The 56585-nt window shown below is 71.7% G+C and carries 51 protein-coding genes and 2 pseudogenes; 34 read left to right on the forward strand and 19 right to left on the reverse strand.

Going from position 1 to position 56585, the window contains the following annotated elements; genetic code table 11:
• The first annotated feature begins 266 nt into the window (after nucleotides 1-266).
• The 3 genes from sigK (at nucleotide 267) to ACLJQF_RS02435 (ending at nucleotide 2463) form a co-directional block, all read left to right on the forward strand.
• Nucleotides 267-863 carry an ECF RNA polymerase sigma factor SigK gene (sigK, locus tag ACLJQF_RS02425; protein ID WP_410606536.1) on the forward strand — a complete coding sequence of 199 codons (597 nt, stop codon included), beginning with the start codon at nucleotides 267-269 and terminating at the stop codon, nucleotides 861-863.
• On the forward strand, nucleotides 860-1555 hold the full coding sequence (locus ACLJQF_RS02430) for an anti-sigma factor domain-containing protein (protein ID WP_410606537.1): 696 nt from the start codon (nucleotides 860-862) through the stop codon (nucleotides 1553-1555). Before sigK ends, ACLJQF_RS02430 begins: the two co-directional genes overlap by 4 nt.
• 236 nt (nucleotides 1556-1791) lie before the next feature.
• Nucleotides 1792-2463, forward strand: a complete 672-nt coding sequence (locus ACLJQF_RS02435; protein WP_410606538.1) for a fasciclin domain-containing protein — start codon at nucleotides 1792-1794, stop codon at nucleotides 2461-2463.
• Between the two features lie 133 nt (nucleotides 2464-2596).
• Here the strand turns inward: ACLJQF_RS02435 and ACLJQF_RS02440 are convergent.
• Both ACLJQF_RS02440 and ACLJQF_RS02445 read right to left on the reverse strand, forming a co-directional pair.
• A pseudogene (locus ACLJQF_RS02440) lies at nucleotides 2597-3588 on the reverse strand (LLM class flavin-dependent oxidoreductase).
• 272 nt (nucleotides 3589-3860) lie between these two features.
• Nucleotides 3861-4520: a TetR/AcrR family transcriptional regulator C-terminal domain-containing protein gene (locus ACLJQF_RS02445; protein WP_410606539.1), complete on the reverse strand. Its 660-nt coding sequence runs from the start codon at nucleotides 4518-4520 to the stop codon at nucleotides 3861-3863.
• Between the two features lie 90 nt (nucleotides 4521-4610).
• Between ACLJQF_RS02445 and ACLJQF_RS02450 the strand changes: the two are divergent.
• Together ACLJQF_RS02450 and ACLJQF_RS02455 are read left to right on the forward strand one after the other, a co-directional pair.
• Nucleotides 4611-5171, forward strand: a pseudogene (locus ACLJQF_RS02450) (NAD(P)-dependent alcohol dehydrogenase); the annotation flags it as partial.
• A gap of 62 nt (nucleotides 5172-5233) precedes the next feature.
• Nucleotides 5234-5593, forward strand: coding sequence for a zinc-binding dehydrogenase (locus tag ACLJQF_RS02455; RefSeq protein WP_410606540.1), 360 nt, complete (start codon nucleotides 5234-5236; stop codon nucleotides 5591-5593).
• Here ACLJQF_RS02455 and ACLJQF_RS02460 read toward each other — a convergent pair.
• Both ACLJQF_RS02460 and ACLJQF_RS02465 read right to left on the reverse strand, forming a co-directional pair.
• The gene (locus ACLJQF_RS02460) at nucleotides 5590-6519 is read right to left on the reverse strand and encodes an alpha/beta hydrolase (protein WP_410606541.1); all 930 of its coding nucleotides are present in this window, start codon (nucleotides 6517-6519) and stop codon (nucleotides 5590-5592) included. The two genes, ACLJQF_RS02455 and ACLJQF_RS02460, sit on opposite strands and share 4 nt — an antisense overlap.
• 148 nt (nucleotides 6520-6667) lie before the next feature.
• A complete protein-coding gene (locus tag ACLJQF_RS02465) occupies nucleotides 6668-7300 on the reverse strand; it encodes a QsdR family transcriptional regulator (protein ID WP_410606542.1) in 633 nt (210 codons plus the stop codon).
• A gap of 85 nt (nucleotides 7301-7385) precedes the next feature.
• On the opposite strand from ACLJQF_RS02465, the gene ACLJQF_RS02470 reads away from it, so the two are divergent.
• Nucleotides 7386-8009, forward strand: coding sequence for a DsbA family oxidoreductase (locus ACLJQF_RS02470; protein WP_410606814.1), 624 nt, complete (start codon nucleotides 7386-7388; stop codon nucleotides 8007-8009).
• Here the strand turns inward: ACLJQF_RS02470 and ACLJQF_RS02475 are convergent.
• Entirely contained in the window at nucleotides 7987-8169 is a 183-nt protein-coding gene (locus tag ACLJQF_RS02475) for a hypothetical protein (protein WP_308676161.1), read from the reverse strand. The genes ACLJQF_RS02470 and ACLJQF_RS02475 overlap by 23 nt on opposite strands.
• Nucleotides 8170-8402: 233 nt before the next feature.
• A complete protein-coding gene (locus ACLJQF_RS02480; protein ID WP_410606543.1) occupies nucleotides 8403-9455 on the reverse strand; it encodes a LacI family DNA-binding transcriptional regulator in 1053 nt (350 codons plus the stop codon).
• A gap of 111 nt (nucleotides 9456-9566) precedes the next feature.
• On the opposite strand from ACLJQF_RS02480, the gene ACLJQF_RS02485 reads away from it, so the two are divergent.
• The 8 genes from ACLJQF_RS02485 (at nucleotide 9567) to ACLJQF_RS02520 (ending at nucleotide 20155) form a co-directional block, all read left to right on the forward strand.
• Entirely contained in the window at nucleotides 9567-10496 is a 930-nt protein-coding gene (locus ACLJQF_RS02485; RefSeq protein WP_410606544.1) for a carbohydrate ABC transporter permease, read from the forward strand.
• A gap of 1 nt (nucleotide 10497) precedes the next feature.
• Nucleotides 10498-11361, forward strand: coding sequence for a carbohydrate ABC transporter permease (locus ACLJQF_RS02490; protein ID WP_410606545.1), 864 nt, complete (start codon nucleotides 10498-10500; stop codon nucleotides 11359-11361).
• A gap of 34 nt (nucleotides 11362-11395) precedes the next feature.
• The gene (locus tag ACLJQF_RS02495) at nucleotides 11396-12742 is read left to right on the forward strand and encodes an ABC transporter substrate-binding protein (protein ID WP_410606546.1); all 1347 of its coding nucleotides are present in this window, start codon (nucleotides 11396-11398) and stop codon (nucleotides 12740-12742) included.
• Nucleotides 12739-14292, forward strand: coding sequence for an alpha-N-arabinofuranosidase (locus ACLJQF_RS02500; protein WP_410606547.1), 1554 nt, complete (start codon nucleotides 12739-12741; stop codon nucleotides 14290-14292). The genes ACLJQF_RS02495 and ACLJQF_RS02500 overlap by 4 nt, the downstream gene beginning before the upstream one ends.
• Complete coding sequence (locus ACLJQF_RS02505) at nucleotides 14285-16039, forward strand: glycoside hydrolase family 35 protein (protein WP_410606548.1); 1755 nt, start codon at nucleotides 14285-14287, stop codon at nucleotides 16037-16039. Before ACLJQF_RS02500 ends, ACLJQF_RS02505 begins: the two co-directional genes overlap by 8 nt.
• A 127-nt stretch (nucleotides 16040-16166) precedes the next feature.
• A complete protein-coding gene (locus ACLJQF_RS02510; RefSeq protein WP_410606549.1) occupies nucleotides 16167-18059 on the forward strand; it encodes an RICIN domain-containing protein in 1893 nt (630 codons plus the stop codon).
• A 240-nt stretch (nucleotides 18060-18299) separates the two neighbouring features.
• Nucleotides 18300-19025 (forward strand): ANTAR domain-containing response regulator, encoded by a 726-nt coding sequence (locus tag ACLJQF_RS02515; protein ID WP_410606815.1) that lies wholly within the window; start codon nucleotides 18300-18302, stop codon nucleotides 19023-19025.
• A 107-nt stretch (nucleotides 19026-19132) separates the two neighbouring features.
• Entirely contained in the window at nucleotides 19133-20155 is a 1023-nt protein-coding gene (locus ACLJQF_RS02520; protein ID WP_410606550.1) for an NAD-dependent epimerase/dehydratase family protein, read from the forward strand.
• Nucleotides 20156-20218: 63 nt separating this feature from the next.
• On the opposite strand, the gene ACLJQF_RS02525 is transcribed toward ACLJQF_RS02520, so the two are convergent.
• The 3 genes from ACLJQF_RS02525 to ACLJQF_RS02535 form a co-directional block, all read right to left on the reverse strand.
• Nucleotides 20219-20692 (reverse strand): DUF4383 domain-containing protein, encoded by a 474-nt coding sequence (locus ACLJQF_RS02525; RefSeq protein WP_410606551.1) that lies wholly within the window; start codon nucleotides 20690-20692, stop codon nucleotides 20219-20221.
• Between the two features lie 37 nt (nucleotides 20693-20729).
• Nucleotides 20730-20999: a hypothetical protein gene (locus ACLJQF_RS02530; protein ID WP_410606552.1), complete on the reverse strand. Its 270-nt coding sequence runs from the start codon at nucleotides 20997-20999 to the stop codon at nucleotides 20730-20732.
• Between the two features lie 266 nt (nucleotides 21000-21265).
• The gene (locus ACLJQF_RS02535) at nucleotides 21266-22225 is read right to left on the reverse strand and encodes an ArsR/SmtB family transcription factor (RefSeq protein ID WP_410606553.1); all 960 of its coding nucleotides are present in this window, start codon (nucleotides 22223-22225) and stop codon (nucleotides 21266-21268) included.
• Nucleotides 22226-22618: 393 nt separating this feature from the next.
• On the opposite strand from ACLJQF_RS02535, the gene ACLJQF_RS02540 reads away from it, so the two are divergent.
• The 5 genes from ACLJQF_RS02540 to ACLJQF_RS02560 all read left to right on the forward strand — a co-directional run bounded on the left by ACLJQF_RS02540 (nucleotide 22619) and on the right by ACLJQF_RS02560 (nucleotide 27072).
• Complete coding sequence (locus ACLJQF_RS02540) at nucleotides 22619-24823, forward strand: ATP-binding protein (RefSeq protein WP_410606554.1); 2205 nt, start codon at nucleotides 22619-22621, stop codon at nucleotides 24821-24823.
• Complete coding sequence (locus ACLJQF_RS02545; RefSeq protein ID WP_043776520.1) at nucleotides 24820-25254, forward strand: roadblock/LC7 domain-containing protein; 435 nt, start codon at nucleotides 24820-24822, stop codon at nucleotides 25252-25254. Before ACLJQF_RS02540 ends, ACLJQF_RS02545 begins: the two co-directional genes overlap by 4 nt.
• The gene (locus ACLJQF_RS02550; protein WP_410606555.1) at nucleotides 25251-25628 is read left to right on the forward strand and encodes a DUF742 domain-containing protein; all 378 of its coding nucleotides are present in this window, start codon (nucleotides 25251-25253) and stop codon (nucleotides 25626-25628) included. The genes ACLJQF_RS02545 and ACLJQF_RS02550 overlap by 4 nt, the downstream gene beginning before the upstream one ends.
• A 127-nt stretch (nucleotides 25629-25755) precedes the next feature.
• Complete coding sequence (locus ACLJQF_RS02555; RefSeq protein ID WP_410606556.1) at nucleotides 25756-26295, forward strand: GTP-binding protein; 540 nt, start codon at nucleotides 25756-25758, stop codon at nucleotides 26293-26295.
• An 18-nt stretch (nucleotides 26296-26313) separates the two neighbouring features.
• The gene (locus ACLJQF_RS02560) at nucleotides 26314-27072 is read left to right on the forward strand and encodes an MHYT domain-containing protein (RefSeq protein ID WP_410606557.1); all 759 of its coding nucleotides are present in this window, start codon (nucleotides 26314-26316) and stop codon (nucleotides 27070-27072) included.
• 61 nt (nucleotides 27073-27133) lie between these two features.
• On the opposite strand, the gene ACLJQF_RS02565 is transcribed toward ACLJQF_RS02560, so the two are convergent.
• Complete coding sequence (locus tag ACLJQF_RS02565) at nucleotides 27134-27775, reverse strand: PaaI family thioesterase (RefSeq protein ID WP_410606558.1); 642 nt, start codon at nucleotides 27773-27775, stop codon at nucleotides 27134-27136.
• 72 nt (nucleotides 27776-27847) lie between these two features.
• Nucleotides 27848-28384, reverse strand: a complete 537-nt coding sequence (locus tag ACLJQF_RS02570; RefSeq protein ID WP_410606559.1) for a ferritin — start codon at nucleotides 28382-28384, stop codon at nucleotides 27848-27850.
• Nucleotides 28385-28441: 57 nt separating this feature from the next.
• Between ACLJQF_RS02570 and ACLJQF_RS02575 the strand changes: the two genes are divergently transcribed.
• The 10 genes from ACLJQF_RS02575 to ACLJQF_RS02620 all read left to right on the forward strand — a co-directional run bounded on the left by ACLJQF_RS02575 (nucleotide 28442) and on the right by ACLJQF_RS02620 (nucleotide 40634).
• Nucleotides 28442-29191: an SDR family NAD(P)-dependent oxidoreductase gene (locus ACLJQF_RS02575; protein ID WP_410606816.1), complete on the forward strand. Its 750-nt coding sequence runs from the start codon at nucleotides 28442-28444 to the stop codon at nucleotides 29189-29191.
• Between the two features lie 275 nt (nucleotides 29192-29466).
• On the forward strand, nucleotides 29467-30282 hold the full coding sequence (locus ACLJQF_RS02580) for an ESX secretion-associated protein EspG (protein ID WP_410606560.1): 816 nt from the start codon (nucleotides 29467-29469) through the stop codon (nucleotides 30280-30282).
• A complete protein-coding gene (locus ACLJQF_RS02585; RefSeq protein WP_410606561.1) occupies nucleotides 30272-30598 on the forward strand; it encodes a hypothetical protein in 327 nt (108 codons plus the stop codon). Before ACLJQF_RS02580 ends, ACLJQF_RS02585 begins: the two co-directional genes overlap by 11 nt.
• Nucleotides 30595-32523, forward strand: a complete 1929-nt coding sequence (locus ACLJQF_RS02590) for a hypothetical protein (protein ID WP_410606562.1) — start codon at nucleotides 30595-30597, stop codon at nucleotides 32521-32523. The genes ACLJQF_RS02585 and ACLJQF_RS02590 overlap by 4 nt, the downstream gene beginning before the upstream one ends.
• Nucleotides 32520-32825: a type VII secretion target gene (locus ACLJQF_RS02595; RefSeq protein ID WP_410606563.1), complete on the forward strand. Its 306-nt coding sequence runs from the start codon at nucleotides 32520-32522 to the stop codon at nucleotides 32823-32825. The genes ACLJQF_RS02590 and ACLJQF_RS02595 overlap by 4 nt, the downstream gene beginning before the upstream one ends.
• A gap of 14 nt (nucleotides 32826-32839) precedes the next feature.
• Nucleotides 32840-33310: a YbaB/EbfC family nucleoid-associated protein gene (locus tag ACLJQF_RS02600; protein ID WP_410606564.1), complete on the forward strand. Its 471-nt coding sequence runs from the start codon at nucleotides 32840-32842 to the stop codon at nucleotides 33308-33310.
• Nucleotides 33307-38349, forward strand: a complete 5043-nt coding sequence (locus ACLJQF_RS02605; protein ID WP_410606565.1) for an RHS repeat-associated core domain-containing protein — start codon at nucleotides 33307-33309, stop codon at nucleotides 38347-38349. The genes ACLJQF_RS02600 and ACLJQF_RS02605 overlap by 4 nt, the downstream gene beginning before the upstream one ends.
• Before the next feature lie 326 nt (nucleotides 38350-38675).
• On the forward strand, nucleotides 38676-38804 hold the full coding sequence (locus ACLJQF_RS02610; RefSeq protein ID WP_410606566.1) for a hypothetical protein: 129 nt from the start codon (nucleotides 38676-38678) through the stop codon (nucleotides 38802-38804).
• A gap of 11 nt (nucleotides 38805-38815) precedes the next feature.
• The gene (locus ACLJQF_RS02615) at nucleotides 38816-39568 is read left to right on the forward strand and encodes an SGNH/GDSL hydrolase family protein (protein WP_410606567.1); all 753 of its coding nucleotides are present in this window, start codon (nucleotides 38816-38818) and stop codon (nucleotides 39566-39568) included.
• Between the two features lie 154 nt (nucleotides 39569-39722).
• On the forward strand, nucleotides 39723-40634 hold the full coding sequence (locus ACLJQF_RS02620) for an alpha/beta hydrolase family esterase (RefSeq protein WP_410606568.1): 912 nt from the start codon (nucleotides 39723-39725) through the stop codon (nucleotides 40632-40634).
• Nucleotides 40635-40711: 77 nt separating this feature from the next.
• On the opposite strand, the gene ACLJQF_RS02625 is transcribed toward ACLJQF_RS02620, so the two are convergent.
• The 5 genes from ACLJQF_RS02625 to ACLJQF_RS02645 are packed head-to-tail and all read right to left on the reverse strand — an operon-like array spanning nucleotide 40712 to nucleotide 46212.
• Nucleotides 40712-42829 (reverse strand): alpha/beta hydrolase family protein, encoded by a 2118-nt coding sequence (locus ACLJQF_RS02625; RefSeq protein WP_410606569.1) that lies wholly within the window; start codon nucleotides 42827-42829, stop codon nucleotides 40712-40714.
• Entirely contained in the window at nucleotides 42826-43932 is a 1107-nt protein-coding gene (locus ACLJQF_RS02630) for an alpha/beta hydrolase family protein (RefSeq protein ID WP_410606570.1), read from the reverse strand. The genes ACLJQF_RS02625 and ACLJQF_RS02630 overlap by 4 nt, the downstream gene beginning before the upstream one ends.
• Nucleotides 43933-43952: 20 nt before the next feature.
• A complete protein-coding gene (locus tag ACLJQF_RS02635; protein ID WP_410606571.1) occupies nucleotides 43953-44942 on the reverse strand; it encodes a transporter in 990 nt (329 codons plus the stop codon).
• Entirely contained in the window at nucleotides 44939-45820 is an 882-nt protein-coding gene (locus ACLJQF_RS02640) for an ABC transporter ATP-binding protein (RefSeq protein WP_410606572.1), read from the reverse strand. Before ACLJQF_RS02640 ends, ACLJQF_RS02635 begins: the two co-directional genes overlap by 4 nt.
• Complete coding sequence (locus tag ACLJQF_RS02645; RefSeq protein ID WP_410606573.1) at nucleotides 45817-46212, reverse strand: GntR family transcriptional regulator; 396 nt, start codon at nucleotides 46210-46212, stop codon at nucleotides 45817-45819. The genes ACLJQF_RS02640 and ACLJQF_RS02645 overlap by 4 nt, the downstream gene beginning before the upstream one ends.
• 244 nt (nucleotides 46213-46456) lie before the next feature.
• On the opposite strand from ACLJQF_RS02645, the gene ACLJQF_RS02650 reads away from it, so the two are divergent.
• The gene (locus ACLJQF_RS02650) at nucleotides 46457-47947 is read left to right on the forward strand and encodes an alpha/beta hydrolase (protein ID WP_410606817.1); all 1491 of its coding nucleotides are present in this window, start codon (nucleotides 46457-46459) and stop codon (nucleotides 47945-47947) included.
• Here ACLJQF_RS02650 and ACLJQF_RS02655 read toward each other — a convergent pair.
• A complete protein-coding gene (locus ACLJQF_RS02655; RefSeq protein ID WP_410606574.1) occupies nucleotides 47865-48611 on the reverse strand; it encodes a hypothetical protein in 747 nt (248 codons plus the stop codon). The genes ACLJQF_RS02650 and ACLJQF_RS02655 overlap by 83 nt on opposite strands.
• Before the next feature lie 94 nt (nucleotides 48612-48705).
• Between ACLJQF_RS02655 and ACLJQF_RS02660 the strand changes: the two genes are divergently transcribed.
• From ACLJQF_RS02660 to ACLJQF_RS02670, 3 genes are all read left to right on the forward strand, one after another.
• Nucleotides 48706-49620, forward strand: a complete 915-nt coding sequence (locus tag ACLJQF_RS02660) for an SAM-dependent methyltransferase (RefSeq protein ID WP_410606575.1) — start codon at nucleotides 48706-48708, stop codon at nucleotides 49618-49620.
• 116 nt (nucleotides 49621-49736) lie between these two features.
• On the forward strand, nucleotides 49737-50444 hold the full coding sequence (locus tag ACLJQF_RS02665) for a hypothetical protein (RefSeq protein WP_410606576.1): 708 nt from the start codon (nucleotides 49737-49739) through the stop codon (nucleotides 50442-50444).
• 103 nt (nucleotides 50445-50547) lie between these two features.
• A complete protein-coding gene (locus ACLJQF_RS02670) occupies nucleotides 50548-52128 on the forward strand; it encodes a DNA polymerase Y family protein (protein WP_410606577.1) in 1581 nt (526 codons plus the stop codon).
• Nucleotides 52129-52189: 61 nt separating this feature from the next.
• On the opposite strand, the gene ACLJQF_RS02675 is transcribed toward ACLJQF_RS02670, so the two are convergent.
• Complete coding sequence (locus ACLJQF_RS02675; protein WP_410606578.1) at nucleotides 52190-55060, reverse strand: BTAD domain-containing putative transcriptional regulator; 2871 nt, start codon at nucleotides 55058-55060, stop codon at nucleotides 52190-52192.
• Nucleotides 55061-55297: 237 nt separating this feature from the next.
• Here ACLJQF_RS02675 and ACLJQF_RS02680 point away from each other — a divergent pair, with 237 nt between their 5' ends.
• Nucleotides 55298-55558 carry a hypothetical protein gene (locus tag ACLJQF_RS02680; RefSeq protein WP_410606579.1) on the forward strand — a complete coding sequence of 87 codons (261 nt, stop codon included), beginning with the start codon at nucleotides 55298-55300 and terminating at the stop codon, nucleotides 55556-55558.
• Nucleotides 55559-55772: 214 nt separating this feature from the next.
• Here ACLJQF_RS02680 and ACLJQF_RS02685 read toward each other — a convergent pair whose 3' ends face one another.
• The gene (locus ACLJQF_RS02685; RefSeq protein ID WP_410606580.1) at nucleotides 55773-56105 is read right to left on the reverse strand and encodes a MerR family transcriptional regulator; all 333 of its coding nucleotides are present in this window, start codon (nucleotides 56103-56105) and stop codon (nucleotides 55773-55775) included.
• Between the last annotated feature and the right edge of the window lie 480 nt (nucleotides 56106-56585).

Genomic DNA, 56585 nt, shown 5'->3' on the forward strand with positions numbered 1-56585 from the left:
GCGTTCCGAAAAACTTTCACACTCCAGGGTGATCAAGAAGTGTCCGAGGTCACCGTCGGCGTGGCCGAACGGGCAACTCCCTCACTCAGGGTCACTTCTGGTGACTGAACCTCTCCGTACCTCGGATTCGGAGCCGCGCGCCCGCCGGGTGGGTCCTGGCGCCGGATTTGCGCCGTCCGGGTGGGAAAGGCCACCGGGCACCAGTCCGGTCCGCCGTCCGGCCGCGAACCCCCCACAAGTCAGGGGTGACGTGGAGGGTGCCGGGCATGGGTGAGCGTGGGCGGTTGCGGCTGCGACCGGACGAGGAGCCGGCGCCCCCGCCGAGCGCCGAAGAGCTGCTTCGGCGGGTGGCGGCGGGCGACGAGCCGGCGTTCGCGTCGCTCTACGACCTCGTCGCCGGTCCGGTGCTCGGCCTCGCGACGCGCGTGCTGCGCAGTCACGCGCAGGCCGAGGAGGTGACGCAGGAGGTGCTGGTGGAGGTGTGGCGCAAGGCCACGAGGTACGAGCCGGAGCGCGGCAGCGCGCTGTCGTGGGTGCTGACCATCGCCCACCGCCGGGCCGTCGACCGCGTGCGCTCGCACCAGGCCGGCGTCGACCGGGAGGAGCGGGCCGGGCTGATGGACGTGCGGCGGCCGTTCGACGAGGTCACCGAGTCCACGTTGGCCGGTCTGGAGCAGCAGCGGGTGCGGCAGTGCCTGGCCGCGCTGACCGACCTGCAGCGCGAGTCGATCGTGCTGGCCTACTACAACGGCTACACCTACCCCGAGGTCGCCGAGGTGCTGAAGGTCGCGCCCGGCACGGTCAAGACCCGTATCCGCGACGGCCTGATCCGGCTGCGCGACTGCCTGGGGGTGGACCGATGATCGCCGAGCTGCACACGCTGACCGGGGCGTACGCCCTGGATGCCGTGTCCGATGTGGAGCGTGCCGAGTTCGAACGGCACCTCGGCGAGTGTGCCGCCTGCCGCCAGGAGGTGGCCGAGCTGCGGTCGACCGGCGCGCGGCTGGCCGTGGCCGCCGCGGTGGACCCGCCGCCGTCGCTGAAGCTGCTGGTGCTCGCCGACGTCGCCCGCACCCGCCAGCTGCCGCCGAAGCTGCCGGTGGTCCGGCGACTGAGCCGGGCCAAGACGTGGCAAGTGCGCTTCGCGCTGTTCGGTGCCGCCGCGGCGGCCGTGGTGGCGGTCGTGGTCGGCCTGCAGACCACCACGGCGCCGCTGCCCCCGGTCGACTCGGTGCTGTCCGCCCCGGACGCTTCGGCGATCCAGGGCACCGGGCAGGGCCACGCGACGCTGGTGGTTTCGCGCAGCCGCAACCAGGCGGTCCTGCTGGCCTCCGGCTTGCCCGCCCTCGACGCGGGGCACGCCTACCAGGTCTGGCTGATCGGCAAGGACGGCGCGCACTCGGCCGGGCTGATGCAGCCGGAATCGGCGGACCGGATGCGTCCCATGCTGGCCGACCTGCCCCCGGGGGTGGACCGGATCGGGATCACCGTGGAGCCCGCCGGTGGTTCGCCGGGCCCGACGACGCCGTCGGTCACCCGGATCGACCTCGCGTGACCCCCGACCTCTGACCGGAGTGAGCGCGGCAGGCGTAATGGCTGAAAGGCGGGGCGTCGATCAAGACACAATTGCGTATCGATACGCCGAAGGGGTTTGAAACCGTTTATTCCGGAAAAGTTGCCACCCGAAAAAAGCGGTGACCTGGATCACCCGAATGGGGGCCAATCCATTCTTCCGGTGGTTCCGAATACCGATCAAGAAGAAGTTCTCAGCCGCTAATTGGAGTGATTTTCGTGACCAAGCTTCGTGTCGCCGGAATCGGCTTCACTGCCGTCGCCGCGCTTTCGCTGACCGCGTGCAGCGGCAGCGACACCGCTTCGTCGGGCAGTTCCAGCAGTTCGATGCCGTCGTCGTCGGTGCCCGCGCCGTCGTCCAGCATGGCGTCCGGTGCCGCCAACGGCGTGACCACCAACGCCGACGTCTTCGGCCCGGCCTGTTCGCAGCTGCCGCAGGGGTCCGCGCCCGGTTCGCTGGACTCGATGGGCCCGCAGCCGGTCGCCTCGGCCGCCTCGACGAACCCGCTGCTGACCAAGCTGGTGGCCGCGGTCAAGGCCACCAACCTGGTCGACACGCTCAACAGCCAGGAGGCCATCACCGTTTTCGCGCCGGCCGACCCGGCGTTCGCCGCGCTGGGTGACGCCAAGTTCGCCGAGCTCGCCGGCAAGCCCGCCGAGCTGGCGCCGATCCTGCAGTACCACGTCGTCGGCAAGCGTTACGACGCCAAGGGCCTCGCCACCGCGGGTTCGGTCGACACGCTGAACACCGCCGGCGGCCCGGTCAAGATCGAGGGTTCCGGTGAGAACATGACGATCGACGGCGCGAAGATCCTGTGCGGCAACATCCCCACGAAGAACGCCACGGTCTTCGTGATCGACAAGGTGCTGACGCCGGGCACCAACAAGTGACCTGGTGCCGCGCGTCCGAAATTTCGCTGCCCCAAGCGCCCCAATGTGGCCTTGGTTGCGTCTGACGCACCCAAGGCGGCCTTCGGTGCGTCAGACGCACCGAAGGCCGCCTTGGGGCGCTCGGGTTGGTGAGCTAGCGTCCGAGCAGGGGGCCGAGGCGTTCCGCGATGTCGGTGAGGATCTGCACGTAGTCTTCGTGCTCGAAGGTGAACGGCAGGGCGAAAGCCACCTCGTCGATCTCGCGGAACGCCTGGTGCGCGTGTAGCCGTTCGGCGATTTCCGCGGACGTGCCGACGAAGTCGGGGGAGAACAGCATTCGTGCGGGACCCTGTGGTTCCACGGTGCGGGGCAGCCGTTTTTCGGCGTAGGCCTCGTACTTCGCGCGCTGTTCCGGCGTCGCGCGGTCGGTGGGGATCACGACCAGGCCTTGCGAGATGCGGCCGGCGGGGTGGTGCTCGCGGAACGTCCGGATGTGCGAGAGCTGGATTTCGGCGAAGTCCGTGCTTTCGCCTTCGGCCTTGACCACACTGCTGGTCAGGAAGTTCATCCGGTGCTTGCCGGCCCACTCCGCCGAACGCAGGCTCGCGCCGCCGTACCAGAGCCGGTCGCCGAGGCCGGGCGCCTGCGGCTGCACCCGGTCCGAGAACACCTCGAACCCGGCGGTGCCGCTGAACTCCGTCGCGGGCTTGCCGCGCACGAAGTCCAGCAGCCGCTGGACGCGTTCGTAGGAAAAGTCCTCGGCGTCCGCGGTGTCCGGGTAGAGGGCGTGCTTGACCTCGTCCCAGCGCATCGGCGGGCCCACGCTGAGGCCCGGGTTGAGCCGTCCGCCCGAGAGCAGGTCGACGGTGGCGAGGTCCTCGGCCAGCCGCAGCGGGTTCTCCCAGCCGAGCGGGATCACCGCGGTGCCGAGCTCGATCCGGCTGGTCCGCTGCGACGCGGCGGCCAGCACGGCGACCGGCGACGAGATGCCGTACTGCAGGTGCCGGTGGCGCACCCAGGCGCTGTCGAACCCGAGCCGCTCGCCCAGCTCGATGATCTCCAGCGTCGCTCGTGGCCCCGGCGCGGGTCGGCCGCGTCGAACAGGCCGATGGTCAGGAAGCCGAGCTTCCGCAGTGGTCGTGACACGGTACCGATTCTGCCCCGCCGGCCGGGGCGTCCCAGCTGGTGGACCAGTACTGCAGGGGGAGCCTGCCGGTCTGCCACAGCAACACCCCCGGCGGCCAACTCACCAACCGGAACGGCCAATTCACCTACACCGCCGGCGAGTTGGCCGTTCCGGTGCGTGAGTTGGCCGTTCCGGGCGGTGAGTTGGCCGTTCCTGCCCCGACTGTCGTGAGTGGTAAGTCGGGTTAGAACCCGAATTGCCACTCACGACCACCAGCCACGGCAAACGGTGACTAGTGCTCCCGCAGGCGGTCGAGGCCGTCGAGGATGAGGTCCAGGCCGAACTCGAACTCCGCCTGGTCGTCGCACCAGCCCAGGGTCGAGTCCGGGTCGTCGTGGGCGATGTCGGCCAGCATGCCGACCAGGTTCGGCAGCCGGTCGGCGAGTTCCGCCGGTACCTCGGCCGACGCCCCCGCGTTCGGATCGAACAGCTCCTGGCTGAACCCCAGCGCGCGGCTGCCCAGCGCGTGCAGCGCGTGGTGGATCCGGTCGTGGGAGAACCCGCCCTCGCGCATCAGACCGACCAGGCCGTCGTAGTACTTCAGCACCGCCATGCTCGTCGCCGAGCGCGTGCCGAACAGGCCGGGGGCCCAGCGGTGGCGGAGGAACACCTGCCGTGCCGCGAGGATGCGCCGCCGGGCCGTCCGCTTCCAGTCCGGGCCGGGGGCCACCCGCGCCACCGCGTCGTTGATCTCCTCGGCGACCACCTCGACGATCCCGTCGAGCACGTCTTCCTTCTTGGCCACGTGGTAGTAGAGCGACATCGCCTCGGCGCCGAGGTCTTCGGCGAGCCGGCGCATCGTCACCGCGCGCAGGCCGTGCTCGTCGGCGAGCGCGACGGCCGCCTGCAGCACGCGTTCCCGGCTCAGCGGGATCCGGGCTTCGGTCGTCACGGTGGCGATCGTACAACGTAAGACCTCCTTGACCGGTGCTCGGCCCGGAGCTACCTTACAACGTACGACTTACAACGTAAGGGAGATGTTATGAAGGCTCTGGTGCAGCGCGTGTACGGTCCTCCGGACAGCTTGACCTGGGAAGATGTGCCCGAGCCCGTACCCGGCGAAGGCGAGGTGCTGGTCCGCGTGCACGCCACTTCGGTCAACCCGTACGACTGGCACTTCCTGAGAGGCGAGCCGTACGCGGCCCGCCTGATGACCGGCGGCTTCGGCCTGCGCCGCCCGCCGGCGGGTGTCCTCGGCTGCGACGTGGCCGGCCGGGTCGAAACGGCCGGAACCCGGTTCGCGCCCGGCGACGCCGTGTACGCGCTCCTGCCGCGGGGCGCCCACGCCGAGTACGTCTGTGTGCGCGAGGACCTGCTGGCGCCGATGCCGGGGAATCTCACGCACGAGCAGGCGGCGGCGATGCCGATGGCGGCCGTCACCGCGCTGCTCGCCTTGCGGGGTGTCGAGGCCGGGCAGCGGGTGCTGGTCAACGGCGCTTCCGGCGGTGTCGGGACGTTCGCCGTCCAACTGGCCAAGGCGCTCGGGGCGCGGGTCGATGCGGTGTGCGGCGCGGCCAACGCCTCGGCGGCACGCGTGCTCGGCGCGGAGCACGTCTTCGACTACCGAGCGGAGGACTTCACCGCAGCGGCCGCCGCTACGACGTCGTGCTGGACATCGCCGGCGGCCGGTCGGTGTTCGCCTGCCGGCGGGTACTCGTGCGCGGCGGCACGTTCGTCGCCGTCGGTGGTCCGGCCGGGCGGTGGGTGCAGCCCGCGGGGCACGTCTTCGCGGCATTGGCGTCGGGGCCGTTGGCGCGGCGGCGCGTCGTGCTCGCGGACGCGGTGGCCTGCCGCGACAAGGCGGCGGTCCTGCGTGAGCTGGCCGGTTTCGTGGAGCGCGGTGCGGTCACGCCGGTCGTCGATCGGAGCTACCCGTTCGACGACCTGCGTGCCGCGTTCGCCTACTCCGAAGCCGGGCACGCCAAGGGCAAGGTCGTCGTCACCCTTGGCGTGCCCGGCGTCTAGCCGTTGTGCGGGCAGTTGCCGCGGTAGTCCGAAATGGACGTACTGGTGGCCGGGATCGGGCAGAGGAACTGCTCGTAGCGGGTGTCGTTGTCGATGAACCGCTTGAGCCACGACAGCGTGTACTTCGCGAGCGTCGTGTTCGGCGAGGTCGGGGCGGAGTGGCTGGCACCGCGCAGTTCGAGGTACGCACGGTCCAGTGTGGACGGAAGGCTCGTGTAGAACGGGATCGAGTGCGACGCCACCGGCGCGGTGGTGTCCGACTGCGCCCCGACGATGAGCGTCGGCACGCGCAGCGTCGACCAGTTCGTGTTCAGGTCCCAGCCGGTCAGGGGTACCGCGGCCCGCAGGGACGGCCGGGAGCGGGCCGCTTCGAGGGAGCCGCCGCCACCCATGGAGTGCCCGGAGACGGCGAGCCGGCTGCTGTCGACGCGCGAACGCACCGAGCTTTGCTGCGTCAGGTAGTCGAGTGACGCCAGCAGCTGCCGGCCGCGGCTGTCGGGAAAGTCCCAGCCGCTGAGCGTGTCGATGGTGAACACCACGAAGCCCTGGGACGCCAGGCGCGGGCCCAGCCAGGCGATGGTCGACTGGGTGCCGGTGAAGCCGGGCGAGATCGAGAGGGCACCGAACGTGCCGTCGGTCGTGGTCGTCGGGTAGTAGATGGTGCCGCCGCCGAAGCCGGTGACGGCCGACCTTGCCACCGTGACGGTGCTCGTCGCGAACGAGCCCCGGGCGGCTTCGATGCTGGCGGTGGTGGGGTCGGGGCCTCGCTCGTAGGGGTTCGCTGCGGCCGGCGCCGGGGCGGCGACGCCGGTGGTCAGCGCCAAGGCGGCCAGCACGACGCCGGCGGCTCTGGCGCGCCACCCACGGTGACGGGAACTCTTCTCACTCGAGCCGGACGTCGTCGGCAGGCTGGTGAGTGCGGCCATGGATCGCTCTCTTTCCCCGGGCAGGCGAAAGCGCGCCCGGACACAGACGGGCGGATCGGCAGAACCTGGTGCACAGCAACGGAAAGGCGTGCTGCGGAGGGGTGCGCGAGGTAAGCGCTTTCCTAGTGAAACACCTCGGCCAAATGTTTCACAACGGCCGAACGGAGGGAAATGGTCCGGGCGGTCGCTCAGCGACCGGCGCCAAGGCTCCGCCCGCCAGGGTGTCCACCAGGGTCGTCACGACGGCCAGGTCGACCGAGCGCGCGACCAGGAAGTCGGAGTAGAGGAAGGACTCACCGAGCCGGACCACCGCGAACGCCAGGTCCGGCAGCCCGACCAGCGGGGCGAGGCCGGCCGCGTCGGCGTCGGCGCGGAACAGGTCGACGTGCGCGTCGACCAGCCCGGGCTGGACGGCGCCGCGAGGGTCGGTCAGCACGCGCAGGGCGACCGTCGGCTCCGCCTCGATCAGCTTGCGCAGGCCGTCGCTGCCGGCGACTTCACGGCGGTAGGCCTCCATGACCCAGAGGCAGCGCAGCCGGCCGTCCGGCGTGCGGACCGCGTCGCCGTGTTCGGCCCGCCAGCCGTCGAGCGCGCGCTGCCACGTCCGGTCGGACAGCCGTCGCAGCGCGGCGCCCATCAGGTCGTCGCGGTTGCCGACGCGCCGGAAGAACGTGGTCCGCGAGATCCCCAGTTCCGCCGCCATCCGGCCGAGGTCGAGGCGGGTGCCGGCCATCAGCAGCCGTGCCGCGCGCCGGACGATGTCGTCGGTCGAGACGGTCACCCTGGTCACCCTATCCGCAGGTGGGCTCCGGTTACCTTGAAGTGCGCGGCGCCCCTTCGGTTAGCGTGGTTTCGTGCGCGTAGACATCTGGTCCGATCTGGTCTGTCCCTGGTGCTATCTCGGCAAACGCCGCTTCGAGCAGGCGGTGGCCGACGTCGGCGCCGACGTCGAAGTGGTGCACCACTCGTTCCAGCTCGACCCGTCGTTCCCGCGCGGCACGTCGCGGCCGACGCGTGAGGTGCTGGCCGAGAAGTACGGCCGGACACTGGCGGAAGCGGACGCGATGGAAGCCGAGATGGAGGAGCGCGCGGCGGCCGACGGCCTCGAGTACCACCTCGACGGCGTCCACATGGGCAACACGGTCGACGGCCACCGCCTGGTCCACCTCGCGGCGAAACACGGCGTGGCCGACGCCGTCGTCGATCGGTTCTACCGGGCGCACTTCACCGAGCGGCGGTCCCTGTTCGACCACGACTCGCTGGTTTCGCTGGCGGCCGACGCCGGGCTGGACGCCGACGAGGCGCGAGCCGTGCTCGAGTCCGACGCCTACGAAGCGGAAGTGGCGGCGGACGGCGAGCAGGCCCGCGCACTCGGCGCGTCCGGCGTCCCGTTCTTCGTGATCGACCAGCGGTTCGGCGTGGCGGGAGCCCAGTCGCCGGAGGTGTTCGCCCAGGTCCTGCGGCGGGTCAGCGACGACGCCGCCGGGTGAACCGCGACCGGTCGGTGGCGACGCCGGCCAGGTGCAGGGCCACGCAGAGCAGCCCGGCGGTGGTGAGGGTCCCGGTGGTGATCACCGGGCCCAGCCCGAACCCGGCCAGCTCCATGAGCAGGGCGAGCCCGAAGAGAACGGCGGCGAGAATGGCGAGCATGACGGTCTCGTTTCCGTGGGTGGGGCCGAATGGTCCACGCCACTGGGACGTTCGCGGTACCGGCTTTTCCGGCTTGGTGGCCGGTAATGCCCCCGCGTCGCCCGCCTGAAACGACCTGTTTCGCCGGCCCCGTCCGGCTGCCTCGCGTCCCCGCGTGTGATTGAAGGGTCGGTACGCGTGATTGAAGGGTCGGCACGCGTGATTGAAGGGTCGACACGCGTGATCGGGGGGTGTCAGGCGGGGGGTGGGGCGGTGCTGGAGCGGATGATGAGTTCGGTCGGGAGGAGGACGGGCTCGCCGGCTTCGGTGCCCGTTTCGATTTCGGACAGGAGGGCCAGGACCGCGTGGCGGCCGACCGCCTCGAACGACTGGCGGATCGTGGTGAGCGGGGGCCAGAAGTGGGCTGACTCCTCCATGTCGTCGAAGCCGACCACGGACACCTCGCCGGGGACGGCGCGGCCCGTCTCGTGCAGCGCGCGCAGCAGGCCCAAGGCCATCTGGTCGTTCGCGGCGAACACCGCCGTCACCGCCGGGTCCGCCGCCAGGCGCAGGCCCGCCTGGTAGCCGGACTCCGGTGACCAGTCGCCGGTGGAGACCGGTGGCACCGTGCGGCCCGCCCGCTCCAACGTGGCCTGCCACGATTTCCGGCGGCGCTCGGCCGAGTACGACTGCGGCGGGCCCGCGATGTGCCAGACCGTTTCGTGGCCCAGGTCGAGCAGGTGGCTGGTCGCCCGGGCCGCGCCGTCGGCCTGGTCGTTGTCGACCACCGGGTAGTCGTAGCGGGCGCTGGAGTCGATCACGACCACCGGCAGCCCGTGCGGCAGTTCGATCTCGCTTTGGTCAAGCTGGTGCTGCTCGATGAGGATGATGACGCCGTCGACGGCCTGTTCGTTCAACGTGCTGAACGCGCCCGTCACCTCGCCCTGCGTCGGCCGCGTCACCGGCATCAGGATGATCGAAAACCCCTCCGGGACGACGGCCGCCGCGATGGCGTCGAGGGTGCGGCTGTTGCCGAACGTCGGGAGCGCCGAGATGATCACGCCGATGCTGCGGAACTGGCCGTTGCGCAGGGCACGGGCGGCGCTGTTCGGCCGGTACCCGATCGTCCGCATCGCGGCGAGGACCCGTTCGCGCGTCGCGTCGTCCACATTGGTCTTGCCGTTCGCGACGCGCGAGACCGTCTGGCCCGACACACCCGCCTCGCGGGCCACGTCCGCCATCGACGGACCCCGCCGCCGGGCGTGGCCGGATGCGGACGAGGTCGCTGTCTGGCGCGGCACGGTCACTCCTTGGTGTCCTGGACATGTTTACGTCAACACGTTACTCTGCGGCCGTCCATGTTGACGTAAACATCACGCCGGGTCCAGTGCCCGGCCGCACGATCACTCGGAGAGACGATGACGTCCACAGCGGCTCCGCCCGCCCCGGTGCCTGCGCGCCGGGCGCCCGCGGCCCGCCGGCCGCGGCGGAAATGGCGGGGCTGGCTCTTCGTCGCCCCCTTCATGGTCGTGTTCGCGCTGGCCTTCATCGCGCCGGTCGTGTACGCGTTCGTGCTCAGCCTCTACCGTGATCAGGCCTTCTTCGGCGGCACGGTGTTCGTCGGCGCCGACAACTACATTCAGGTGTTCGGCGACCCGAAGTTCTGGGACGCTTTCCAGCGGGTGCTGGTGTTCCTCGTCGTGCAGGTGCCGATCATGCTGGTGCTCGCGCTGATCGCGGCACTGGCGATCGACAGCGCCCGGCTGCACGCCGCCGGGTTCTTCCGCATCGTGATCTTCCTGCCGTACGCGGTCCCCGCCGTCGTCGCCGCGCTGATGTGGGGCTTCATCTACGGTGACCACTTCGGACTCGCGGCCGACCTGAACCACCTGCTGGGCACCGATGCGGTGAAGCCGCTGTCGCAGAACTGGCTGCTCACGTCGATCGGCAACGTCGTCACGTGGGAGTTCGTCGGCTACAACATGCTCATCTTCTACTCCGCGCTGAAGGTGATCCCCAAGGAACTGTTCGAGGCGGCCGCGATCGACGGCGCCGGCGCGTTCCGCACGATCCTGTCCGTCAAGCTCCCCGCGATCCGGGGCGCCATCGTGGTCGCCACGATCTTCTCGATCATCGGCAGCTTCCAGCTGTTCAACGAGCCGAACATCATGCGCAACCTCGTCCCGAACATGATCGTCACCAACTACACGCCGAACATGTACGCCTACAACCTTTCCTTCAACGGGCAGCAGTACAACTACTCCGCCGCCGTGGCGATCGTGATGGGCGTGATCACCGCGGTCATCGCCTACGTCGTGCAGCTGCGCGGCTCCCGGAAGGAGATGTGACGTGGCCACCTTCTCGATAACCAAGCCCCGCAAGTCGCGTGTCCTCACCGGCTTCATGGCGCTGTACCTGCTCTACACCCTGGTTCCCCTGGCGTGGCTGGTGATCAACGCCAGCAAGACCCAGTCGGCGCTGTTCTCGACCTCGGGACTGTCCTTCGGCGGCACGTTCGCGCTGTTCGACAACATCGGCCAGACGTTCACCTACAACGACGGCATCTTCTTCCGCTGGCTCGGCAACACCCTGCTGTACGTCGTGGTCGGCGCCGGTGGCGCGACGATCCTCGCCACCGCGGCGGGCTACGGGCTGGCCAAGTACCGCTTCCCCGGCCGCCGCGGCGTGTTCGCCGTCGTCCTCGGGGCCGTGGCTGTGCCGCCGACCGCGCTGGCCGTGCCGACGTTCCTGATGTTCAGCAAGCTCGGGCTGACCAACACGCCGTGGGCGGTCCTCATCCCGTCGCTGATCAGCCCGTTCGGCCTGTACTTGATCTGGGTCTACGCCGCCGACGCCATTCCCGACGAACTGTTGGAAGCGGCGCGGATCGACGGCGCGGGCGAGATCCGGATCTTCCTCACCGTGACGCTGCGCCAGCTGGTCCCCGGGATCATCACGGTCTCGCTGTTCACGATGGTGCAGACGTGGAACAACTACTTCCTGCCGCTGATCATGCTCAGCGAACCGAAGTGGTATCCGCTGACCGTCGGGCTCAACCAGTGGAGCGCCCAGGCCAACGGCGCCGGCGCCCAGCCGATCTTCAACCTGGTGCTCACCGGGTCGTTGCTCACGATCATCCCCCTAGTCGTCGCTTTCCTGCTCATGCAACGGTTCTGGCAATCGGGCCTGAGCGCCGGCAGCGTCAAGCAGTAATCTCCGCCGTCACACCGCCGTGAAGGGACACTCGATGTCAAGAATCCGCACCCGCGCCAAGGCGTTCGCCGCCGTCGCGCTGGCCGCCGCCCTCGCGGTCGGCTGTTCGTCCGGGGCCGGCTCGTCCACCGCGCCCGCCGCCGCCACCGGCACCCAGGACTCCGTCGACGCCGCGCTGAAGGCCGGCGGCGAGATCACGTACTGGAGCTGGACGCCGTCGGCCAAGGACCAGGTGGCCGCGTTCCAGAAGGAATACCCGAACGTCAAGGTCAACTACGTCAACGCGGGCACCAACAAGGACGAGTACACCAAGCTCCAGAACGCGATCAAGGCCGGCTCGGGTGCCCCCGACGTCGCCCAGATCGAGTACTACGCCCTCCCGCAGTTCGCGCTGACCGATTCACTGGCCGACCTCAACCAGTTCGGCTTCGGCTCGTTCGAAAAGGACTACAGCGCCTCGACGTGGGCGCAGGTCAAGAACGGCAACGGGATCTACGGCCTGCCGCAGGACTCCGGCCCGATGGCGCTGTTCTACAACAAGGAGGTCTTCGCCAAGTACAGCATCGCTGTGCCGAAGACCTGGGCCGAGTACGTCGACGCGGCCAAGAAGATCCACGCCGCCGACCCGGCCAAGTACATCACCGCGGACACCGGTGACGCCGGGTTCACGCTGAGCATGATCTGGCAGGCCGGCGGGCACCCGTTCTCCGTCGACGGCCGGAACGTGAAGATCAACCTGGGCGACGCCGGCACCAAGAAGTGGACGTCGGTCTGGAACCAGCTGGTCGAGGGCAAGCTGCTCTCGCCGATCGCGGGCTGGTCCGACGACTGGTTCCGCGCCCTCGGCGACGGCACCATCGCGACCCTGCCCACCGGCGCCTGGATGCCCGGCAACTTCATCTCCTCGGTGACCGCGGGCAGCGGCAAGTGGGCCGTGGCGCCGATGCCGACCTACGACGGGCAGAAGGCCGTCACCGCGGAGAACGGCGGCAGCGCCCAGTCCGTGGTCAAGCAGAGCAAGAACCCGGCACTGGCCGCGGCGTTCGTGCGCTGGCTCAACCACGGTGGCGGCGTCCAGCCGTTCATCAAGAGCGGCGGCTTCCCGTCCACCACGGCCGACCTGACCTCGCCCGCGTTCGTCGACCAGGACATGCCGTACTTCGGCGGCCAGAAGGTCAACCAGGTGCTGACCCAGGCGTCGAAGGACGTCGCCCCGGGTTGGACCTACCTGCCGTTCCAGACCTACGCCAACAGCATCTACAGCGACACCGTCGGCAAGGCCTACCTCGCCAACACCGGCCTCGACGCCGGTCTGGCGGGCTGGCAGCAGGCGCTCGTCGACTACGGCAACCAGCAGGGCTTCACGGTCAGCGCGGGATGACCGTCCACATCGGAGGTGACGTCGGTGACCCTGCCCAGGTCATTGGCCGGGTCCCGCGTCGCCTCTTCGGCTCGTTCGTCGAGCACATGGGCCGGTCCGTCTACACCGGACTGTACGAGCCCGGGCACTCCACATCGGACGATCGCGGGTTCCGCGGCGACGTGCTGGAGCTGGTCCGGGAGCTCGGCCCGACCGTGCTCCGCTACCCCGGTGGCAACTTCGTCTCCGGCTACCGCTGGGAAGACGGCGTCGGACCGGCCGAGACCCGGCCGGTCCGGCTGGACCCGGCGTGGCACAGCGTGGAATCCAACCGCTTCGGCCTGCACGAATTCGCCGCGTGGGCCGAAGCCGCGGGTGCCGAGGTGATGTACGCCGTCAACCTCGGCACCCGCGGCATCCAAGAGGCCGCCGACGTCCTCGAGTACTGCAACCACGTCGGCGGGACGGAACTGAGCGAGCGGCGGCGCACCCACGGCGCCGACCGCCCGTTCGGCTTCAAGCTGTGGTGCCTCGGCAACGAGATGGACGGCCCGTGGCAGATCGGCCACAAGACGGCCGACGAGTACGGCCGCCTGGCCGCCGAGACCGCCCGGCTGATGCGGATGATCGACCCGGACCTCGAGCTGGTCGTGGCGGGCAGTTCGCACGCGGACATGCCGACGTTCGGCTCCTGGGAGCGCACGGTGCTGCGCCACACCGCGGAGTTGGTCGACCACATCTCGCTGCACGCCTACTACCAGGAACTGCACGGCGACACCGACAGCTACCTCGCCAGCGGGGCCGCCCTGGACCGCTACATCCGGACGACGGCGGGTGTCATCGACGAAACACTGGCGGAGCTGGGCCTCGACAAGAAGATCGGGATCAGCGTCGACGAGTGGAACGTCTGGGACCTGCGCCGCTGGAACGAGGTCGACCAGGCCGAGCTCGCCGCGGGCGGCTGGCGGCAGCACCCGCGGATCATCGAGGACACCTACACCGTCACCGACGCGGTCGTCGTCGGCTCGCTGTTGAGTTCGCTGCTGCGCAACGTCGACCGCGTCACCATGGCGAACCAGGCCCAGCTGGTGAACGTCATCGCGCCGATCCGCTCCGAGCCCGGCGGCCCGGCCTGGCGGCAGACGACCTTCCACCCGTTCCGGCAGGTCGCCGCGCTGGCCGGCGGGTCGAGCCTGCGTCTCGCCGTCGAAGGACGGTCGCTGCGGACCGCGCAGCACGGCGAAGTCGACCTCGTCGACGCCGCCGCGACGATCGAGGACTCCGGGCGCGGGGCGGTGTTCCTCACCAACCGCGCGACGGCCTCGCCGACCGAGGTCCGGATCCGCCTGCGCGGCGCCCGGTTCGGCGTGTACGCCGCCGAAACGCTGACCACGCCGGACGGCGAGACCCGCCACACCGTGAACACCGCCGACGCACAACCGGTCCGGCCGGTGCCGCTGTCCGGCGCCGCCGCGACGTCCGATCCCGGGGGGACCACCATCACCGTGACACTGCCACCGTTGTCCTGGACTGTGCTCCAACTGGCCCCGCAGGCGGCCCCGAATGCCTGAGTTCGCCATCGGGGAGCACGACTTCCTGCTCGACGGCCGCCCGTTCCGGATCCTCTCCGGTGCCCTGCACTACTTCCGGGTGCACCCGGACCTGTGGGCCGACCGGATCGACAAGGCCCGGCGGATGGGGCTCAACACCATCGAGACGTACGTGGCGTGGAACGCGCACGCTCCCGAGCCCGGCACGTTCGACCTGTCGGGCGGGCTCGACCTCGACCGCTTCCTGCGGCTCGTGGCCGACGCCGGGATGTACGCGATCGTGCGGCCCGGCCCGTACATCTGCGCCGAGTGGGACAACGGGGGGCTGCCGGCGTGGCTGTTCCGCGACCCGACGGTCGGGGTGCGCCGGTACGAGCCGAAGTACCTGGACGCCGTCCGCGACTACCTGACGAAGGTGTACGAGGTCGTCGTCCCGCACCAGATCGACCGCGGTGGGCCGGTGCTGCTGGTCCAGGTGGAGAACGAATACGGCGCGTTCGGCGACGACAAGCGCTACCTGAAAGCGCTTGCCGAGCACACGGTTGCTTCGGGTATCACCGTGCCACTGACCACAGTGGACCAGCCGACGCCGGAGATGCTGGAAGCCGGCAGCCTCGACGGGCTGCACCGCACCGCGTCGTTCGGTTCGGCCGCCGAGGCGCGGCTGGCGACCCTGCGCGCGCACCAGCCGACCGGGCCGCTGATGTGCAGTGAGTTCTGGAACGGCTGGTTCGACCACTGGGGCGCCCACCACCACACGACGTCGGCCGCGGATTCGGCGGCGGAGCTCGACGCGCTCCTCGCCGCGGGCGCGTCGGTCAACCTGTACATGTTCCACGGCGGCACCAACTTCGGTCTCACCAACGGCGCCAACGACAAGGGCGTCTACCAGCCGCTGATCACCTCCTACGACTACGACGCGCCGCTGGACGAAGCCGGCGACCCGACGCCGAAGTACCACGCCTTCCGCGACGTGATCGCCCGCTACCACAAGGTGCCCGACACGGTCCCGCCGCCGGCGCGGTCCGCGCCAACGCCGGGTTCGGTGCTGTGTGACCCGGTCCGGCTGCTCGACGCACCGGAACGCTGGGGGACGTGGGAGTTCCACGAGGAGCTGCCCGCGTTCGACGACCTGACGCCGATGCCGAAGCTGGCGTTGCTGCGCACTTCGGTGGCGGGCGACCGGCCGGGGGTGCTCGTCTTCGGCGAGGTCCGTGACCGCGCCACGGTGTTCTTCGACGGCGAGGCGGTGGGCACGCTCACCCGGGACCACCACGAGCGCGCGCTCGCGCTGCCGAGGGCCCGTGGCGAACTGCTGGTGCTGGTCGAGGACCAGGGCCGCGTCGACTACGGCCCGCGCATCGGCGAGGCGAAGGGCATCATCGGCGGCGCGTCGCTGCACGGCGAGCCGCTGGCCGGCTGGGACGTGCTGCCGCTCGACCTGGCCGCACTCCCTTCGCTGCGGCCTTCGGCGCCGGAGTCCGTGTCCGGCCCGGTGGCCGGGCCGGTGCTGCTGCGCACCGAGATCGACGTCGACGAGCCCGCCGATCTCTTCCTCGACACGGGGGAGTGGGGCAAGGGCGTCGCGTGGCTCAACGGGTTCACGCTCGGCCGGTACTGGCGGCGCGGCCCGCAACGGACGTTGTACGTGCCGCGCCCGGTGGTCCGGGCCGGCGCCAACGAACTCGTCGTGCTCGAACTGGGCACGATGCTCGACCCCGCGGCCCGGTTCGTGCCGCGGCCGCTGCTCGGCCACACCGAGGCCTGATTCAGTCCCCACCGCACCGAAGGGCAGTTCGACGATGAACTTGCGGCGTTTGCTCACCGTCCTTTGTGTACCGATTGTCGCTACCGGTCTGGCGGCGGCGCCTGCGGAGGCAGCCACCGCCGTCACCGTGAAGCCGGACCCGACCTACCGGCAGCAGTCGTTCGACGGCTGGGGCGCCAGCCTGGCCTGGATGGCCGAGGCGACCGGCGGCTACCCGGACGCCGTCCGGAACAAGCTGGCGGACCTGGTCTTCGGCCCCGACGGGCTGAACCTGAACATCGCCCGGTTCAACGTCGGCGGCGGCAACGCCCCCGACGTCCCGTCGTACCTGCGCGCGGGTGCCGCGGTCCCGGGCTGGTGGAAGGCGCCGGCCGGCACCACCCGCGCCGACAAGGACTGGTGGACGCCCGGCAACGCGGCCGAGTTCGACCCGAAGGCCGACCCGAACCAGCGCTGGTGGGTCGACAAGATCAAGAACCGGGTCACGAAGTGGGAGGCGTTCAGCAACTCGCCGCCGTACTTCCAGACCGTCTCCGGGTACGTCTCCGGCGGCTTCAACGCCACCGACGAGCAGCTGCGCTCCGACAAGATCGGCGACTTCACCGCGTACCTGACGCAGGTCGTGCGGACCCTCGAAAAGGCGCACGGCATCAAGTTCGCGTCGGTGAACCCGCTGAACGAGCCCAACACGAACTACTGGAAGACCACCCTCGGCGCCGACGGCAACCCGACCGGCGGGCGGCAGGAAGGCGCGCACATCGGCCCGGCGGTCCAATCGCAGCTGATCCCGGCGATGGCCGGCGCACTGAAGGCGGCCGGCTCGCGGGCGATCGTCTCCGCGCCCGACGAGACCAACCCGGACATCTTCGCCGCGGACTGGGCCGGCTGGTCGGCCGACGCCCGGGCGGCGGCGGGCCGGCTCAACGTGCACACCTACGGCACCGGCAACCGGCCGGTCCCGCGCGACCTGGCCAAGGGCGCGGCGAAGCCGTTGTGGATGAGCGAGGTCGGCGGCAGCTGGCTGGACCGCCAGGACTTCACGGACATGGACCCCGGCCTCGGCATGGCCAAGCAGATCACCGACGACCTGCGGCTGCTCGAGCCGAGCGCGTGGGTCAGCTGGCAGCCGATCGAGGACTACAACAACATGAAGCCGGGTGGCGAGTCCGCGGCCGGGATGAACTGGGGCGAGATCCAGGTCCCGTTCGACTGCCCGAAGAACGCCACGCTGCAGACCTGCCAGATCAAGACGAACACGAAGTTCAACACGATGCGCAACTTCACCCACTACATCAAGCCGGGTGACCGGCTGGTCGGCGTGAACGACACCGCGTCGACGGCCGCGATGCGCGGCGAGGACCTGGCGACGGTCGTGCACACCAACGCCGACACCGCCGACCAGGACGTCACGCTGGACCTGTCGGGCTTCCGCAACGTCCGGCCCGGCGCTTCGGTGACGCCGGTCGTCACCGACGTCACCGGTGCGCTGAAGCGGGGCAAGCCGGTGCGGGTGTCCGCGGGCAAGGCGACGCTGCGGGTGCCGGCGCGTTCGGTGACGAGCTTCCTCGTCGACGGCGTCTCCGCGACGGCGCCGGGAACGGGCATCGGCTCGGGCAAGCCGTTCACCTTCACCGGCGTGCAGAGCGGCAAGTCGCTGTCGGCGGAGAACGGCACGCTGGTGCAGCGCACGACGGACGCTTCGGCGGCGGCGCAGCGCTGGACGCTCACCGACCGCACGGGCCGCTACGGCAGCCGTGACCGGTTCACCATCACCAACACCGGCACGGGCCAGGTGCTCGGCACGGCGGGCGGCGCGGTGACGCTGGCCGCGGCGGGCACGTGCGACCCGGCGGCGGAGTGGACGCTGTCCACGACCGGTGACGGCACCTGGACGTTCGTCAACGCGGCGAGCGGCCAGCTGCTCGACGTCACGAGCGAGTCCCGCGCGGACGGCGCCCGGATCGGCCTCTACAAGCCGACCAACGGCGCCAACCAGCGCTGGCAGGCCATCGCCCGCTGACCCCGCTTGCTCGTGAAGGCCACCTTGAGGAAGTTGTACTTCCTGAAGGTGGCCTTCACGAACTTCAGGCGGTGGCTACCCGGCGCGGCCGACGTCGGACCGGGGCCGGTGGCCGGTAGAATTCGTGCGGACCCGTTGAAACGCCAGCGGTGGTCTCTGTTGACGCTGCTGGCGAGCTCGATCCCGTGCTCGCCGCTTGACGCATGGGAGGGGTGGGCCTTGCCGACCACTGGCGACGGCATGGCGGAGCGGGTCGACGAGCTGAACGCCGTGCTGGCCGATCTCGTCGGGGTTCTCGAATCGATGTCCGACACCCCGGGCCTGCTCGACGCGGTCTGCGGCGAGGCGGTCCGGGTGGTCCCGGACGCGGACCTGGCCAGCATCCTGGTCGTCCGCGACGGCGTGACCCAGACGGCGGCCTTCACCGACGAGCGAGCCCGGCGCATCGACGACGTCCAGTACGCGGCGGCCGACGGACCGGGCCTGCTCGCGGCGCTGACGGGCGAGGTGGTCCGGGTGGCGGTCGCGGAGACCGGCGACCAATGGCCCGAATTCGTGGCGGCGGCCAAGGAACTCGGGGTGGGCAGCTATCTGGCGGTCCCGCTGCGGGTGGACGACACCCTGGTCGGCGCGATCACGCTGTTCGGCTTCGAGACCCACGGCTACCACGAATTCGACACGAAGGTGTTGCGGCTGTTCACGTTGTGCGTGGAGACGGTGCTGCGGCTGACCCGCCGGTACCGGGAAGCCCGCCGGCTGGCGGACGAACTGCGCAACGCGATGGAGACCCGGGCGGTGATCGAGCAGGCCAAGGGCATGCTGATGCTGATCCACCGGGCCACCGAGGACGCGGCGATGCACCGGCTGATCGTGGAGTCCCAGCACACGAACGTCAAGCTGCGGGACGTGGCGGCCCGGTTCACGAAGCGGATGAGCTCGGCGGACGGGGGCGCGGCCCGGCCCTGAACAGCGCCGCCCGTCAGCGATGCTGACCGGATGCTTTGGTCAGCGCTGCACCGCGCGCCTTCGAAGACAGCAGGGTTGGCGGGCCGGGGCCCGGGTAACCGGCCCGGATGCGCATCGTGGTGACCGGAGCGACCGGCAACATCGGGACCGGGGTCGTGCGCGCGCTGCGCGCCGACCCGCAGGTCGAGACCATCGTCGGGCTCGCCCGGCGCCCCGCGGACGGCATCGTCCCGGCCGACGTCGAACGCGACGACCTCGTGCCGCTCTTCCGCGGCGCCGACGCGGTCGTGCACCTGGCGTGGCTGTTCCAGCCCACCCGGCGTCCCGAACGGACGTGGCGCGCGAACGTCCTCGGCTCGATGCGGGTGTTCGAGGCGGCGGCCACGGCGGGCGTGCCGAAGCTCGTCTACACGTCGTCGATCGGGGCGTACTCGCCGCGGGAGGACGACGAGCCGGTGACCGAGGACTGGCCGACGCACGGCTGGCCCGGAGCCGCGTACACGCGGGAAAAGGCTTATCTGGAACGGTATCTCGACGCGTTCGAGGGCCGGCACCCGAAGCTCGACGTCGTCCGGATGCGGCCGGGGTTCGTCTTCCAGCGCAGTGCCGCGACGGAGCAGCGCCGCCTGTTCGCGGGGCCGTTCGTGCCGGGTTCGCTGGTGCGGCCGGGCCTGGTTCCGGTGCTGCCGGACATCCGCGGGTTGCGGTTCCAGATCGTGCACACGGACGACCTGGCCGACGCCGTCCGCCGGGCGGTGACGCGGCCGGTGCGCGGGGCGTTCAACATCGCGACCGGCCCGGTCGTGGACCCCCGGTTCGCGGCGGACCTGCTGGGCGCGCGCACGATCCCGGTCCCGGCGGCCGTGGTCCGCGCGGCGGTGGACGCGGCCTGGCGCCTGCACGCGATCCCGGCGAGCCCCGGCCTGTTCGACGCGGTCATGCGGCTGCCGGTGATGGACACGAGCCGCGCGGAGTCCGAACTGGACTGGCAGCCGGGCCGGGACGCCGCGGCCACGCTGAAGGAGTTTCTGGCGGGGCTGCGGGAGGGCGCCGGCGCGGACACCGCACCGCTGGCTCCGGACCGGCACCGGCTGCACGAGATCTCGACCGGCGTCGGCCGGAAGCCCTGATCCGGTGCGGGTAACGGCTGGAAGCCCTGATCCGGCATGGGGCTGGCGGAAGCCCTGATCCGGTCAGTGGCCCTGCTTCTCCGGCTCCGGGTACTGCCCGCGGGCCCGGTCGGCGGCCGCCGTCGCGATGCCCGCAGCGATCATCGCCACGCCCAGGCCGAGGTGCAGCCAGTCGGCGGCGTTGTCGAGCGGGATGAAGTTGGCCGGGCTGTCGTGGTCCATCGCGAGGCCGAACACCCACAGCAGCACGTAGATCCCGCCGCCGATCATCAGGAAGGCCCGCGAACTCCCGTTGGCGCGCGCGGCCAGCACGCCGAGCACCCCGAACAGCAGGTGGACCAGGTTGTGCAGCACCGACACGGTGAACACGCCGAACAGCTGCGCACCCGACTCGTGCCCGGCGAACTTCAGGGCGTCGTAGTCCGCGGTGATCCCCGGGACGAACCCGAGGACGCCGACGAGCAGGAACGCGATCCCGAACAGCAGGGCTGCGGCCCGGGCAGTGCTCCGCCGGGGCCGGGCATGGACTTCGGTCATGGCGCCGGGCTACCCGGCGCCGAACCGGGCAAACGCGCTAGGCGAGTTCGGCCGAGACGACCGACGGCAGGCCGCGCAGCCGGTCGAGCAGGGACCCGGTCTCCTCGGCCGCGAGCAGGACGGCGCAGACCATGCTGCTCTCGCGGACCCCGTCCCTGATGTCGACGGACAGCTCGTGGACGGGCCGGCCTTCGAGGGCGCCGACCAGGGCGGGGACCTCTTCGGCACCGCCGACGAAGTAGGTGGCGATCCGGCGGCGCAGCAGCATGGCCGAGCGCGGCGCGGGAACGGCGAACGAAGTGGACATGGCGGATCTCCCTTGTGGATGGGGAAACGAGATCGGGGCCAGGTCCCGGAAAAGGGCGATCGCCGACGCTGCGCGCCGACGACCTGGGTTCAGCCGGCGCGCCGGGTTACGAGTCGCGAGGACATCATCGGGCGCTGCACGGCGACAGGCTAACACGCTCCCGGAACCCCGCGCACGGCTCGGCGGGTGGCGCGTCCCGCGGCAGGGCCGGCTCGGGTGGCGCGTCCTGGACGTCCTGAACAACTCTTTCAGGACGTTCCCGCTGGTCAACTCGCTCGGATGATCCCGAGCCCGAGCGGCGTGATCTCGTGGATCTGCGACTTGCCCGACCGGTTGCTGCTGATCAGCCCGCTGGCCCGCAACACCGAGGCATGCTGGCTGGCCGTCGCCGGGGAGATGCCCGTCAAGTCCGCCAGCTCGCTCGTGTTGCACCTCGTCGTCGCGATCGTCACCAGGACTCTCGCTCTCGTCTGGCCGAGCAGCGCCGCCAGCGAAGGGCCCGGCTCCGCGTCGCTGTCGAACCTCGGATGGCTTATCGAATAGACCAGCGCCGGTGGCAGGACCGGGTCCTTGTACGTCGTCGGCATGCCGTGGGCGAAGAAGGCGGGGATCAGCCGGAGCCCGCGGCCGTCGAGGTGCAGCTCCTGGTCGATCGGGAAGCGGACCCGCAGCACCGGCGGGGACCACGTCACCTCCGGGTGCAACGTCGAGAGCAGCAGCTGCGGCCCGCCGCGGTCCAGGTTGGCCTGCAGGCGGTGGCGGTCGCGGGCCACCGCCCGGCGCACCGTGGCCCAGTCCGGGGCCACGCACTGGCGGTAGTAGTCGTGCAGGGCCGCGCCCAGCCGGCGCAGCTCCCCTGGCTCGCCGTCGCCCACCCGGCGCAGCCACGCCGGGACGTGGGTGCCCTGCGCCGCCAGCTCGGCGACGTCGGTGGCCAGCGCCGTCGAGGGCGTCTCGAGCACCGCCGAGATCCCCTCGCCGATCGTGCGGGCGCCGGCCGGGGTGAGGAAGTCCGGGCAGTACCCGTACGGCGGGACGGCGGACATCAGGAGCCGGCCGGACTGGGGGACCGCGGAGCGTGACCCCCGCCGCCAGCGGCCGAAGAACGGCTCACCCTCCGGGCGCCGGATGCGGTAGCTGCTCATCAGCAGTTCCCACATCGGGTCGGCGTCCTCGGCGATGGTCACCTTCGCCAGGTCCGCTTCCGTGAAGTGAACTTTCAACATGGCGGCCACCCCCTTTCCCGGCCGAGGGTAACGGGCACCGCGGGAACCCACGACAGCGGTCACGCGGCCGCCGGAAATTCACGCACCCGGGCCGGAATTCCCCACGGTCTGGCGAGATGCCTTCACCCTCCGCAAGGGTAAAAAGCCGCGCCGTGGCAGTTCACGCTGTGTGATTGGTGCGTACGGGGGGAAACCACCGGCATTCCTTGACAGCGCCATGGTTGCCAGAGTTACGTCGGCGGCTGAATTCCGCGGAAAAGGAACCGGAATCGTTCTCGGGTCACCGGTACGAATCGAGCCACGCCACCGATGAAAGAAGACGAACCATCGTCCCGTCGTTCCGTCACCTCCTGGAATCCCGGCAGCTGGCGGTTGCGCACCAAGATCTCCGTAGTGCTGTTGCTGCCCGTCCTGGTCGCCCTGCTGCTGGCGGGTGGCCGGGTGCAGGCCGAGCTCGACCGGGCCGGCGGGCTCAGTGCCGTCCGGGACCAAATGCCGGTCGTGCAAGGGATTTCCGAACTCGCCGGGCTGGTCGACGACGAGATGATCCACGACGGTGGCGCCCCCCAGACCGCCGCGGTCGACGAGAAAGCCGCCGTCGTCCGTCATGACGCCGCCTTTTCCCAGCTCACCCCGGAGTTGTCCCGGTCATTGGAAGATCAGCTGGGTAAATTGGCCGACCTGCGGCAGCAGACCGGTTCGCCGGCCGCGAAAACCGCCGCTTACCACGACTTCACGGTCGCGCTGAGCGAAGTGATCGCCGGGATCGTCGAGCAGTCCGGAAATGGTGATCTCGGCGCTTTGGCCGCAGTCGCCCAATCATTGGTGCAGCTGAGGACCAGTCTCGCCGATCAGCAGGCACTGGCTGGCCGGTCCGAAGGCACCTCGGTGGCGGCCGCCGAGCGCGCCGCGGCCGAGGAAACCGTACTCACCGGACAGATCCGGCGCGCGCTGCCCGCGGGGGCCGCGGCCGCCCGGTTCGCCGCGGCGACCAGTACCGGTGCCGGGGGAGCCGAGGCGAAGCGCACGATGCTCGGCACCATCCTCGCCGAGCAGGTGAAAACGCTTTCGGACGCGGTCGGCACGCAGACCAACACGGCCCGGTCCGACGCGCTGCGCGACGCCGCCCTGGTGATCGCCTCGCTTCTCGGGGCCCTCGCCATCGCCCTCGCGGTGGCCCGGTCGGTGGTCGTCCCGATCCGCCGCCTGCACGCCGCCGCGCTCGACACCGCGCAACGCCGCCTGCCCGGCACCATCGAACGCATCCGCGAAGGTGAGAACGTCGACTGGCGGGCGACCGCGCCGATCCCGGTCGACTCCGAGGAGGAGGTCGGGCAGCTCGCCCGGGCTTTCGACGACATGCACCGGCAGGCGGTGCGCCTGGCCGTCGGCGAGCAGGCCGAGATGCGGATCCAGGTCAGCGAGATGTTCATGACGCTGTCCCGGCGCAGCCAGTCGCTGGTGGAGCTGCAGCTGTCGGTGATCGAGGACCTCGAAGCCGACGAACAGGATCCGCAGCGGCTGGCCGAGCTGTTCCAGATCGACCACATCGCCACCCGGTTGCGGCGCAACGGCGAGAACCTGCAGGTTCTCGCGGGTGGCAAGCCGGTGCGCCGCGACGTCGGGCCGGTCGCGACGGTCGAGCTGCTGCGGGCCGCGACGTCGGAGGTGAAGGACTACCAGCGCGTCTCGCTCGGCAATGCGCCGCGCGGGTCGGTGCAGTCCGAAGCCGCGGCGGACGTCGTGCACATCCTCGCCGAGCTGCTGGAGAACGCCATCCGGTCGTCCCCGCCGGAGGAGCAGGTCGTGCTCACCGCCGACCGCGGATTCGACGGCGGCCTGCTCATCGAGGTCGTCGACGTCGGGCTCGGCATGACCCGCGAAGACCTCGATGCGGCGAACGCCCGGCTGGCCGCCGGGGCCGCGGTCAGCCCGGAGACCACCCGCCGGATGGGCCTGTTCGTGGTGAGCAGGCTGGCCGCGTCGCACGGGATCACCGTCCGGCTGCGGCCCACGACCACGCGGACCGCGAGCGCCGGCATCACCGCCAGCGTGCACGTCCCGGGCGTGCTGATCCTGGTCGACCTGCCGCCCCGGGCCGTCCTGCCCGGACTGCCCCCGGCGGTCAACGGCTCGGTCAACGGCACGGTCAACGGCACGGTCAACGGCACGGGTGCCGGCTCGGCCAACGGCGCCCGGCACGAGCTCGAACCCCAGTGGCCGCCCGAAGAGCCGCCGGTGGCCGTGGCGGACCCGCCGACGCCGATCTTCGACCAGATGCTGTCGCACTGGTTCGCCGAAACCCCGGTGACCCCGGCCCGGCCGGGTGCCTGGACGACGCCGGCCGACCAGGTCCGCCAGGCCGCGGAAGCCGCGGTCGGCACCCTCGACGACACCGAATTCACCGACTCGGGGCTGCCGGCCCGGACGCCGGGTGCGCAGCTCGCGCCCGGCTCGGTCGCCCCGCGTCCGCAGCAGCCGCCGGACACGTCCTTCCGCGACCCGGCCGCGGTGCGGAGCAACCTTTCCCGGCACTACAGCGGCATGCGCGCGGCCCGGCACCGGGTCACGGGCGAGCCGGAGGCGGAGCAGCGATGAGCACCCGGCAGGAAGGAGCGGAAGTGGCCGAGAGGTCCCGGAACTGGCTGGTGTCGGCGTTCACCCAGGAGGTACCCGGTGTCGCGCACGCCGCGCTGGTCTCGGCGGACGGGTTGCTCGTGGCGGCGAACGAAACCCTGCCGCGTGATCGCGCCGACCAGCTCTCGGCGATCGCGTCCGGTCTCTCCAGCCTCGCGCTCGGCACCGCCGACCTGTTCACCGCGGGGCGGGTGGTGCAGTCGGTGATCGAGATGGAGCAGGGCTTCCTGCTGCTGATGAACGTCGGCGACGGCTCGAACCTGGTGGTGCTGGCCAACCCCGGCTGCGACATCGGGCTGGTGGGCTACGAGATGACGCTGCTGGTGGACCGGGTCGGGAAGGTGGTCGAGACACCGGCTCGGCCCGCGGCCGCGCCGGGGGCGGCCCGGTGACCGAAGGCCGGCGACGCGAGGGCGGGCGGCACGCGGCGTCGCTGGCCCGCCCCTACGCGTGGACCGCCGGTCGTACCCGGCCGACGGTCGACCTGGCGGTGGAAGCTCTCGTCGAAACGACGGTGGAGGGCCGGACGGCGCCCTTCAGCCCGACCAACCCCCTGGCCGTGGTGACGCAGCTGTGCCTGCACCAGCGGTCGGTGGCCGAGGTCGCCGCCCACCTGGGTGTGCCCCTCGGTGTGGCCAGGGTGCTCATCGGCGACCTGCTCTTCGCCGGCCAGGTGTCGATCCGCGACACGCTCACCGCGGATGCCTCCTGGGACGAACGGAACGACCTGCTCGAAAGGGTCCTCAGTGGACTACGTGCGCTCTGACAGTGTCTCTGCAAACAGTGTTTCTGCAAACGGTGTTTCCAAGAACACTGTCTCCACCAACGCTGCCTCGAACAGCGTCTCCAAGAACACGGCCTCGCCAGGCCGGATCACCTCGGCGAAGATCGTCGTGGCCGGGGGCTTCGGGGCCGGCAAGACGACGTTCGTCGGTGCGGTCTCGGAGATCGACCCGTTGCGGACCGAAGCCCTCATGACGTCGGCGGCCGTCGGCGTCGACCGGACCGAAGCCGTGCCGGGGAAGGTCGCCACCACGGTCGCGATGGACTTCGGCCGGCTCACTCTGGCCGAGGACCTGGTGCTCTACGTCTTCGGCACGCCCGGCCAGCACCGGTTCTGGTTCATGTGGGACGACCTGGTCTGCGGTGCGGTCGCGGCGATCGTCCTGGTGGACACGCGCCGGCTGGCGGACTCCTTCGCCTCGATCGACTTCTTCGAGTCGCGCGGCCTGCCGTTCCTGATCGCCATCAACCAGTTCCAGGGCACCCGCCAGCACGGGCCCGAGCAGGTACGCGAGGCCCTCAAGGTGCCGGCCGCGGTGGAGGTCGTCACCTGCGACGCGCGTTCGCCGGAGTCGACGAAGCAGACCCTCATCGCCGCGGCCGAGCACGCGCTCGCCGAGCACCACACCCCCCGATCACGGAAAGCTTGAAGGAGCCCGGAAATGCCCATGGACCACGAAGATTTCGCGATGGGCAATTGGCTCGTCGTGCTCGCCTACCTCACCTCGGTGGTGGGCTGCGCCCTCGGTCTCGCCTGCACGCTGCAGGCGCGGTCCACCGACAGCCCGCGGGCCCGGCTGACCTGGCTGGTGCTCGCGGCGGTGTCCATCGGCGGGGTCGGCATCTGGGTGATGCACTTCATCGCGATGCTCGGCTTTTCGACGCCGGGCATGCCGGTGCGGTACGACATCCTGCGCACGGCGCTGTCGGCGATCCTGTCGGTGGTGGCGGTGTTCTGCGGGCTGCTGGTGTTCGGCGTCCGCAACCGGTTCGCGTGGAAGCGGCTGCTGCTCGGCGGGCTGCTGACCGGGCTCGCGGTGGCCGTCATGCACTACACGGGGATGTGGGCGGTGCAGGTCAAGGGCGCGATCGGCTACGACCCGACGCTGGTGGTGCTGTCGGTGATCATCGCCGTCGTGGCGGCCACGGCGGCGCTGTGGTTCACGGTCGGGCTGGACAAGCTGCTGCCCCGGCTGGCGGCGGGCCTGGTGATGGGCGCAGCGGTCACCGGCATGCACTACACCGGCATGGCGGCGGTGCGCCTGCACCTGGACCCGGGCGCGCCCGACCCGGCCGGCACGGAGGTGTTCTCGTTCCTGTTCCCGGTGTTCGTCCTGGCGGCGCTGGCGATGGCGGTGCCGATCTGCGCGGTCCTGATGGCGACGTCGAGTTCGGAGGCGCCCCGCCACACGACGGTCGCCTCCTAGTACCCGCGCCTCCAGGAACGTCTTGAATGACTCATTCAGGACCTCCCAGGTCCTGAATGAGTCATTCAAGACGTCGGGGGGCGGTGGGCACCGGGAACCGGTCGGCGCTGAAGTGCACCAGGATCGCCGTCGCCGTGGCGCAGACGACGTCGCCTGCCTTGAGCTCGCCGGAGGCGTAGAGCTTGCGGCCGTCGCGGCGGACGAACCGCCCTACGGCGGTGAGCGGCACGGCGTACGGCGTCCCCCGGTGGTAGTCGACGGTCAGGGACGCCGTCATCCCCGGGAAGCCGGCCGCGGCGGTGGCCCGGCCGAGCACGTGGTCCAGGACGGCGGCGACCCAGCCGCCGTGCACCCGCCCGGGCGGCCCTTCGTGCGCGGCGCCGAGGAGGACGTCGGCGCACACGGATTCGGGCTCCACCCGCACCCAGGACAGCGGCGGCGCCAGTGGGTTTCCCGGTCCTTCCAAGGGGTTGTTGATGCTCAGGTGACCTCCGCCGTCGAGGGCGGTGAGCAGCAGGGGCCGCGCGCCGCCGGCCGCGCGCAGGGCTTCGGTGACGGCCGCCACCCGGGCGGCCGCGGCGGCGAGGTCGGCTTCGTCGTCGCGCACGCAGACGGAGGCTTCGATCAGCTCGCGGATCCGGGAGCCGAGCAGCGCCCGCCCGGGCGGTACGCCGTCGATGATCGGAAACGGGTTTTCGGTCATCGCGCTCCCCGGGCCCGGAACTAGAACACGTTTCACTCTAGCAGTGGCGGCGGCGGCAGCGGATCAAGCGCGTCACAGCTTCCCGCCGGCCACCGGCGGCATGTCCGGGGCGTCCTCGACCTCGTTGCCGGCTTCGCGGAACAGGTGGTTCTCGACCTCGAACAGGTTGCCGCCGGCCCGCTCGACCACGGTGAGCAGGGTCGACATCTGCGCCACCTCCTCCACCTGTTCCTTGAGGAACCAGTGCACGAACTGCTCGCCGAGGTAGTCCTCCTCCAGCCGCGCGGCCTTCGCCATCGCCTCGATGTCGGCGGTGACCGTGCGTTCCTGGGTCAAGGCGAGCTCGATCGCTTCGTGCACGCTCGAGAAGTCGTTCCGCACTTCGTCGCTGGCCGGGATGGCGACCGGCTCGTCGCGGTCGAGCAGGTAGCGCACCATCGCCAGCGCGTGGTTGCGCTCCTCGATCGCCTGCCGGTAGAAGCGCTTGGCCAGCCGCGGCAGATCGCGCGCGTCGAGCCAGACGGCCAGGGCGATGTACTGCTGGGCGGCGGTGAACTCGTGGCGGATCTGCGTCTGCAGCAGTTCGGCGAACTTCCGGGTTTTGGCCATGCCCCACAACCTACGACGGATCCGGGACGCGCAGCTACGATCGGCGCGGTGACTCCCCTGCCCGACCTGTCCGGCACGATCGCCTGCGTCACCGGTGCTTCCGGGGTGATCGGCCGCGGAATCGCGCTCCGGTTCGCCGAAGCGGGCGCCGCCGTGGCGGTGCACCACCGCCGTCCCGGTGCGGCCGGCGACGTCGTCGCGGCGATCGAAGCCGCGGGCGGCCGGGCGCGTGCGTTCGCCGCCGACCTCACCGACGACCAGGCCTGCCACGCGCTGCTCGACGCCGTCGCGGACTGGGGTGGCCGGCTCGACGCGCTGGTGAACACCGCCGGTGTCCAGCCGGTCGAAGCCCTCGGCGAGCTGACGGTCCGGCGCTGGCGGGAGATGCTGGACGCCACCTTGACGAGCGCGTTCTCCTGCACGCAGGCCGCGGCCCGGCTGATGGGCGACGGCGGAACCGTCACGCACATCGCGTCGATCGAAGCCCGGCAGCCGGCGGCCGGGCACGTCCACTACAGCGCGGCCAAGGCGGCGCTGGTGATGCACGCCCGGGGCGCGGCGCTGGAGTACGGGCCGCGCGGGATCCGCGTCAACACGGTGTCGCCGGGGCTGATCGCGCGGCCGGGGCTGGCGGAGGACTGGCCGGAGGGCGTCGAGCGGTGGCACCGCGCGGCACCACTGGGTCGGCTGGGCACACCCGCCGACGTCGGCAACGCGTGCGTGTTCCTGGCCTCCCCGCTGGCGTCCTGGATCACCGGCCACGACCTCGTCGTCGACGGCGGCGTCACCGCGCACCCGACCTGGTGATCCCGGCCGGTAAGTTCGTGAAGGCCCCCTTGAGGAACTACAAGTTCCTCAAGGGGGCCTTCACGAACTTGGGACGCTGGGGCGTTTCACCTGTTCGCGCGGTATTGCCGCGAGATCGGGTGGTCCGGCCCGGCGTCGGCTTCGGCCGGGTTGCGGGCGTGCAACCATTTGCCGTCGGTCGGCCGCTCCTGGGCCGTCGGGGCTAGCGCCGTGCCGCCGTTCGGCGTAATGGTGAGGGCTCTCGCCGGCGACGGGGCCGGCGGAAGGTGGCAGCCATGGCGGAGCGGTTCGACTTCACCCTCGACCCGGCCGAAGCGGATGTCCTCGGCCAAGCCCTCGGCGTGCCCGCGCGGATCTTCCCGCTCCGCTTCGGGGCGACGCCGGGGGATCCCGAGCGGCTGGCCGCGCTGGCGGACGAGGTCGAGACGGCGCTCGCCGGCCGCCGGCTGTCCGTGCGGGGCCGGCTCAACAGCCGGCTGCGCACGGCGTTCTCGCTGTTCGCCGGGCACCGGGTGCTGGCCGCCATCGCCGGGATCGACGGCCTCGGCGCGACCATCGCGGTGGTCGCGCTGACCGACGGCGCGCAGGCCCTCGGCGTCACCCAGCTCGCCGCGGACGACCGGCTCGAGTTTTCGCTGTTCTCCGACGAGGAGTTCGTCGACGTGCTGGCCGGGGTGCTGCCGGCGGTGGCGGGCGCGGACGGCCCGGCGGTCTCCGTCGAGCGGCGGGCGGACCCCGGGATGTCGGCGATGCGGCGGCGGCGCCTGGCCGAGGCCGAGCACGACGACGAAGAGTCGCTGGCCTTCGACACCCTCGAACTGGGCCCGAGTGTGGGTCCCGGCGAGCCGTGGGAGCCCTCGCCGGACGAGCTCGCCGGGTTCCTGTCGGGCACCCGGTTCGGCAGCGGGCAGATCGTGGTGACCGGCCGCCGGGCGGCGGCGCCCACGCTGGGCTGGGTCGACACGGCGGCGGGCCGGTACCTGGTGCACGCGCAGGCCGGTCCCGACGGGTCCGTGTCGGCGCACTACGAACCGGCCGGACGCGACGTCGTGGCCGAAGCGATCGGACGGGCGGTGGCGCATGTCTACTGAAGGTGGTTTCGCGGTCGGCCCCCAGGTCGGCGCCCAGCTGACGGCGGCGCTCGACGCCGTCGCCGCGACCCTGACGGCGGAAGCGGGCCGGTGGGCGGTGATCGGCGAGCCGCCGCCGCTCGGGGAGACCCCGGCCGGCCGGTTCGTCGCGGCCCGGATGGCGGCTTCGGCAACGGACGAGCGCGGCCTGCTGACCGGGCTCGAGCGGGCCGGGACGGTGTTCCCCCAGTACGTCGAGGCGATCGAGACGGCGGCGAAGAACTACGCCGGCCGGGAGGCCTCGACGCTCTCGGTCTTCTCGGGTCCCGAGTCTTGAACACGGGCTGGCACGAGGACTTCCGGCGCCGGTTGCTGCGGCCGCCGGCACCCGCTGCTGCTCCTGCCCCGGCTGCGGGTCTGGAGCTGCGGCCGGCCACCGGGGTGCCGGTGACGGTGTGGGAGAACGTCCCCCACGAGCAGATGATGACCGAGGTGACGACGAACGCGAACCCGTCGGCGGTCGCGGAGTCGGCGCAGGAGTGGCTCCGCATCGGGGAGGAGCTCCAGCAGCACGAGCGGGCGTTGACCCGCGCGATCGAGGAGAGCCGAACGGACTGGCAGGGCGCGGGCGGCGACGCGGCCCGCCGCCACCTGACGGCGGTCGCGCGGTGGCTCGGCAGCACGGCGCGGGGAGCGTTGCTGGCCGGGCGGCAGCAGCAGGTCCACGCGCAGGCGCTGGAGGAGGTCCGTCGCCGGATGGCGGCGAATCCGCCGGTGGCGTTCTCGGCGGAGACGGCGAACGCGAGGTTGCAGTCGATCACGGACCCGGTCGAGTACGCGCGGCAGCTGGCCGACGACACCCGGGTGCGGCAGGCCCAGGAGGCGGCGCACGCGGAGGCGGCGCGGATCATGACGGAGTTCGACCGGGCGCTGGCGCAGGCGGTGGTGACGCCGTTCTTCGCGGCGCCACCGGAGTTGCCGGGCGTTCCGGTCCGAAGTGGACTCGCGCCGGGCGCGGACGCGGCGGCGGGTGCGCCGGGACGGCCGGTGGAGCGGCTCGGTGCGGTGTCGCCGGTTCCGGCGGCCGGTCCTGGCGTGGAGACGCTGGTGACGAGCGGGGTGCCGGCGCCGGGTGCGACGGGTGTGGGCGGGGTGCAGCCGGTTCCGGCTGGGGCCGGTCCTGGTGTGGAGCCGCTGGTGGCGAGTGGGGTGCCGGTGCCGGGTGCGACGGGTGTGGGCGGGGTGCAGCCGGTTCCGGCGGCTGGGGTGCCGCCGCTGCCGCCGGAACCGCCGCCGCCGGGTTCGGCGGAAGGGACCCGGCCTGCGGCCGGGGTCCGGGGCGAAGTTCCGCCGTTGCCGCAGCCGGATACGAGGGCGGCGCGGTCGGATGCGGCCGGGAGTGGAGTGCCGCCGTTTCCGCAGCCGGATGTGGCGGGGCGGGGTGGCGTGTCGCCTTTCCCGCAGCCGGGTTCGACGGTGCCGGCAGGTGGTTCCTCCGTCCCGCGGCCGGACCCGGCAGGGAGGAGTGGGCCGCCGCCTTTCCCGCAGCCGGATGCGGCGGGGAAGGGTGGCGTCCCTTTCCCGCGGCCGGATGCGGCCGGAAGGGGCGGCGTGCCGTCTTTTCCGCAGCCGGGTTCGACGGTGCCGTCAGGCGCTTCCCCCTTCCCGCAGCCGGGTTCGCCCCTGCCCGGCGTTCCTCCCCACCCGGACTCGACGGCCGCGAGCGGGGCCCGCTTCGTTCCGCCGATCCCGCCGGCGGACCCGGCCGTCGCGGGCCGGATTCCCCCGCCGCTGCCACCCGATCCGACCTCGATCGGCGGAACCGCCGGGCCGAGACCGCTGCCGCCCGCGGCGCCCACGGTCAGCGGTGCGGCCGGGCCCGGCCGGGTGCCGTCGATCGCCCCGGGCGGGGTGCCGTCGCGGGCGGGCGGGGCGGGGTTCGGCCCCGGTGTGCGCGGTGGTCGTCGGCGCGATGATGCCGAGCGGTCCGGCGGCCCGTGGGCACCGGAGCTCTCCGGGGCAGTCCCGGGCGAGACCCCCGCCGGCGCACCCGGCGGGCCGCGGCCACCGGCGGGCCAGCAAGGCGCGCAGACACCGCTGACCGGCCTCCCGCGCGCCGGTGGCAAGCCGGCCGAGGACGAGGAACACCGCGTCGCCGACTACCTCGAAGCCGATCCCGAACTCTTCGCCGCCGAGCAGCCCGTCGTTCCGCCCACGCTCGGTGACTGGAAGAAGAACAAGAATTGGAAGAAGAAGCCGTGACCGGATTCGAAGTCGCCTCGGACGAGCTCACCACGCACGCCGGCCACCTCGATGCGCTGCAGACCCGGCTGGCGGCCGTCTCCGTCGAGGCCGCCGCCGCGTCGATGGCCGGGAACGCCTACGGCCTGCTCTGCTCCTTCCTGCCTCCTTGCGTCAACCCCGTTCAAGACAACGGGAAAGAAGCCTTGGCCGCCACCGTCGAGGCCGTGCGGACCACGGCCGCGAACGTCCGGACCGCCGCCGGCAGCTATCAGCGGCGCGAGGACACCTCCGCCCAGCCCTTCCGCGACTACCTCGCCTGAGAACGGAGACCACCATGACCGGACCCGGTGTCATGGCGATGAACGGCAGCCCCGACGAAGCGAAGGCGCGGCTCGACCAGTGGGCCGCCGGCCTGACCGCCAAGGCCGCGAAGTACGAGTCGGTCGCGCAGCGGACCGATGCCCTGCGGCTCAGCGCCGGCAGCGTGTCGAACTTCGTGAAGGTGACCGTCCGGGCCGACGGCAGCGTCACCGACCTCGAATTCGGGCCCAAGGCGCGGACCGTCCCGATGCCCGAACTCGCCACGCTCATCCTCGACACCATGCGCCGCGCCCAGGCCGGGATCGCCGGGCGGGTCGGCGAGGTCCTGACCGCCGAACTCGGCGACGACGATCCCGAGACGCGGGAGCTGATGCTCGCCGAGCTGCGTGGCCGGTTCCCCGACCCCGACCTCGACGACCCCGACGAACCGACGGCGTCCGAAAGCGGCACCGGCGAAACCACCCAAGACGAGGAACCGTGGTGACCGATTCCGCGTTCGCCGGCGCTTCGCTGCTGGAATCCGCCGCCGACCTCAAGTCCGCCATCGACAGCGGTGACTGGGCCGCCGGTGCGCTCGCCGCCGCCGGTGCCGGGCTCGACGCGCTCGGCGCGGTGATGGACCCGTTCGGCACGATCCTCGCCCAGGGCGTCGGCTGGCTGATGGAGCACGTGGGCCCGCTGAAGGAAGCCCTGGACGCGCTCGCCGGGGATCCCGTGCAGATCTCCGCGAACGCCGAGACGTGGCAGTCCGTCGGCGCACAGCTGTCGGAAATCGGCGCCGACCTGACCGCGATGGCCGCCGCCGACACGCCCAGCTGGACCGGCCCGGCCGCCGACGCCTACCACCAGCGGACCGCCGACACCGTGCAGCTGCTCCTCGCTTCGCAGAACGCCGCCGAGGGGGCGGCCGGCGGGGTGCGCGCCGCCGGGGAACTGGTGGCGGCGGTGCGCTCGCTGGTCCGGGACGTCATCGCCGAGCTGGTCGGCCGGATGATCAGCTGGGCGCTGCAGGTCCTCGGCACGTTCGGCGTCGGCTTGACCTGGGTGGTGCCGCAGGTGGCCCGCGCGGTCGCGTCGACGGCCACGAAGATCGCGGGCCTCACCGGCCGGGTGATCGACGCGCTGGGCCGGCTCATCCCGCTGCTCAAGCGCGCCGGCACGGTGTTCGGCGACGCTTCCGCGGCCCTGCGGCGCGTGGACACCGGCTCGGTGACGCCTTCCCGCACGGTCGGCGACCTGCCGACGAGGCCGGGCGCGGTGGCGAAGCTCCCCGGCGACGGCGGTGCGGTCACGCCCTCCCCCGCGGGCGGGGACCTGCCGGGGGGCGGTGGCTCGACCACCACCCCCGCGCACGCGGGCGGGGATCTTCCGGCGGGTGGTGGCTCGACCACGACACCGGCGCACGCGGGCGGGGATCTGCCGGTGGGCGGTGGCTCGACCACGACACCGGCGCACGCGGGCGGGGACCTGCCGGTGGGCGGTGGCTCGACCACCACTCCCGCGCACGCGGGCGGAAATCAGCCCGCAGCCCCGGGCGGTGGTCCGACCACCCCGTCCCGCCCCGGCCACGACCTGCCCACCGGCCCCGGCGCCGCACCGCCGAAACCGTCCACTCCGGACACTCGCACCACTACCCCGCCCACCACCCCGGCCACCACCAAGCCGTCCTCGGCGCGACCGCTGAGCGACCGCGGCAACCCCGCCGAGCACGATGTCCCCGTCAAGGACCGCACCCTCTGCGCCGACCCCGTCGACGTCGCCACCGGGTGGGTCGTGCTCGCCCAGGACGATGTCCACTTCGCCGGCGCCCTCCCGCTCGTCGTTTCCCGAACCCACCTCTCCTCCTACCGCTACGGCCGCCTCTTCGGCACGTCCTGGGCGTCGACCCTCGACCAGCGCCTCGAAGCCGGCCCCGGCGGGCTGGACCTCGCGCTCGCCGACGGCACCCTGCTGACCTTCCCCGTCCCGGCCGGTGCGGGCCCGGTCTTCCCCGGCACCGGCCCGCGGCTGCGGTTGTGGCGGGACGGCGACGGGTACGTCGTCGGCGATCCGGCCACCGACCGGCTGCTGTTCTTCGAAGCCGACGGCCGGCTGCGGGCCCTCGGCGACGGGGACGGCAACCACGTCCTCATCGCCTACGACCAGGCCGGCCTGCCCGCCGAACTGCGGCACTCCGGCGGCTACCGGCTGCTCGTCGGCACCGAAGACGGCCTGGTCACGTCGCTGCACGTTCCCGGTTCGGACACCCCGCTGGCCCGCTACGCCTACGACGCCCGGCGCCGGCTCACCGAGGTCGTCGACGCCCGCGGGGTCCCGACGCGGTTCACCTACGACGCCGACGGCCGGATTGTCCGCTGGGAGGACTGCACCGGCCGCTGGTACCGCTACGGCTTCGACGCCTTCGGCCGCTGCGTCCGCACCGAGAGCGACGGCGGTCACCTGGACTGCACCCTGGACTACGACCGTAAAAACCGCGTCACCCGGCTCACGAACTCCCTCGGCGCGACCACGACCTACCGGCTCGACGAACGGCTGCGCGTGATCGCCGAGACCGATCCGCTCGGCCACACGTCCACAGTGGACCTCGACGGGTACGGCCGGGTCCGCGGCCGCACCGATGCGCTCGGCCGCACCACCACCTACGAGCTCGACGATGCGGGCAACGTCGTGCGCGTGACCAGGCCGGACGGTGGCGAGGGCGTCTCCGAGTACGACGAGCGCGGCCGTCCCGTGCTGCGTACGGGTCCCGACGGCGCGGTCTGGCGGCGGGCGTACGACGCGCGCGGCAAGCTCGTGCGCACCACCGATCCGCTGGGCGCCGTTACCCAGTACGGGTACGACGAAGCGGGCCACCTCGCCGCCGTCACCGACGCGCTCGGCGGCGTCACCCGGTTCGAGAACAACGCGGCGGGGCTGCCGGTCGCGGTCACCGACCCGCTCGGTGCCGTCACCCGCTACGAATACGACGGCTTCGGCCGGGTCGCCACGGTCGTCAGCCCGCTCGGCGCGGTCACCAGGATGCGCTGGGCGCCCGGCGGCGACCTGCGGGAACGGGTCGAGCCGGACGGCGCGACCTGGCGCTGGTCCGACGCCGAGGGCACCGCCGAGGAAGCCGTCGACGCGCGGGGCCTGGTCAGCCGGACCGAGTTCGGTCCCTTCGACCTGCCCGTCGCCGAAGTGGGCCCGGACGGGCACCGGCTCGAGTTCGCCTACGACACCGAACTGCGGCTCGTGGCGGTGACCAACGAGCAAGGGCTGGTCTGGCGCTACACCTACGACGCCGCCGGCAACCCGGTCGCGGAGACCGACTTCAACGGCCGCACCACGCGTTACGGCTACGACGCCGCGGGGCAGCTCGTCCGGATCGACCGGGCCGACGGCGAAACCGTTCTGCTCGAACGCGACGTCCTGGGCCGGATCGTCACCCGCCGTGCGGGATCCGACGTGGCCGTCTTCGCCTACGACGACGCGGACCGGCTGATCGCCGCCCGCAACGACGTCGCCGACGTCCGCTTCACCCACGACGCGCTCGGCCGGGTGGTCGCGGAGTCCGTCGACGGCCGCGTGGTGCACTCGGAGTACGACGCCCTCGGCCGCCGGACCGTCCGGCGGACGCCTTCGGGTGCCCGGTCCACTTTCACCTACGACGCGGCCGGCCGGCCGGCCGCGCTGCGCACCGGCACCCGGGTGCTGCAGTTCACCCACGATCGCGGCGGCCGCGAACTGTCCCGCCGGCTGGGGCACACCGAGCTGCGGCAGTGGTGGGACCCGCAGGACCGGCTGCTCGGCCAGGCGGTGCGCGCCGGCGAACGGACGACCCAGCGGCGCGACTACGCCTACCTGCCCGACGGTCACCTCGCCGCGGTCACCGACGCGCTCTCCGGACCGCGTGCGTTCGAGGTCGACGCCACCGGGCGGGTGCGCGGGGTGAGCGGGCCCGCGTGGCGGGAGGAGTACGCCTACAGCGCGTCCGGCGCCATCACGCACGCGGGCTGGCCGGCCGGGCCGGACGCCGCGGTCGGGCCGCGCCGGTACGAGGGCACGCTGCTGACCGCCGCCGGGGACACGGTCTACCGGCACGACGCGCTCGGCCGGACGGTCGAGCGGCAGCGGCACGGCCGGATCTGGCGTTACCACTGGAATGCCGACGACCGGCTGACCGCGGTCGGCACCCCGGACGGGGCCGAGTGGGTGTACTCCTACGACGCGCTCGGGCGCCGGATCGCGAAGCTGCGGCTCGACGGCGGCGGGCAGGTCGCCGAGCGGATCGGCTTCACCTGGGACGGCACCGAACTGGCCGAGGAGGTCCACGCCGGGATGACCGTCGCGTGGGACCGGGAGCCCGGGACCGGCCGGCCGATCGCGCAGACCGAGCGCCTGCGCACCGGCGAACGGTTCCACACGATCGTCACCGACCTGGTCGGGGCGCCGGCCGAACTCGTCGACGAGGCGGGCGAGGTCGCCTGGCACCCGCGCACGACGTTGTGGGGCCAGGTCGCGGGCGGGCCCGCGCGGGCGTGGACGCCGTTGCGCTTCCCCGGCCAGTACCACGACCGGGAAACCGGGCTGCACTACAACTTCCACCGCTACTACGACCCGGAAACCGGCCGCTACCTGACCCATGACCCGCTCGGCCTCGGCCCGGCGCCGGATTCGCTGGCGTACGTACCGAACCCGACCCGCCAGATCGACCCGCTCGGGCTCACCGGCGTCACGCCGTGCCAGGCGAGCGGTAGCGGCGGCGGCAAACGACCGCCCGGCAGCAATCCGGGGCTGCCGCCCGGGTCGTCGGGGCCTCAGCCGGCGAAGCGGGCCAAGACCAGCTACGACGACGGCACCCACGGCGCGAAGGGCCGCGAGCAGAAGCGGCTGACGGACCTGTTCGACAACCGGCTGAAGGCGCCGGGCGGTCCGGCGAAGGGGAAGGTCAGCGGCGAAACCCACCAGTCGGAGCACCCGATCGGCTACGAGGTGCTCGGCCGGGGCAGCGCCGCCAAGCGCGGGGCGGGGGAGCAGCAGAAGCTGCTGGAGAACCACGCGCCCGCGTACCAGGAGGAGTACGCGTCGCACCGGGCGCACATCGGGACCGGCACCAGTTCGCGGACCGCGGAGTCCGGGTTCACCGCCCAGTCCTACCGCGATTCCCAGCGCAACGCGCTGGAGGCGGGCGACCCGAACACAGCTCTGCAGCTCAACCAGCTCGACTACGCCCACCAGCAGCACTTCCACACCACGACGGGCAAGGTCGAGGGCGACATCGCAGACGACTCCTTCCACCACATGGTCGACAAGTCGGTGGGCAAGGGCGTCACGTACGCGACGGGCAAGGGCGTCAACGAAACCACGCCGCCGCTGAGCACGCACGACGCCCGGGAGCTGCACGCGGCCCGCGAAGCCGCGCGCACCGGGCGGTTCCCGGACCACCGGACGTACGAGGAAGAGCTGGCGGACATCCACCAGCGCACCTACCGCGACCCGACGCCGAAGGACTGGGAGGCGCTCGAACGCGGCGACTACGACTGATCCTCCGCGGTGCCGGCCGTACTGCCATGAAGGGCACCCTCATGGCTTTTACGTCCATGAGGGTGCCCTTCATGGCCAACCGGAACAGTGGACCGGGATTGCGCTGGATAGCCGACCGTTGTCATTGAGCGGCGCGCGGGTTTAAGCTGGGCCCAACAATCGAATGTTATCGCTAACAGCACAGCGAAAGTTTCGAGAATTCGTCGAATTTCGGATCCGATGGCGAAAGTTTCGGTCGCCACCGGCGCACTGATTCCTGTCCCCAGGAGGTCATGTGAAATACCGGATCCGGTACCCGACCAGGTTTCCGGTGGAGCTCCAGCGGCGTGCTGATCAGCCCGAACAGTGAAATCACCAATCCGAACGGCTGGAGCAAGAACCCGAACGCGGGCGGCGACTACAACAGCCTGCCCTGGCGGCTCGGCCTGCTCACCCAGACCGGCTCGACCTGTTGAGGAGGACGTCGATGAAAACACGGTTACTGGCCGCCGCGGCGGCCCTGGCGATCGCGTTCACCGGACTGACCGGGATCGCGAACGCGGAGTCGAACGGCGGGGTGCGGATCATGCCGCTGGGCGATTCGATCACCTACGGCACGGGCGTGCCCGGCGGGTACCGGATCGGCCTGTGGCAGCGCCTGGCCGCCGGCCGGTACACGAACGACTTCGTCGGTTCGCAGTTCAACGGTCCCGGCAGCCTCTGGGACCACGACCACGAAGGGCACCCCGGCTGGCGCATCGACCAGATCGACGCGAACGTCACCGGCTGGATGCACACGTTCAACCCGCGTTCGGTGCTGCTGCACATCGGCACCAACGACGTGCTGCAGAACTACAACGTCGCCGGCGCGCCCGGCCGGCTGTCCACGCTGATCGACCACCTCACCGCGGCCGCGCCGAACGCCGACGTGTTCGTCGCGCAGCTCATCCCGATCGGGTGGGCGAGCGGGGACGCCGCCGTGCGGACGTTCAACAACGCGCTGCCCGGGATCGTGCAGGGCAAGGTGAACGCCGGCAAGCGCGTGCACCTGGTGAACATGCACAGCGCGGTGTCCACCGCCGACCTCCCCGACGGCGTCCACCCGAACGCCGCCGGCTACGACAAGATGGCGGCCGTCTGGTACAACGCCCTGCGGGCGGTTCCGGGCAGCATCGGCAACCCGCGCGCCGCCGCGGCGACCCTGGGTTCGGCGGCCGCCGCCAAGGGCAGGACATCGTGAACCACGCCCAGACGTCAACGAGGCGTGCCGATCGACTGCGTCGGCTTCCAGGCCCAGCGGCAGCACGCCGCTGCTGTGCGACGGCAACTACGCCAAGAAACCGGCCTGCACCGCCGTGCTCCAGGCCTTCGGTGCGGCATAAGGGAGAAACGCGATGAAACGCATGCTCGGTGTCCTGCTGGCACTGGTGGTCATGGTCACCGGCCTGGCTTCGCCCGCCCAGGCGGCCGCGCTGACCAGGGTGACGAACTTCGGCAACAACCCGACGAACCTGAACATGTACGTCTACGTCCCCGACCGGGTGGCGGCCAAGCCGGCGCTGCTGGTGCTGGTGCACTACTGCGGCGGCTCGGCGAGCTCGATCTTCGGCTGGAACGGCAAGGACTACGTCACCGCGGCCGACCGCTACGGGTACGTCATGGTCCTGCCGGAAGCGACCCGCAGCGAGAAGTGCTTCGACGTCTCGACGCCGAACGCGTTGCGGCGGGGCGGCGGCGGGGACTCGACCGGCATCATGTCCATGGTCGCCTACGCCAAGTCCCGCTACAACGTCGATCCGGCGCGGGTCGTCGTCAGCGGGTTCTCCTCCGGGGCGATGATGACGAACGTGCTGGCCGCCCAGTACCCCGACGTGTTCGCGGCGGGCTCGGCGTTCTCCGGCGTGCCCGCCGGGTGCTTCGCCACCACGAACGGCTCGCTGTGGAACAGCACCTGCTCGGGCGGGAAGTCGATCAAGACCGCGCAGCAGTGGGGTGACACGGCCCGGGCGATGTACCCGGGCTACACCGGCCGCTACCCGCGGATGCAGCTGTGGCACGGCACCACCGACACGACACTGTCGTACCCGAACTTCGGGGAAGAGCTCAAGCAGTGGACCAACTTGAACGGGTTGAGCCAGACACCGGCGTTCACCGACCACCCGCAGTCGTCGTGGACGCGGACCCGGTACGGCAACACCGGTACCCAGGCCACGGTGGAGGGCGTCAGCATCGCCGGCGTCGGGCACTCCCTGCCGATGACCGGCCAGCTGGCGTACGCCATTTCGTTCCTCGGCCTCGACCACTGACTCTGCCGCAGCCGTCGTGAGTGGTAATTAGGGTTCTAACCCTAATTACCACTCACGACAAGCCGCGGCAGACCTCCTTACCGGCAGAACGAGACTTCCGGGTACCCCGGCTGATCGAGGATCGGCCGCGCCTGGCCACGCAGGTGCTGGTCGAAGAACGCGTTCACGTACGCGCGGGTGATCTCCTGCGCCCGCGCCGCCGCGTTCGGGCCGATGGCGACGCCGAACTCCTCGGCCAGCAGCCCGACGTCGGTGAACGACGCGTGCTGCGTGCCCGCCACCTCGACCCAGCGCTTCCACCCGGTCATCTGCGCGTAGTCGCGTTCCCACGGCACGTTCCCCGGCGCGCACTTCGGCACCTGCTCGTGGTTGACGAACAGGAACGGCCGCGCCAGGCCGGGTGCGGTGAGCGGGAGCTCGGTCGTCCCGTCGATGTCGATCCCGGCCTTGATCCGGCTGTCCGCGACCATCGCCGGGATGGTGCTCGCACCGCCCATGGAGTGCCCGGCCATGCCGATCCGCTCCGGGTCGATCAGGCCCGGCCGGGAACGGAGCAGCGAGTCCAGCACGAACGAGACGTCGGCGGCCCGGCCCCGCTCCAGCTTCTGCCAGAACGCGGTGTCGTGAGGGACTTCGCAGGACGCGCACCCGGCGAAGTGCCCGTCCGGGAAGCTCTGGCCGGCGTTCTCGTAGGTGTGGCCGACCACCGCGACCGCGTACCCGTGGCTGGCCAGGTCTTCGGCCAGTGCGCTCAGCGTGGCGCGGGGCTTGGTGTAGCCGGGGGACAGCACGACCAGTGGCAGCCCGCGCCCGGCGGGCCGGGCGTCGGCCACCGAGTTGGTCACCATCGTCGTGAGCAGGTCCGCGGGTACGTCGAGGCCGCTGCCCTGCAGCAACGCCGCGGACTCCGCTGACGTCAGGTACTGCGTCTTCGGGCCCTTCGCCGAAGCAGCCGGGTAGAAGAGCGAAACCATCAGCTCCCGGTAGGGGACCGACGGCACCCACGGGTCGGGGCGCGAAGTGTCCTTCAGGTACACCGCCGTGCTGCCCACCGGCCGGTCGCCGGTGGGGGCGGGCAGGTACGGCGTGGACGTCCGGGCGAAGGCGACCTCCGGGTACCGCGCGGACGGCTGGTCCAGCAGCGGCTGCGGCCGGCCGCGCAGGTGCTGGTCGAAGAACGCCCGGACGTACGCCGCGGTGATGGCCTGGCCGCGCACGGCCGGGGTGGTCGCGCCGAAGTCGATGCCGAGCTGCTCGCCGACCAGGCCGATGTCGGTGAACGACGGGTGCTGCAGGCCGGCGACGGTGAGCCAGCGTTTCCAGCCCGTCAGCTGCGCCCAGTCCCGCTCCCAGGTGGCGGACTCGTCCCCGGTGCCCGGGGCGTACGTGTTCTGCCGGCCGAGGAACAGGAACGGCCGGTCCAGCCCGGGTGCGAGCAGCGGGTCGTCCGTGGTTCCGTCCATGTCGATCCCGGCCTTGATCCGCGGATCGGCCACCATGGTGCCGATCGTGCTCGCACCGCCGACGGAGTGCCCGGCCATGCCGATCCGGGAACTGTCGAGCAGCGACGCCCACTTCGAGTGCGCCAGCGAGTCCAGGACGAACGAGACGTCCTTCGCCCGGCCGCGCCCCAGCTTCTGCCAGAACTCGAGGTCGTAGTTGCCGCAGGCCGCGCAGCCGGTGACCCGGCCGTCCGGGAAGGTGGTGGCCACGTTCTCGTAGGTGTGGTCGACCAGGACCACCAGGTAGCCGTGGCTCGCCAGGTCCTCGGACAGCGAGGTCAGCTCGGCGCGGGGCCGCTTGAAGCCGGGGGACAGGACGACGGCCGGCAGGCTGCGCCCGGCCGGGTGAGCGTCGACGACGGCGTCGGTGCGGACCGTCGTCATCACCGAGGGCGGGATGCCCTTGATACCGGCTTCGTCGAAGACGGCCTTCGCCTCCGCCTCGGACATGAACTGCTTCTTCGGCCCGTTCGCCGAAGCCGCCGGGTAGAAGAGGGACACCATCAGTTCGCGGTAGGGCACCGAGGGCACCCACGGATCCGGCCGTGAGGTGTCCTTGAGGTACAGGGCGCTCGTGCCGACCGGCCGGTCGCCGGTCGGTTTCGCCAGGGAGAGCGCCGGGTCCGCCGACGCGGACGGCGACATCCACGCGAGGGTGAGCGCGGTGACGACCATGAGGCTCTTGGTTCTCATCCGATGAAGGTCACTTCCGGGTAAGCGGGCGAGGGCGCGGCCAGCAGCGGTTGTGGCCGGCAACGCAGGTGCTGGTCGAAGAAAGCGCTTACGTAGGTCCGCGTGACGGACAGCGCGCGGTACGGGTCGATCGAGTCGCCGAGGTCGACGCCCAGCTGGTCGGCGAGCACACCGAGGTCGGTGAACGACGCGTGGACCGTGCCGGACACCATGAGCCAGCGCTTCCAGCCGGTGAGGTGCGGCCAGTCCGTTTCCCAGTCGTCGTACGGACCGGGGGCGCCCGGGGTGTAGTCGTCCATGCTGCCCAGGAACAGGAACGGCCTGGCCAGCCCGGACGCCGGGAGCGGGACGTGGATGCTGCCGTCGATGTCGGCGCCGGCGCGGATGCGCGGGTCGGCCAGCATCGCCTGGGTGGTGATCGCGCCGCCCGCGGAGTGGCCGGTCATGCCGATCCGCTGCGGGTCGATCAGCGCGCCCAGCTTCGAGCGCAGCAGCTCGTCGAGCACGAACGACGTGTCCCTCGACCGGACCTGCGCGAACTTCTCCCAGAACCCGGGCTGGTCGTCGACCTCACAGGCGGCGCAGCCGGTGACGTGGCCGTCGGGGAAGGTGGTGGCGCGGTTCTCGTAGGTGTGGTCGATCGCCGCCACGGCGTACCCGCGGCTGGCGAGGTCCTCGGCGAGCGCGGTGAGCGTCGCCCGGGGCTGCGTCCAGCCCGGGGACAGCACGACCAGCGGCAGGCCGTGCCACCGCCCGGCCGGCTTCGCGTCGACGACGGCGTTCGTCCGGACCGTGCTGAGGACGTCCAGCGGGAGGCCGGGGATGTTCTGCCGCTCGAGGTTGCGTTCCGACTCGAGCGGGGTCATGTACTGCTTCTTCGGCCCGTTCGCCGAGGTCGCCGGGTAGAAGACGGAGACCATCAGCTCCCGGTAGGGCACCGTGGGCACCCAGGGATCAGGTCGCGAAGTGTCCCTCAAGGACAGTGCGGTGACGCCGACGGGCGAGTGGCCGGTCGGGCGGGGCAGGTAGGGCGTCGTGGCCGCCGAGGCGGGTGACGCGGACAATGTGAGGGTGAGTGCGGTGGCTACCGCGAGAGTGCGCATGATTCCCCCAGTCGGAATCGTCAGGACAGGTGGCGGAGGCGGCGGAAGCTGAACCAGGTGAGCAAGGCCGTCATGACGAGGTAGAGCGCCAGTTCGAGCCACTGCAGCGGCCAGAACCGGGAGCCGGGCTGGTAGGTCACGCGCTGCTGGTAGCCGTTGGTGCCCAGCTGGGCCATGCACTGTTCCATGGTGCCGCGTTCCGGTGGGGCCGCCCCGGGGCCCGGCCTCGGGGCGCAGGTCTGCACGAACTCCGGCAGCGGGTCGGCCACGTTCCCGGCCGGGTCCACGGTTTCGTTCGCCAGTTCCCACGCGCCGGCCGGCTTCCGCACGCCGATCTCGGTGATCCCCTGCTTGTCGTTGCCGGTGATGTTCGTGATGTCGCGCGGGACGATCGGGACCGTGATCTGTTCCGGCGGCAGCAGGTACGGTCGCACGAAGGTCGGCACCAGGAGCAGCACGGCGGCGAGCGTGACGAGCGTGACGGCCATGGCGGCCACGGTCCGCTTCAGCAGCATCCCGACCGCGACGCCGAGCGCGAGGGCGAAGGCGGCGTAGCCGATCGGGACGATGCCGCGGGCGCCGAACACCACCGGCGAGATGCGGGACAACATCCCGCGATCGGTCTGAAGCGCGGAGAGTGCGTCGATCGGGCTCGCCCACCACGACACCGCCCAGCCGAGCAGCCCGGCAGCCACCATCGCGGCCAGCAGGCCGAACCCGAGCTTGGTCGTGAGCCACTGCTTGCGCGTGACGGTCTGGTTCCACACCAGGCTGTGCGTGCCACTCTCCAGTTCGCGCGTGATCATCGGGACGCCCCAGAAGACGCCGATCGCCGCGGGCAGCAGGTACAGCGCCAGGATCGTGCCGCCGAAAAGGGTGTCCTCGTCGGAGAAGTCCGTGCGCCCCACCAGATCGGGTCCGGTGATCGCGAGCACCACGGCGATCGCGATCAGGCCGGCGAACACGGACAACGCGGGGACGCGGAACTGGCGCCAGGCGAGCCAGGTCATCGGAGGACCTCCAGGGCGGGGCGGGCGGCGGTGGGGTTGCTCATGTACTCGAGGACGAGGTCCTCCAGGCCGAGCTGCCCGACCGTCCACGCGGGATCGAGGATCGGGGCTTCGGTGCGGACGAGCACGGTGGTCTGGCGGTCGGTGTGCTTCGCCGAGACGACGTGCTGGTCCGCCGGCAGCGTCTCGACATCGCGGCGCGGCCCGGAAAGCCGGTGGTGCGTGGCGAGCAGCGTCTCCACCTCGCCGATCACCCGGACCTGCGAGTCCACCAGCACGACGAGGTGGTCGCAGACTCGTTCCAGGTCGTTGACCAGGTGCGAGGACATCACGACGGACAACCCGTGCTCGGCGACGGCTTCCATGAGGTCCTGCAGGAACTCCCGGCGCGCCAGCGGGTCCAGCGCGGCGACCGGTTCGTCGAGCAGCAGCAGTTCGGGGCGCTTGGCGATGCCGATCGTGAGCGCCAGCTGGGCGCGCTGGCCGCCGGAGAGCTTGCCGGCGTGCTGCTTCGGGTCCAGCCCGAGCCGTTCGATCCGCTTTTCGGCCAGCGAGGCGTCCCAGCGCGGGTTGAGGTGGGCGCCGAGCCGCAGGTGCTCCTCGATGGACAGTCCACTGTAGACCGGAGTGTTCTGGGCGACGTAGCCGACCTTGGCCAGCTGCTCCGGGCCGCTGCCCGGCACCCCGCCGCACACCTCGATCGTGCCGGTCGTCGGCTCCAGCATGCCGGCCGCGATGTTCAGCAGCGTCGACTTGCCGGCGCCGTTGGGCCCGACGAGTCCGGTGACGTGGCCGGCTTCGATCTCGAGCGTGCAGCCGGCAAGCGCTTGCTTGCGCTTGTACTTCTTGCCCAGTCCCTGGGCGCGCAGGACGGTCACGCTATTTCCTCTCTGGCGGAGTCGCGAAACGTGGACATCAGCAGGGCCTCGATGCTCTCTTCGTCGAGACCGGCCTTGCGGGCCTTGCTCAGCCAGCGGCGCAGGTCCTGCCGAAGCGGCCCGAGCGCGGCGAACGAGGCGCCGCCGTTGAGCGTCGCGGTCACGAACGTGCCGACGCCGGGCCGGGCCGAGACCAGGCCGTCGTGCTCCAGCTCGCGGTAGGCCTTCAGCACGGTGTTCGGGTTGATCGCGAGGCTCGCGACCACGTCCTTGACCTTCGGGAGCTGGTCTCCCTCGGACAGCAGGCCGAGGCGCAGCGCGTGCCGCACCTGCTGGACCAGCTGCTGGTACGGCGACAGGCCGGACCTCGCGTCCAGGTTGAACTCGATCATCGGCAACTCCATTTAACTAGTTGCCTAGCACTATAGCTAAGTAGCACCAGTGAGCGCCAGTGCCTGTCGTGGTGGGCTCCGCCGGAGAGGACCGTGATCTTTTTCGGCCGGCCGAGCCAACCTCGATGCCCCCTCACCCGTCTGTGGTGGCGAAGTGATCGTTTTCTCTCCGAAGGGACTTTTCGTGCGTCGATTTTCTGGGGGAGGCATCGTCCGCGGCGTGGTCGTCGCGCTCGGTGTCTCGATGGCCGTCGCGGCGGGACCGGCGGTCGCGTCCGCGGCACCGGCTTCCATCGACAAGGTGCCGACGCCGCAGCTGAGCTGGACGGACTGCGCGGACGGGTTCCAGTGCGCCAAGGCATCGGTGCCGCTGGACTACGACCGGCCGGCCGGCGCGAAGATCGACCTCGCGCTCATCAAGCTGCCCGCCACCGATCCCCAGCACCGGATCGGTTCCCTGTTCGTCAACTTCGGCGGCCCCGGCGCGTCCGGCCTGCAGCGGCTGCGGGAGCGCGGCAAGTGGCCGTGGCTGTTCTCCGACGAGCTGCGCGCCCGGTTCGACCTGGTGTCGTGGGACCCGCGCGGGATCGCCAACAGCACGGCCGTCCGGTGCTTCGACACCCTGGCCGAGCAGCAGGACTTCTTCGGGTCGTTCCCGGAGATGCCGGGCGACCCGAGCGGCAACGCGGCCTTCTACGCCAAGTCGAAGGAACTCGCCGACCGCTGCTCGGCGAAGGCGGGCCCGATCCTGGAGCACGTCTCCACCGCCAACACCGCCCGTGACCTGGAGCTGCTGCGCCGCGCGGTCGGCGACCCGAAGCTGAACTACCACGGCATTTCCTACGGGACGCAGCTCGGGGCGACCTACGCGAACCTGTTCCCGAACCGGATCCGGGCCATGGTGTTCGACGGCACCATGGACTTCGCCGGCAACTCGACCGGCCAGAACGGCAACGGCAAGAGCGTCCCGCTGGACACCCGCCAGGACGTCGCGACCGGCATCGCGCAGACCTTCGAGCAGTTCCTGCGGCTGTGCACGGAAGCGGGCCCGAAGTGCGCGTTCTCTTCGGGTGACCCGAAGGCGAAGTGGGCGGCGCTGACGGCGCGTGCCAAGCAGGCCCCGATCGTCAGCGACGGCGAGACGTGGACCTACTCGGGCATCATCAACGCGGCGGCCGACCTGTCCGACTCGCGGGGCTGGGCGGACATCGCCACGCTGCTGCAGCGCCTGTACGACGCTCCGGCCACGCCGGCCCTGCGGTCGGCCGCGGTCAAGGGTGAGCAGTACACCTCGAACCGGACCGAGTCGTTCAACGCCATCCAGTGCTCCGACAGCGACGTGCCCACCGACCCGGCGGTCTACAGCCGCTACGCCGAGTCGGAAGACCAGCGCGTGCCGTACTTCGGGCGGATCGCGGTGCTGGACATGATGAGCTGCGCGTTCTGGAAGGCGAAGGACACCGACCGCTACACGGGCCCGTGGAACCGCCCGACGTCGGCGGAGATCCTCGTGCTGAACAACCGCTACGACCCGTCCACCCCGCTGCCCGGCGCCCGCGACGGCGCCGCGGAGTTGGCGCGGGCCCGGGTGTTCGTGACCGAGGGCTACGGCCACTCCTCGATGTACGTGCCGAGCACGTGCACCGAGCAGGTCAAGCGGGACTACCTGATCTCGGGGACCTTCCCCGCGGCGGGAAAGACCTGCACGATCGACGCCAGCCCCTTCGCGGGCTGAGCCCGGGTCCCAACGACCGAGGGGCACTTTCACGTGAAAGTGCCCCTCGGTCGTTCGGGGTCGCCACGAAGGCGACCCGCGGGTGCTGCATCGACGCCAGGCTGAGGATGTCGCGGCCGAACAGCGCCTGCGTCAGCCACACCGCGAGCACCCGGACCTTGCGTTCCCAGGTGGGCACGGCGAGCACGTGGTAGCCGCGGTGCATCAGCCACGCCGGGAGTCCTTTGAGGACCAGGCGCTGGTACTGGAAGATCCCGCGGCCCAGGCCGAGCGTCGCGATCGCACCGAGGCTGTGGTGCACGTACGGCTTCGGCGCCCGGCCGCGCAGCGTCGCGATGATGTTGCGGGCCAGGAGTTTCCCCTGCCGGTAGGCGTGCTGGGCGTTGGGCACGGTGCGCGCGCCCGGAACCGGCGAGGCGAGGTCGGGCACCGCGGCGTCGTCCCCGGCGGCCCAGGCGTCGGCCACGGGCTCGGCTTCGGTGCCGACCCGCAGATCCGGTCGTACGACGACGAAGCCGCGCTCGTCGACCGGGAAGTCGGTGTGCCGGGCGATGACCGGGTCGACGAGGGTGACCTCGGCCTCGTGGTGCCGCAGGTTCTTCTCGAGCTTCCAGGCGGCGTAGAACCCGGCGTAACCACCACCGACGATCAGGATCCGGCGCATCTCGTCCTCTTTTATCCCTTCACCCCCTGGACGAGGCAGCGGACCCCGGTGTGACCGCGATGCGCGTCACAGCGGATGCGGCAGAATCCCGGAGATGGCTTCCCGGCATGACGGCGACACCTGGGATCTGGCGTCGAGCGTCGGCGCGACCGCCACGATGGCCGCGGCGGCGCGGGCGATGGCGACCCGCTCGGATCCCGCGCGCATCGACGACCGGTTCGCCGAACCGCTCGTCCGGGCGGTCGGCGTCGACCTGCTCACCCGGCTGGCGAGCGGCGAAGCGGCCCCCGGCGACCTCGTCGAGCAGGTGTGGATCGACGTGGCCAAGGTGCGGACCAGGTTCTACGACGGATTCTTCCGCGAGTCGGCCCTCCCGCAGGTCGTGATCCTGGGTGCGGGGCTGGATTCGCGCGCGTACCGGCTGCCGTGGCCCGCCGGGACCCTCGTGTACGAGGTCGACCGGCCGGAGGTCCTCGAGTTCAAGACCCGCACCCTGGCCGGGCTGGGTGCCGAGCCCACCGCCGAGCGGCGGGTGGTGGCGGCCGACCTGCGCGAGGACTGGCCCGCCGCGCTGTCCGGCGCCGGCTTCGACCCGGGGCAGCCGGCCGCGTGGAGCGCCGAAGGCCTGCTCGGTTACCTGCCGCCCGAGGCGCAGGACCGCCTGCTGGACACCGTCACCAGACTCAGCGCGCCGGGCAGCCGGCTGGCGACGGAAAGCCGGCCCAGCCCGCGACCGGGTGACGACGAGCGGACGAAGGCGGGTCTGGACCGGATCTCCGGACGCTGGCGCGAGCAGAGCTTCGACACGGACATGGCAAGGCTGCGCTATTACGGTGAACGCAACGAAGCGGCGCCCTACCTGACCGCCCGCGGCTGGGTGGTGCGGGGGAGCACCGTCCGCGAGCTGCTCGCCACCCACGGTCTCGCACCCCTGGCGGACGACGACCTGCGCACGGGCGACGTGCGGTACGTCAGCGGCGTCCTCCCCCGGATGTCGTGCCCGGCTTGACAGCGGGCCGCCGGTCTCGCAGTATGCGAACAAGTGTTCGATGATTGTCCTGGGTTCGCCGGCGGGGTTCCGCGGGTGTCTCCGGTACGAGTACGTGGTGCTGGAGGTGAGCGGTGGTGGCGGTGCCGGAGGCGCTGGCCGGGCTCACGGCCATCCCGGGGGTCCGCACGGCCGCGCAGCTGCGTGAGCCGAGTTCGGACGCGAGCCCCGGAGAGCTGCTGACGGTGCTGCCCGAGCTGGCCCACCTCCTTCCCGGCGGCGGGCTGCGGCGCGGCAGCACGGTCTCGGTGCGCGGAGCGACCTCGCTGGTACTGGCGCTTTTGGCGGCGCCAACCCGCGACGGTTCCTGGGCGGCGGTGACGGGCGTGCCGGAGCTGGGCCTGGCGGCGGCGGCGGAACTCGGCGTCGACCTGGAGCGCCTCGCGCTGGTGCCGGACCCGGGCGCGGAGCTGGTGGCGGTGTTGTCGGCGCTGGTGGACGGGTTCGACCTGGTGGTCCTCGGCCGGGCGTCGTCGGTGCAGCCGCAGACGGCACGCCGGCTGGCGGGCCGGGTCCGCAACCGGGGGACGGTCCTGCTGACGGCGGGACCGTGGCCGGGAGCGGACGTGGAGCTGAGCGTGTCGGGCCGCCGCTGGCACGGCCTCACCCAGGACGGGCACGGTCACCTGCGCGCCCGCGACGTGTTGGCGACGAGCCGGGGTCGCGGCGCGGCGGCACGGCCGTTGTCGGTGGGGTTGTCGTTGCCGGGCCCGGAAGGAGCGGTCGCCGGGAGCGGGGGCGGTGGTGGCTTGCCGGGGCGGCGGCTGGTCGAGGTGGCGGGGTGAGCTGCGTGGCGTGGTGGTGGAGGTTGCGCGCCGTGCGCACCCCGGCGCGCAACCTTCCCGGGGAACTCCCGATTTCGCCCCGGCGGCAGGCGCCGGCTGCCGGATGACCGATGCGCCACGGTTGCTCGTGCTGTGGTGCCCGGACTGGCCGGTCGTTGCCGCCGGGGCCGCTGCCGGGAGCCCGCCCACCTCGCCCGCCGCCGTCTTCTCCGCCAACCGCGTCGTGGCCTGCTCCGCTTCCGCGCGGCACCACGGCGTCGGGCGGGGGATGCGGCGCCGGGATGCCCAATCGCGGTGTCCGGGACTCGTGGTGCACCAGCACGATCCCGATCGCGATGCCCGGCTGTTCGAACCCGTGGCCGCCGCCGTCGAAACGCAGGCCGTCGGGGTCGAAGTCGTCCGGCCCGGGCTGGTGGCCGTGCCCGTCGACGGGGCCGCCGGCTACTTCGGCGGGGAGGCCGCCCTCGCCGAGCTGCTCATCGACGAAGTCGCCGCGCGGGCCGGGGTCGAATGCCAGGTCGGGATCGCCGATGGCCTGTTCGCCGCCACCCTCGCCGCCCGTCGGTCGGCTCTCGTCCCGCGGGGCCGGGCAGCCGAATTCCTCGCCCCGCTGTCCATCGCCGAGCTGAACCAGCCCGGCGACGACCGCGGGGAGCTCGTCGACCTGCTCACCCGGCTCGGGCTGCGCACCCTCGGCGCGTTCGCCGCGCTGACCGAACGCGACCTCGCCGGCCGCTTCCCGAAGGACGCCATCGTCGCCCACCGGCTCGCGCGCGGCCTCTCCGAACGTCCGCCGCTGCGGCGCGCCCTGCCGCCGGACCTCGCCGTCACCGAAACCTTCGAAGACCCGCTGCAAAGAATCGACGAAGCCGCCTTCGTCGCGAAGACCCTCGGCGAACGCTTCTTCGCCGGGCTCGCCAACCACGGCCTCGCCTGCACGCGCCTGGCCATCGTCGCCGTCACCGAAGCCGGCGAAGAACGCGTGCGCGTCTGGCGCTGCGCCGAGCCGCTCACCGCCCGGTCGGCCGCCGACCGCGTGCGGTGGCAGTGCGAAGGCTGGCTCACCACGCGGGACCGGCCCACCGCCGGCATCGTCCGGCTGCGCCTCGACCCCGAGGAGGTCGTCGGCGGCCAGGCGCTGCAGCTGCAGCTCGGCTCGGTGGGCCGGGACGCCGACGCCGCCGAACGCGCCGGCCGCGCCCTGGTCCGCATCCAGGGCCTGCTGGGCCCCGACGCGGTCGTCACCCCGCTGCTGGACGGCGGCCGCGGCCCGGCCGAGCGCGTCCGGCTCATCCCGTGGGGCGAGCCGCGCCGCCCGCTCGCCGCGGACCGGCCGTGGCCGGGACGGCTGCCCGCGCCGTCACCGACGGTCGTGCCGCCGCGGCCGGTGCCGGCCGAGGTGCTCGACGCGGTCGGCGACGTCGTCCGCTGCACCGCGCGCGGCGAACTCGGCTACCCGCCGTCGACGGTCGCCGTCGACGGGGGACCGCCCCGCCGGGTCATCGGCTCGGCCGGCCCGTGGGTGGTGCACCCGGCCCTGCCCGGCCGCCGCGGCGAGCGGCCCCTGGCCCGGATCCAGGTCGTGCTGGAAGGCGACACCGTGGCGGACGGCGACATCGCGCTGCTGCTCAGAGCCACCGTCGGCGATGATCCACAGTGGACGGTCGAGGGCTGTTACGACTAGCGCCCCGATCCCAGCGTCTTGAATGACTCATTCAGGACCTCGGAGGTCCTGAATGAGTCATTCAAGACCTCCGCAACCCGTCCAGCGTCGCCTGCACGTCGTCGGCGCGCTCGGGCAGGCCGACGGCCCGCCACAGCTCGATCGCCAAGCCCAGGTGGTGCCGGGCCGCGGCCGGGTCGCCGAGTGCGCTTTCGAGCTCGCCGAGCTGCTGCCAGCACGCCGCCTCGTTGCTGCGGTCGCCGTTGGCGCGGAACACGTGCGCCGCGCGCTGGAGGGCCGACTCCGCCCGGGACCGGTCGCTCAGCTCCGCGTAGATCACGCCGAGCCGCTGGTCGGTATAGGCGCCGCAGCGCGCGTCGCTGATTTCGGTGAAGATCGTCAGGGCTTCGGTGAGGTCGCGCAGCGCGGCCGGGGTGTCGCCGATCCCCAGGTGGTAACGGCTGAGCGTGCGGAGGATCACCGCCTGCCGGTGCCGGTCGCCGAGGCGCCGGGCGATGCGCAGGCCCTCCTCGATCCACGGGCCGGCGTCGCCGGCGCCCTGCTCGAAGCCGATGATGCCGATGGCCGTCCGGATCTGCGCTTCCGCCTGCCGGTGCCCGGCGGCCACCAGGTGGGCCAGCGCCTCCTTGTCGACGGACAGGGCCGCGTCGAGTTCGCCGCGGACGCGGTGCACGGTGCCCAGGCTCGCCAGCGCGAGTCCTTCGCCGCGCCGATCGCCGATGGCCTGGTACAGCTTCACGCACCGGCGCAGGTCGTGGCGGGCCTCGGCCATTTCGTCGAGGTAGATGTGCACCTGGCCGAGCCCTTGCAGCAACGCCGCCTCACCGTGGGTGTTGCCGGCCGCGACGGCGGCTTCCAGCGCGATCTGGTGGCTGCGGTTCCAGTCCTGGTAGAGGCTGCAGTGGTCGTAGTACGGCACCGCGGCGATCGCCAGCTCCCAGGCCAGCTCGTCCAGGCCCCATTCCGCCGCGAGTTCCATCGCCCGCAGCAGCGTCCCGCGTTCGGCGTCGAACCAGGCGATGGGATCGACGACCGTGTGGTCCGGGACCCAGCGCGGCGAGCGGCCCGGCGTCGGCCGGAAAAGGCTGGGGTAGAACAGGTCACGGGCCTGCTCGGCGAGGGCGAGCCAGGCGGAGAGGACCCGCTCCACCGCCGCCCGGCGCTCCTCGGCCGGGTAGCACTCCTGCGCGCCTTCCGACGCGTACGCGCGCAACAGGTCGTGCAGCCGGTACCGCGGCTGGCCGGCGCGGTCGGTCGTCACCAGGCGCACGAGGTAGGCGTCGACCAGGGTGTCCAGCACGTCGTCCGGGACCGGCCGGCCGAGGAGCGGGCCGATCACCCACGCGGGGAGCGTTTCCGCGCCCAGCAGCCCCAGCAGCCGGAACGCCCGGACGGCTTCCTCGGGAAGCAGCCGCAGGCTCAGGTCGAAGTTGGCCCGCACGTCCAGGTCGCCGACCCGCAGCTCGCGCAGCCGCCGGGATTCGTCCTCCAGGCGGTCGCGCAGCACCTGCAGGGTCCACGCCCGCCGGCCCGCGAGCTTCGCCCCGGTGATCCGGATGGCCAGCGGGAGCCGGCCGCACAGCCGGACGATCGCGTCGGCCGCCTCCGGTTCCCGCTCGACGCGCTCCGCCCCGGCGATGCGGGCAAGGAGGTCACGGGCGTCCTCGGCGGACAGCACGTCCAGCTCGACGTGCTCGGCGCCGGCCAGGTCCGCCAGCCGGTGCCGGCTCGTGATCACCACCGCGCAGCCGCCGGACGGCGGCAGCAGCGGCCGCACCTGCTGGGCGCCGGCGGCGTCGTCGAGCAGCACCAGCATGCGGCGATCGGCCAGCCGCGACCGGTAGAGGGCGGCTCGTTCGTGCAGGCCGGGCGGCATGACCGCGTCCGTGACGCCGAGCGCGCGCAGCAGTTCGGCCAGCATCATCGCCGGGTCGCGCGGCACGGCGGAGGTGCCGGCGAGGTCGAGGTAGAGCTGGCCGTCGGGGAACGCGTCGCGGGCGTCGTGGAGCGCGCGCACGGCGAGCGCCGACTTCCCGGTCCCGGGCGCGCCGGCGACGACCACCACCCGGCGTTCGGCCAGCAGGTCCAGCAGCTCGCCCAGCGGCCCGGCCCGGCCGGTGAAGTCCGGGATGTCCGCGGGCAGCTGGACGATCGGCCGCTGCTCCCGGGGCGCGGTGACCAGGTCGAGCGCGGGATCGGCGCGCAGGATCTGGGCGTGCACGCGCTGCAGGCCGGGCCCGGGGTTGGCGCCGAGTTCTTCGGCCAGCATGCGCTGGATGCCGTGGAACACGGCGAGCGCGTCGCCCTGGCGGCCGCTGCGGTAGAGCGCGATCATCAGCAGCTCCCGCGCGCGTTCGCGGTACGGGTGTTCGTCGGTGAGCCGGGACAGCTCGGGGATGGCCGGCGCGTGCTCCCCGCGCAGCAGATCGAGTTCGGCGAGGTCCTCCAGCGCGCCGAGGCGGTACTCGTCGAGCCGGGCGCGTTCGGTGGCGGCCGCGGGGGTGTCGATGCCGCTGAAGGCGGGCCCGCGCCACAGCGTCATCGCCTCGGCGAGATGCTGCCGGGCGGCGGTCAAGTCGCCGTCGCCGCGGGTTTCGCGCGCCCGGGCGAGCCGGGACGCGAACTGGGCGCTGTCGAGCCGGGCGGGGTCGACCCGCAGCAGGTAGCCGGTGCCTACCGTCTGCAACGAGCTGTCGTCGAGCTCCAGCGAGCGGCGCACGTCGCCGACGTACTTCTGGACGAGGTTGACCGCGCTCCTCGGCGGCTTCCCGCCCCAGGCGCCCTCGATGATCCGTTCGCGGTCCACCTGCTGGTTCGCGTGCAGCAGCAGCACCCCGAGCACCCGGAGACACTTGCCGGACCCCACTTCGACCGGGGCCGCACCGTCCCAGGCCGCGATCGGACCGAGCACACCGAACCGAACATCACGCATGCAAACGCCCCTCCCCTGACCGAGAGTACCTCCGACCGGCCACGTTCCGTAAGACTGCAGTGTGGGTGCAGTGAACGCTGCCAGGCTCCCGTCGCCGACCGGGCACGTGTCGGCGAGAGGGGAGAACCACGATGGGGAGCAGCACGAAGGTGGGCCGCCGGGTGAGGTCGGGCGCCCGGGCCTCCGACGATCGCCGGCGGACCCGCGGCCGGCCCTGACATCGGCGGGCGACGAGGGATGGGGGAGGCCCGCCGCAGAGCCGCGGCCGTGCTCGCCGCCGCGCTGCTGCTGAGCGGCGCGGCGGTGACGACCGCGCCGCCCGCCGGCGCGGTGGCGAACCGGCCCGCGTCGACCGGGGTGCCCGGTTTGGTCGTCGTCGTCAGGTGGACGACCATCGAGGTGATCGGCTCCGACCTCCACCGGCGGCGGCAGCTGGTGCGGCTGACCCAGGTGATCAAGGTCGAGCGCGGCGCGGTGGCCGACGTAGGGACGAGATAGCCGAGACTGGCTCAGTGAGCAGGTACGCGCGATCACCCGGCCGGGCGAAGTCGAGCTTGTCCGAGCCGTTGTGGGCGCGCACGGTGAAGTGCGGGTCATCGGGCGGTGGCAAAGCAGCAGGGCGCCCGTGGCCGGGTGTCCTGGCCATGGCGCGAAGAGGTGGGCCAAGGCTCCACATCGGCACGCGGCGCCGGGCCGCGTGCCGAGCCGGGATTCAGTCGCCGGCGGGGAGTTCGGTGGTGCGGCGCCGGGCTTCGTGGAGCTGGTCTTCGAGAGTGATGATGCGGCAGGCGGCATCGATGGCGGTGCCCTGATCGACCAGTTCCCGCACCCGGGCGGCCAGACGCAGCTGGTGGCGGGAGTAGCGGCGGTGCCCGCCGGCGGAGCGCTGCGGGGTGATCAGGCCGGCCTCGTCGAGGCTGCGCAGAAAACCTTGGGTGGTGCCGAGCATGTCGGCGGCCCGGCCCATCGTGTAGGCGGGGTACTGCTCGTCGTCGAACTTGTCGGCCGCGCTCGGCGTGGCCGGGCCTTGTTGGTCAGGGATCAATTCCACCTCCACGTCACAGAGGACCCCGGGTGCCACTGCGGCACCCGGGGTCCTCAAGGGTAGGGATCTTCACCATTGTCAACCGGCGCGACCGCCGGCTTCCTGCACCCGCATCCAGCGTGAAGCCGGATCGTGCGGGGATCGCTTACTCGTGACCGAGCACCACCTCCGAACTCGATGGGACTGCGGCACCCGCGCGGCACTACCTGGCCGCTGCGGGCGATCCAATGATGTTCCCGTTCCCTTCTTTCCTGTGTTTTCCACTTACTCGGTACTGCCACTTCACTTGCCGGTACTGCTACTTCGCTTCCTGCTGCAGCCGTCACTGCCGGAACCCTTCCACTGATCGGTCCCAGCACGCTGACGCCGCTGGTCACTGCCCGGAGCCCCGTTCACTGATCGGCCCCGGCCACCTGACATGTCCTGCAACTGCACTTGCACAAACAACTACCGGTACTGCTGATCTCCGCGGGTGCACCT

Origin of the sequence: Amycolatopsis sp. lyj-109 (assembly GCF_046548995.1) — a bacterium.
In the GTDB taxonomy this organism is placed as follows: domain Bacteria; phylum Actinomycetota; class Actinomycetes; order Mycobacteriales; family Pseudonocardiaceae; genus Amycolatopsis.

Bases quoted from the DNA above. Each gene is read 5' to 3' on its own strand.
- sigK (WP_410606536.1), top strand. From the start codon at position 267: ATGGGTGAGCGTGGGCGGTTGCGGCTGCGACCGGACGAGGAGCCGGCG.
- ACLJQF_RS02430 (WP_410606537.1), top strand. From the start codon at position 860: ATGATCGCCGAGCTGCACACGCTGACCGGGGCGTACGCCCTGGATGCC.
- ACLJQF_RS02460 (WP_410606541.1), bottom strand. From the start codon at position 6,519: ATGGCCGCACTCACCAGCCTGCCGACGACGTCCGGCTCGAGTGAGAAG.
- ACLJQF_RS02475 (WP_308676161.1), bottom strand. From the start codon at position 8,169: ATGCTCGCCATTCTCGCCGCCGTTCTCTTCGGGCTCGCCCTGCTCATG.
- ACLJQF_RS02485 (WP_410606544.1), top strand. From the start codon at position 9,567: ATGACGTCCACAGCGGCTCCGCCCGCCCCGGTGCCTGCGCGCCGGGCG.
- ACLJQF_RS02495 (WP_410606546.1), top strand. From the start codon at position 11,396: ATGTCAAGAATCCGCACCCGCGCCAAGGCGTTCGCCGCCGTCGCGCTG.
- ACLJQF_RS02500 (WP_410606547.1), top strand. From the start codon at position 12,739: ATGACCGTCCACATCGGAGGTGACGTCGGTGACCCTGCCCAGGTCATT.
- ACLJQF_RS02505 (WP_410606548.1), top strand. From the start codon at position 14,285: ATGCCTGAGTTCGCCATCGGGGAGCACGACTTCCTGCTCGACGGCCGC.
- ACLJQF_RS02515 (WP_410606815.1), top strand. From the start codon at position 18,300: ATGGCGGAGCGGGTCGACGAGCTGAACGCCGTGCTGGCCGATCTCGTC.
- ACLJQF_RS02520 (WP_410606550.1), top strand. From the start codon at position 19,133: ATGCGCATCGTGGTGACCGGAGCGACCGGCAACATCGGGACCGGGGTC.
- ACLJQF_RS02525 (WP_410606551.1), bottom strand. From the start codon at position 20,692: ATGACCGAAGTCCATGCCCGGCCCCGGCGGAGCACTGCCCGGGCCGCA.
- ACLJQF_RS02530 (WP_410606552.1), bottom strand. From the start codon at position 20,999: ATGTCCACTTCGTTCGCCGTTCCCGCGCCGCGCTCGGCCATGCTGCTG.
- ACLJQF_RS02535 (WP_410606553.1), bottom strand. From the start codon at position 22,225: ATGTTGAAAGTTCACTTCACGGAAGCGGACCTGGCGAAGGTGACCATC.
- ACLJQF_RS02545 (WP_043776520.1), top strand. From the start codon at position 24,820: ATGAGCACCCGGCAGGAAGGAGCGGAAGTGGCCGAGAGGTCCCGGAAC.
- ACLJQF_RS02560 (WP_410606557.1), top strand. From the start codon at position 26,314: ATGGACCACGAAGATTTCGCGATGGGCAATTGGCTCGTCGTGCTCGCC.
- ACLJQF_RS02565 (WP_410606558.1), bottom strand. From the start codon at position 27,775: ATGACCGAAAACCCGTTTCCGATCATCGACGGCGTACCGCCCGGGCGG.
- ACLJQF_RS02570 (WP_410606559.1), bottom strand. From the start codon at position 28,384: ATGGCCAAAACCCGGAAGTTCGCCGAACTGCTGCAGACGCAGATCCGC.
- ACLJQF_RS02580 (WP_410606560.1), top strand. From the start codon at position 29,467: ATGGCGGAGCGGTTCGACTTCACCCTCGACCCGGCCGAAGCGGATGTC.
- ACLJQF_RS02585 (WP_410606561.1), top strand. From the start codon at position 30,272: ATGTCTACTGAAGGTGGTTTCGCGGTCGGCCCCCAGGTCGGCGCCCAG.
- ACLJQF_RS02600 (WP_410606564.1), top strand. From the start codon at position 32,840: ATGACCGGACCCGGTGTCATGGCGATGAACGGCAGCCCCGACGAAGCG.
- ACLJQF_RS02615 (WP_410606567.1), top strand. From the start codon at position 38,816: ATGAAAACACGGTTACTGGCCGCCGCGGCGGCCCTGGCGATCGCGTTC.
- ACLJQF_RS02620 (WP_410606568.1), top strand. From the start codon at position 39,723: ATGAAACGCATGCTCGGTGTCCTGCTGGCACTGGTGGTCATGGTCACC.
- ACLJQF_RS02625 (WP_410606569.1), bottom strand. From the start codon at position 42,829: ATGAGAACCAAGAGCCTCATGGTCGTCACCGCGCTCACCCTCGCGTGG.
- ACLJQF_RS02630 (WP_410606570.1), bottom strand. From the start codon at position 43,932: ATGCGCACTCTCGCGGTAGCCACCGCACTCACCCTCACATTGTCCGCG.
- ACLJQF_RS02635 (WP_410606571.1), bottom strand. From the start codon at position 44,942: ATGACCTGGCTCGCCTGGCGCCAGTTCCGCGTCCCCGCGTTGTCCGTG.
- ACLJQF_RS02645 (WP_410606573.1), bottom strand. From the start codon at position 46,212: ATGATCGAGTTCAACCTGGACGCGAGGTCCGGCCTGTCGCCGTACCAG.
- ACLJQF_RS02650 (WP_410606817.1), top strand. From the start codon at position 46,457: ATGGCCGTCGCGGCGGGACCGGCGGTCGCGTCCGCGGCACCGGCTTCC.
- ACLJQF_RS02655 (WP_410606574.1), bottom strand. From the start codon at position 48,611: ATGCGCCGGATCCTGATCGTCGGTGGTGGTTACGCCGGGTTCTACGCC.
- ACLJQF_RS02660 (WP_410606575.1), top strand. From the start codon at position 48,706: ATGGCTTCCCGGCATGACGGCGACACCTGGGATCTGGCGTCGAGCGTC.
- ACLJQF_RS02670 (WP_410606577.1), top strand. From the start codon at position 50,548: ATGACCGATGCGCCACGGTTGCTCGTGCTGTGGTGCCCGGACTGGCCG.
- ACLJQF_RS02675 (WP_410606578.1), bottom strand. From the start codon at position 55,060: ATGCGTGATGTTCGGTTCGGTGTGCTCGGTCCGATCGCGGCCTGGGAC.
- ACLJQF_RS02680 (WP_410606579.1), top strand. From the start codon at position 55,298: ATGGGGGAGGCCCGCCGCAGAGCCGCGGCCGTGCTCGCCGCCGCGCTG.